This is a genomic window from Vibrio sp. 10N.222.55.B11, from assembly GCF_041473705.1.
In the GTDB taxonomy this organism is placed as follows: Bacteria; Pseudomonadota; Gammaproteobacteria; order Enterobacterales; family Vibrionaceae; genus Vibrio; species Vibrio crassostreae_C.
In genome coordinates this window covers 57,672-115,342 of sequence record NZ_JBFRST010000055.1, presented here as the reverse complement: position 1 = coordinate 115,342, position 57,671 = coordinate 57,672, and the positions used below count along the sequence as shown (strand labels likewise).

At 45.1% G+C, this 57,671-nt stretch carries 54 protein-coding genes and 1 pseudogene (1 of these 55 only partly in view); 28 read left to right on the top strand and 27 right to left on the bottom strand.

All coding sequences use genetic code 11. The features are described 5' to 3' along the window. Together AB4503_RS19380 and AB4503_RS19375 are read right to left on the bottom strand one after the other, a co-directional pair. Nucleotides 1-972: the 5' portion of a T6SS effector BTH_I2691 family protein gene (locus AB4503_RS19380; protein WP_372115594.1), read on the bottom strand. Its footprint begins 2,508 nt before the window's first position; the window shows 972 of its 3,480 coding nt (coding positions 1-972); it begins with the start codon at nucleotides 970-972; its stop codon lies beyond the left edge, outside the window. A 302-nt stretch (nucleotides 973-1,274) separates the two neighbouring features. Continuing rightward, nucleotides 1,275-3,314: an acetoacetate--CoA ligase gene (locus AB4503_RS19375; RefSeq protein ID WP_372115593.1), complete on the bottom strand. Its 2,040-nt coding sequence runs from the start codon at nucleotides 3,312-3,314 to the stop codon at nucleotides 1,275-1,277. 199 nt (nucleotides 3,315-3,513) lie between these two features. On the opposite strand from AB4503_RS19375, the gene phhA reads away from it, so the two are divergent. From phhA to AB4503_RS19335, 8 genes and pseudogenes are all read left to right on the top strand, one after another. After that, nucleotides 3,514-4,308 (top strand): phenylalanine 4-monooxygenase, encoded by a 795-nt coding sequence (gene phhA, locus AB4503_RS19370; RefSeq protein WP_017065113.1) that lies wholly within the window; start codon nucleotides 3,514-3,516, stop codon nucleotides 4,306-4,308. Further along, nucleotides 4,298-4,636 (top strand): 4a-hydroxytetrahydrobiopterin dehydratase, encoded by a 339-nt coding sequence (locus AB4503_RS19365; protein WP_017065112.1) that lies wholly within the window; start codon nucleotides 4,298-4,300, stop codon nucleotides 4,634-4,636. Before phhA ends, AB4503_RS19365 begins: the two co-directional genes overlap by 11 nt. A gap of 141 nt (nucleotides 4,637-4,777) precedes the next feature. After that, on the top strand, nucleotides 4,778-5,878 hold the full coding sequence (locus AB4503_RS19360) for a Fic family protein (RefSeq protein WP_017065111.1): 1,101 nt from the start codon (nucleotides 4,778-4,780) through the stop codon (nucleotides 5,876-5,878). Nucleotides 5,879-6,004: 126 nt separating this feature from the next. After that, nucleotides 6,005-6,862, top strand: a complete 858-nt coding sequence (locus tag AB4503_RS19355; RefSeq protein WP_136974001.1) for a hypothetical protein — start codon at nucleotides 6,005-6,007, stop codon at nucleotides 6,860-6,862. 240 nt (nucleotides 6,863-7,102) lie between these two features. Next, the gene (locus AB4503_RS19350; protein WP_004732615.1) at nucleotides 7,103-7,312 is read left to right on the top strand and encodes a DUF3283 family protein; all 210 of its coding nucleotides are present in this window, start codon (nucleotides 7,103-7,105) and stop codon (nucleotides 7,310-7,312) included. Between the two features lie 96 nt (nucleotides 7,313-7,408). Then, nucleotides 7,409-8,125 (top strand): YebC/PmpR family DNA-binding transcriptional regulator, encoded by a 717-nt coding sequence (locus AB4503_RS19345; RefSeq protein WP_017057670.1) that lies wholly within the window; start codon nucleotides 7,409-7,411, stop codon nucleotides 8,123-8,125. A gap of 161 nt (nucleotides 8,126-8,286) precedes the next feature. Further along, a pseudogene (locus AB4503_RS19340) lies at nucleotides 8,287-8,451 on the top strand (LysR family transcriptional regulator); the annotation flags it as partial. 12 nt (nucleotides 8,452-8,463) lie between these two features. Beyond that, nucleotides 8,464-9,339: an NAD(P)-dependent oxidoreductase gene (locus tag AB4503_RS19335; protein ID WP_372115592.1), complete on the top strand. Its 876-nt coding sequence runs from the start codon at nucleotides 8,464-8,466 to the stop codon at nucleotides 9,337-9,339. Between the two features lie 239 nt (nucleotides 9,340-9,578). Here AB4503_RS19335 and AB4503_RS19330 read toward each other — a convergent pair whose 3' ends face one another. The 3 genes from AB4503_RS19330 to AB4503_RS19320 form a co-directional block, all read right to left on the bottom strand. Further along, nucleotides 9,579-10,409 (bottom strand): hypothetical protein, encoded by an 831-nt coding sequence (locus AB4503_RS19330; RefSeq protein WP_372115591.1) that lies wholly within the window; start codon nucleotides 10,407-10,409, stop codon nucleotides 9,579-9,581. Nucleotides 10,410-10,769: 360 nt separating this feature from the next. Beyond that, entirely contained in the window at nucleotides 10,770-14,114 is a 3,345-nt protein-coding gene (locus AB4503_RS19325; protein ID WP_372115590.1) for a hypothetical protein, read from the bottom strand. Between the two features lie 109 nt (nucleotides 14,115-14,223). Beyond that, on the bottom strand, nucleotides 14,224-14,583 hold the full coding sequence (locus AB4503_RS19320) for a hypothetical protein (protein ID WP_372115589.1): 360 nt from the start codon (nucleotides 14,581-14,583) through the stop codon (nucleotides 14,224-14,226). Nucleotides 14,584-15,054: 471 nt separating this feature from the next. Here AB4503_RS19320 and AB4503_RS19315 point away from each other — a divergent pair, with 471 nt between their 5' ends. The 13 genes from AB4503_RS19315 (at nucleotide 15,055) to rlmJ (ending at nucleotide 32,632) form a co-directional block, all read left to right on the top strand. Next, on the top strand, nucleotides 15,055-15,735 hold the full coding sequence (locus AB4503_RS19315) for a hypothetical protein (RefSeq protein ID WP_017065104.1): 681 nt from the start codon (nucleotides 15,055-15,057) through the stop codon (nucleotides 15,733-15,735). A 46-nt stretch (nucleotides 15,736-15,781) separates the two neighbouring features. Continuing rightward, nucleotides 15,782-16,480 carry an ABC transporter ATP-binding protein gene (locus AB4503_RS19310; RefSeq protein WP_372115588.1) on the top strand — a complete coding sequence of 233 codons (699 nt, stop codon included), beginning with the start codon at nucleotides 15,782-15,784 and terminating at the stop codon, nucleotides 16,478-16,480. Continuing rightward, the gene (locus AB4503_RS19305; RefSeq protein WP_372115587.1) at nucleotides 16,468-17,745 is read left to right on the top strand and encodes an ABC transporter permease; all 1,278 of its coding nucleotides are present in this window, start codon (nucleotides 16,468-16,470) and stop codon (nucleotides 17,743-17,745) included. Before AB4503_RS19310 ends, AB4503_RS19305 begins: the two co-directional genes overlap by 13 nt. Beyond that, entirely contained in the window at nucleotides 17,738-18,514 is a 777-nt protein-coding gene (locus AB4503_RS19300) for an outer membrane lipoprotein-sorting protein (protein ID WP_372054487.1), read from the top strand. The genes AB4503_RS19305 and AB4503_RS19300 overlap by 8 nt, the downstream gene beginning before the upstream one ends. 9 nt (nucleotides 18,515-18,523) lie before the next feature. Continuing rightward, complete coding sequence (locus AB4503_RS19295) at nucleotides 18,524-19,816, top strand: hypothetical protein (protein ID WP_372115586.1); 1,293 nt, start codon at nucleotides 18,524-18,526, stop codon at nucleotides 19,814-19,816. Then, complete coding sequence (locus tag AB4503_RS19290) at nucleotides 19,816-20,850, top strand: sensor histidine kinase (protein WP_372115585.1); 1,035 nt, start codon at nucleotides 19,816-19,818, stop codon at nucleotides 20,848-20,850. The genes AB4503_RS19295 and AB4503_RS19290 overlap by 1 nt, the downstream gene beginning before the upstream one ends. Before the next feature lie 72 nt (nucleotides 20,851-20,922). After that, complete coding sequence (locus AB4503_RS19285) at nucleotides 20,923-21,771, top strand: LytR/AlgR family response regulator transcription factor (protein WP_372115584.1); 849 nt, start codon at nucleotides 20,923-20,925, stop codon at nucleotides 21,769-21,771. 175 nt (nucleotides 21,772-21,946) lie between these two features. Beyond that, nucleotides 21,947-24,709 (top strand): M16 family metallopeptidase, encoded by a 2,763-nt coding sequence (locus tag AB4503_RS19280; protein ID WP_372115583.1) that lies wholly within the window; start codon nucleotides 21,947-21,949, stop codon nucleotides 24,707-24,709. A 297-nt stretch (nucleotides 24,710-25,006) separates the two neighbouring features. Continuing rightward, nucleotides 25,007-27,775, top strand: coding sequence for a M16 family metallopeptidase (locus tag AB4503_RS19275; protein ID WP_372115582.1), 2,769 nt, complete (start codon nucleotides 25,007-25,009; stop codon nucleotides 27,773-27,775). A 292-nt stretch (nucleotides 27,776-28,067) separates the two neighbouring features. Beyond that, on the top strand, nucleotides 28,068-28,532 hold the full coding sequence (locus AB4503_RS19270; RefSeq protein ID WP_372115617.1) for a hypothetical protein: 465 nt from the start codon (nucleotides 28,068-28,070) through the stop codon (nucleotides 28,530-28,532). 276 nt (nucleotides 28,533-28,808) lie between these two features. Beyond that, nucleotides 28,809-30,608 (top strand): protein translocase subunit SecD, encoded by a 1,800-nt coding sequence (secD, locus tag AB4503_RS19265; protein ID WP_017065097.1) that lies wholly within the window; start codon nucleotides 28,809-28,811, stop codon nucleotides 30,606-30,608. Between the two features lie 2 nt (nucleotides 30,609-30,610). After that, nucleotides 30,611-31,564 carry a protein translocase subunit SecF gene (gene secF, locus AB4503_RS19260; protein ID WP_017061264.1) on the top strand — a complete coding sequence of 318 codons (954 nt, stop codon included), beginning with the start codon at nucleotides 30,611-30,613 and terminating at the stop codon, nucleotides 31,562-31,564. A gap of 201 nt (nucleotides 31,565-31,765) precedes the next feature. After that, nucleotides 31,766-32,632, top strand: a complete 867-nt coding sequence (rlmJ, locus tag AB4503_RS19255; RefSeq protein ID WP_372115581.1) for a 23S rRNA (adenine(2030)-N(6))-methyltransferase RlmJ — start codon at nucleotides 31,766-31,768, stop codon at nucleotides 32,630-32,632. Between the two features lie 297 nt (nucleotides 32,633-32,929). On the opposite strand, the gene AB4503_RS19250 is transcribed toward rlmJ, so the two are convergent. The 3 genes from AB4503_RS19250 to AB4503_RS19240 all read right to left on the bottom strand — a co-directional run bounded on the left by AB4503_RS19250 (nucleotide 32,930) and on the right by AB4503_RS19240 (nucleotide 36,052). Next, entirely contained in the window at nucleotides 32,930-34,018 is a 1,089-nt protein-coding gene (locus tag AB4503_RS19250; RefSeq protein ID WP_372115580.1) for an alkene reductase, read from the bottom strand. Nucleotides 34,019-34,077: 59 nt separating this feature from the next. Next, complete coding sequence (locus AB4503_RS19245) at nucleotides 34,078-35,286, bottom strand: MFS transporter (protein WP_372115579.1); 1,209 nt, start codon at nucleotides 35,284-35,286, stop codon at nucleotides 34,078-34,080. Between the two features lie 82 nt (nucleotides 35,287-35,368). Continuing rightward, the gene (locus AB4503_RS19240) at nucleotides 35,369-36,052 is read right to left on the bottom strand and encodes an SDR family oxidoreductase (RefSeq protein WP_372115578.1); all 684 of its coding nucleotides are present in this window, start codon (nucleotides 36,050-36,052) and stop codon (nucleotides 35,369-35,371) included. A gap of 173 nt (nucleotides 36,053-36,225) precedes the next feature. On the opposite strand from AB4503_RS19240, the gene AB4503_RS19235 reads away from it, so the two are divergent. The 4 genes from AB4503_RS19235 to AB4503_RS19220 all read left to right on the top strand — a co-directional run bounded on the left by AB4503_RS19235 (nucleotide 36,226) and on the right by AB4503_RS19220 (nucleotide 38,671). Continuing rightward, nucleotides 36,226-37,155: a LysR family transcriptional regulator gene (locus AB4503_RS19235; protein WP_372115577.1), complete on the top strand. Its 930-nt coding sequence runs from the start codon at nucleotides 36,226-36,228 to the stop codon at nucleotides 37,153-37,155. A gap of 113 nt (nucleotides 37,156-37,268) precedes the next feature. Then, on the top strand, nucleotides 37,269-37,661 hold the full coding sequence (locus AB4503_RS19230; RefSeq protein WP_372115576.1) for a GFA family protein: 393 nt from the start codon (nucleotides 37,269-37,271) through the stop codon (nucleotides 37,659-37,661). A gap of 28 nt (nucleotides 37,662-37,689) precedes the next feature. Further along, complete coding sequence (locus tag AB4503_RS19225) at nucleotides 37,690-38,157, top strand: OsmC family protein (protein ID WP_017065091.1); 468 nt, start codon at nucleotides 37,690-37,692, stop codon at nucleotides 38,155-38,157. A 169-nt stretch (nucleotides 38,158-38,326) separates the two neighbouring features. Beyond that, complete coding sequence (locus AB4503_RS19220; protein WP_017061272.1) at nucleotides 38,327-38,671, top strand: ribosome recycling factor family protein; 345 nt, start codon at nucleotides 38,327-38,329, stop codon at nucleotides 38,669-38,671. A gap of 143 nt (nucleotides 38,672-38,814) precedes the next feature. Here the strand turns inward: AB4503_RS19220 and AB4503_RS19215 are convergent, their stop codons facing one another. The 16 genes from AB4503_RS19215 to AB4503_RS19140 all read right to left on the bottom strand — a co-directional run bounded on the left by AB4503_RS19215 (nucleotide 38,815) and on the right by AB4503_RS19140 (nucleotide 51,470). Next, complete coding sequence (locus tag AB4503_RS19215) at nucleotides 38,815-39,054, bottom strand: RNA-binding protein (RefSeq protein WP_017061273.1); 240 nt, start codon at nucleotides 39,052-39,054, stop codon at nucleotides 38,815-38,817. A gap of 131 nt (nucleotides 39,055-39,185) precedes the next feature. Continuing rightward, nucleotides 39,186-39,854 (bottom strand): SDR family NAD(P)-dependent oxidoreductase, encoded by a 669-nt coding sequence (locus AB4503_RS19210; RefSeq protein WP_017065090.1) that lies wholly within the window; start codon nucleotides 39,852-39,854, stop codon nucleotides 39,186-39,188. A 263-nt stretch (nucleotides 39,855-40,117) separates the two neighbouring features. Then, nucleotides 40,118-40,381, bottom strand: a complete 264-nt coding sequence (locus AB4503_RS19205) for a hypothetical protein (protein ID WP_017061275.1) — start codon at nucleotides 40,379-40,381, stop codon at nucleotides 40,118-40,120. 246 nt (nucleotides 40,382-40,627) lie between these two features. After that, a complete protein-coding gene (locus tag AB4503_RS19200; protein WP_017061276.1) occupies nucleotides 40,628-41,170 on the bottom strand; it encodes a DUF3833 domain-containing protein in 543 nt (180 codons plus the stop codon). Next, a complete protein-coding gene (locus AB4503_RS19195; RefSeq protein WP_372115575.1) occupies nucleotides 41,167-41,742 on the bottom strand; it encodes a chalcone isomerase family protein in 576 nt (191 codons plus the stop codon). Before AB4503_RS19195 ends, AB4503_RS19200 begins: the two co-directional genes overlap by 4 nt. Nucleotides 41,743-41,745: 3 nt before the next feature. After that, nucleotides 41,746-42,267 (bottom strand): DUF2878 domain-containing protein, encoded by a 522-nt coding sequence (locus tag AB4503_RS19190; protein WP_372115574.1) that lies wholly within the window; start codon nucleotides 42,265-42,267, stop codon nucleotides 41,746-41,748. Further along, a complete protein-coding gene (locus AB4503_RS19185) occupies nucleotides 42,245-43,525 on the bottom strand; it encodes a class I SAM-dependent methyltransferase (RefSeq protein ID WP_372115573.1) in 1,281 nt (426 codons plus the stop codon). Before AB4503_RS19185 ends, AB4503_RS19190 begins: the two co-directional genes overlap by 23 nt. Before the next feature lie 105 nt (nucleotides 43,526-43,630). Beyond that, complete coding sequence (locus AB4503_RS19180; RefSeq protein WP_017061280.1) at nucleotides 43,631-44,437, bottom strand: DUF1365 domain-containing protein; 807 nt, start codon at nucleotides 44,435-44,437, stop codon at nucleotides 43,631-43,633. After that, nucleotides 44,434-45,705, bottom strand: coding sequence for an NAD(P)/FAD-dependent oxidoreductase (locus tag AB4503_RS19175; protein WP_102428126.1), 1,272 nt, complete (start codon nucleotides 45,703-45,705; stop codon nucleotides 44,434-44,436). Before AB4503_RS19175 ends, AB4503_RS19180 begins: the two co-directional genes overlap by 4 nt. 2 nt (nucleotides 45,706-45,707) lie before the next feature. Then, entirely contained in the window at nucleotides 45,708-46,439 is a 732-nt protein-coding gene (locus tag AB4503_RS19170) for an SDR family NAD(P)-dependent oxidoreductase (protein ID WP_019819978.1), read from the bottom strand. Continuing rightward, nucleotides 46,439-46,870 (bottom strand): nuclear transport factor 2 family protein, encoded by a 432-nt coding sequence (locus tag AB4503_RS19165; protein WP_017061283.1) that lies wholly within the window; start codon nucleotides 46,868-46,870, stop codon nucleotides 46,439-46,441. Before AB4503_RS19165 ends, AB4503_RS19170 begins: the two co-directional genes overlap by 1 nt. Before the next feature lie 14 nt (nucleotides 46,871-46,884). Continuing rightward, nucleotides 46,885-48,300 (bottom strand): deoxyribodipyrimidine photo-lyase, encoded by a 1,416-nt coding sequence (gene phrB, locus AB4503_RS19160; RefSeq protein ID WP_065583940.1) that lies wholly within the window; start codon nucleotides 48,298-48,300, stop codon nucleotides 46,885-46,887. Next, the gene (locus AB4503_RS19155) at nucleotides 48,297-49,244 is read right to left on the bottom strand and encodes a DUF523 and DUF1722 domain-containing protein (protein ID WP_017060965.1); all 948 of its coding nucleotides are present in this window, start codon (nucleotides 49,242-49,244) and stop codon (nucleotides 48,297-48,299) included. The genes phrB and AB4503_RS19155 overlap by 4 nt, the downstream gene beginning before the upstream one ends. 174 nt (nucleotides 49,245-49,418) lie before the next feature. Beyond that, nucleotides 49,419-50,099, bottom strand: a complete 681-nt coding sequence (locus AB4503_RS19150; RefSeq protein WP_017060966.1) for a ChrR family anti-sigma-E factor — start codon at nucleotides 50,097-50,099, stop codon at nucleotides 49,419-49,421. After that, the gene (locus tag AB4503_RS19145) at nucleotides 50,092-50,739 is read right to left on the bottom strand and encodes a sigma-70 family RNA polymerase sigma factor (RefSeq protein WP_372115572.1); all 648 of its coding nucleotides are present in this window, start codon (nucleotides 50,737-50,739) and stop codon (nucleotides 50,092-50,094) included. The genes AB4503_RS19150 and AB4503_RS19145 overlap by 8 nt, the downstream gene beginning before the upstream one ends. Before the next feature lie 110 nt (nucleotides 50,740-50,849). Continuing rightward, nucleotides 50,850-51,470: an LON peptidase substrate-binding domain-containing protein gene (locus AB4503_RS19140; RefSeq protein ID WP_017060968.1), complete on the bottom strand. Its 621-nt coding sequence runs from the start codon at nucleotides 51,468-51,470 to the stop codon at nucleotides 50,850-50,852. 252 nt (nucleotides 51,471-51,722) lie between these two features. On the opposite strand from AB4503_RS19140, the gene AB4503_RS19135 reads away from it, so the two are divergent. Continuing rightward, nucleotides 51,723-52,109, top strand: a complete 387-nt coding sequence (locus tag AB4503_RS19135) for a tautomerase family protein (RefSeq protein ID WP_372115571.1) — start codon at nucleotides 51,723-51,725, stop codon at nucleotides 52,107-52,109. 127 nt (nucleotides 52,110-52,236) lie between these two features. Here the strand turns inward: AB4503_RS19135 and AB4503_RS19130 are convergent, their stop codons facing one another. After that, entirely contained in the window at nucleotides 52,237-53,034 is a 798-nt protein-coding gene (locus tag AB4503_RS19130) for a DUF4344 domain-containing metallopeptidase (protein WP_017060970.1), read from the bottom strand. 326 nt (nucleotides 53,035-53,360) lie between these two features. Between AB4503_RS19130 and AB4503_RS19125 the strand changes: the two genes are divergently transcribed. Continuing rightward, nucleotides 53,361-53,717 (top strand): YibL family ribosome-associated protein, encoded by a 357-nt coding sequence (locus AB4503_RS19125; protein WP_017060971.1) that lies wholly within the window; start codon nucleotides 53,361-53,363, stop codon nucleotides 53,715-53,717. 316 nt (nucleotides 53,718-54,033) lie between these two features. Beyond that, nucleotides 54,034-55,260 (top strand): sodium/glutamate symporter, encoded by a 1,227-nt coding sequence (gene gltS, locus AB4503_RS19120; protein WP_017060972.1) that lies wholly within the window; start codon nucleotides 54,034-54,036, stop codon nucleotides 55,258-55,260. 437 nt (nucleotides 55,261-55,697) lie between these two features. Here the strand turns inward: gltS and AB4503_RS19115 are convergent, their stop codons facing one another. Then, nucleotides 55,698-56,354, bottom strand: a complete 657-nt coding sequence (locus tag AB4503_RS19115) for an NAD(P)H-dependent oxidoreductase (RefSeq protein ID WP_372115570.1) — start codon at nucleotides 56,352-56,354, stop codon at nucleotides 55,698-55,700. Nucleotides 56,355-56,645: 291 nt separating this feature from the next. Next, nucleotides 56,646-57,512 carry a hypothetical protein gene (locus AB4503_RS19110; RefSeq protein ID WP_017065081.1) on the bottom strand — a complete coding sequence of 289 codons (867 nt, stop codon included), beginning with the start codon at nucleotides 57,510-57,512 and terminating at the stop codon, nucleotides 56,646-56,648. Nucleotides 57,513-57,671 lie beyond the last annotated feature (159 nt).

Below are 57,671 nucleotides of genomic sequence, written 5' to 3'. Positions count from 1 at the left end.
CTGGTCAATAAAAAGGCGGTAGGGGCTGGCGGCTCCTACAAAATGCAGTGACATGTCTTGTATGTCAGCGGCGTAATCTTTTATGGACACAAAATAGGCGGCTTCCTCTTCAGGAAGCGCTGCTGTTAAATCACTTTCAGAGGCAATGGGTTTGAATGGGGAGGCGGCTTCATCGGCTTGTGTACTCACTCCTGAATCCGCAAAGCGACCATCATCGACAGCAGAGGCTTCGATGTCTGCCACTTCAGAGAGTTGAGCGATAGGCGCAATATGGTGCTGTTGCGAGTTCGCTGTGAGTACCACGGTTTGCATGCGGTCAATATGACTGCTGGGATTGTTCACCACAGCAAGAAACATTTTCCATGTCCATCTATGTTCTGAAAAGCAAAGAGATAGAAGGCTTCCTTCAGTATAAGTAAGGAATGTACTTGGGGACTCTGGCACTCCCCTCGTCTCGGATTCTGGGCTTTCTGCTGCCCCGAGTTTATGAAGCGTGAATTGTGTCCCTTTCACTTCGTATTCATCAAGGACCTTCCTCACCGAATCATAAACATAAAGCCAACCATCGCGCACCTGACGGAGTGTATAGCCAATAGTGTTGAGCTTTGCTGGTCCTTTGCCTTGCCATTTAGTTGGTAAACCAAATGGTGAAGCGTCTTCACTATCGAGCTGGTCAATAGCATAACGTACTGGAATGAAATGTGCCGGTCCACCTTCTTCGGGCTCATTCCTCTGCGTCATATCAATCGTTCTTGGCTCAGGTTTTGAGGGCGGGTCTATTTTCTTGGTTTCTCCTTCCCAAAACATGCTGCGCTCAGGTGGTGAGCCTGCAATATCATTTGAGGGCGCTGTTGAAGTTTCAGTCAATGAAGATAAGGAACCATCGCTTTCATACGCAGCAACGGCTTCTTCGAGCGTGTAAGGATGGTCATTCCACAGCATGGATGTTTTGGGAGGAAGAGGGTTGCTCATAAGCTCACGAAATCGATAAGGTTAATATTACCTGCTTTAAAGCAAGTTTTAGACCAACGTCTAGCCCTTATAAAGCGCTGTTACGGTTGTTTCATAAACGAAAAATTGTACGATTATCCAATAACTTGTACTGATTTTCTAACTTTTGAGTTTAGTGGGGAATAGAAAATTGCTACTGACTTTCTGTTATGGTGATGGGTAACTTGCAGTAAACGCAAATATTAGAAAGAACAGCAAAGGGCTGAATGCTTTTGAACTTGCACCTTTGACTGGCCCTTTATCTCATAGTTCTGTTCTAACTATTAAAGCGAAACAACACTCTTTATCTCTTCCAAAACCTCGGCGTTAGCGATAGCCCCGAGGTTTTCTACATTTTTGCCATTGATCACCTGTTTCACAGCCAACTCCACCAGTTTGCCAGAGCGTGTTTTTGGCACGTCGCTGATCGCAAATATCTGGCTTGGCACGTGTCTTGGCGAACAAGAGGATTTGAGTTTGCTTTTGATGGCTGTCAGTAACTTTTCATCTAAACTCACACCTTGCTGCAGCTGAACAAACAGCCATACCTGTTCATTGCGGTCGATGTTTTTACCGACTGCTATCGAATCGATGATGCCGTCAATGGTGTTCACTTGCTGATAGATTTCGGCCGTACCAATTCGCACGCCACCGGGGTTGAGTGTGGTGTCGCCTCGCCCGTAGAACAGGTAGCCGCCATGTTCGCTCTGTGCGACTTCATCACCGTGATGCCACACATTGTCGAACCTATCCCAATAGGTGCTGTGATAGCGCTCTCCGGTGTCATTCCAAAAGCCAGCGGGGAAGTTGGGTAGGGAGTTGGTGCATACTAATTCGCCACGTTCGTGATCGACCTTTTGACCAGACGAATTGAACACCTTGATGTCGACGCCGAGCCCGGCCTGTTGGCACTCACCGCGATACACAGGCGAGATTGGGTTACCCAAAACAAAGCAGCCACAAATATCCGTGCCGCCAGAAATCGACGCTAAATGCAGGTCTTGCTTGATGTGCTTGTAAACGTAATCGAACTGCTCTGGGTAAAGCACAGAACCCGTCGAGCACAGTGTTCTCAAATGAGGAAGCGAGTGACTGTCTATTGGTGAGAGTTCGGCTTTCTCAATCGCTTCTATGTACTTGGCTGAGGTGCCAAATGTCGATACGTCAGCACGCTGCGCTAAATCCCATAGAACGTTAGGTTGCGGGTAAACCGGGCTACCATCAAAGATAACCAAACAAGCACCGCTGGCGAGCGCAGATACGTGCCAGTTCCACATCATCCAACCACAAGTGGTGTAGTAGAACACGCGATCTCTTGGTTTAATATCGCAATGAAGCTGGTGCTCTTTTAGGTGGTTGATGGTAGTGCCACCGACAGAATGCACTATACATTTGGGTTTGCCTGTGGTGCCGGAAGAGTAGAGTACAAACAACGGTTCATTGAAGCCGACACGAGTAAATCGAAGAGGTTTTGTCTGATAGTGATTAATGATGCTGTGCCAGCTTAGAATCGACACATCATGTTCAACTTTTTTCTTCTCTAAATCGCTCTTCTCTAAGTCATTACTCGGTTTCAAATAACCGATCTCACACACCTGTTTTAATTCGTTTAAGTGTTCGATGATTTCACGGTTCTTGCCCGCCATATCGAACGTTTTGCCATTGAAGGTGTAACCGTCACAGGTGAACAGCACCTTAGGTTTCACCTGTCCGAATCGCTCAATCACACTCTCTACTCCAAAATCAGGCGAGGTCGATGTCCAAATCGCGCCTAAGCTGGTGGCGGCTAGCATGGCTATCACGGTTTGTGGCAGATAGGGAGTATACGCAGCAACTATATCACCTTGTTTCACTCCGCTATCGACAAGCCATTGCTGAACACTAGAGGCAGCTTCACACAGGGTTTCCCATGTATAACTCTGTTGTTCGCCACGTTCATTCTCAAACCAAATCGCAAGCTCATCAGGCATGGTGTGTGCCAAACGCAGCAAGTTCTCGGCGTAGTTTACTTGTGCATTGGGAAACCAAACCGCATCACGGTTCGATTTAGGCTGCTGCCAGCGGCTCCCACCTTGAGCTTTGATGGTCTCGCTTTCTGCCTTGTTAATAGAGTCTTGTGAGCCGACTACTCCACAAAACTGCCACACGTTTTGCCAAAACGATTCCGGCTGAACTACAGACCATTGGTGGAGTTCGGCATAGTTTTTTACGTCCCTATCTAGGTTTAACCAAGACTGTTCAAGGCTATCGATGAATCGGGTTAAGTTGGCATTGGCGATACGCTGCTCGCTTGGCTGCCAAATGGGCTTATTGCTTTCGTGCATTCCTTTACCTTTAACAAAAAGTTAACTTTTTCAGTCTGGTATTTAGGTTTTACAAAGTCAAAAGTTCAGCAAAATAAGCGCTTGGTGGAATTGTGTAAATAAAATGTTACACGATCGCTTGTTTCGAAAAATCGCGCAAATTGGCGCTTATAAGGAGTGGAGATAGGCTTAAAGTGAGACATTCGAAAGGAGGAGTGTAATGACTCAATATCATTCTAAGCCCGTGAGCCAAGAGGGATGGGTTGAGTGGAGCCTCGAAGAAGACGCTATTTGGCACGACTTAGTGAAAAGGCAACTGGACGTGATTAATGACCGCGCATGCGATGCTTATTTGCACGGTTTGACCTTGCTGGATCTACCATTAGACAGAGTTCCCCAGCTGCCAGAGATAAATAAAGTGCTAATGGAAACAACCGGTTGGCAAGTTCAGCCTGTGCCTGCATTGATCGATTTCGACCGATTCTTTGATTTGCTCGCCAATAAGAAATTCCCAGTTGCGACATTTCTGAGAACGCGAGACGAGTTCGATTACTTACAAGAACCTGATTTCTTTCATGAAATTTTCGGCCATTGTGCCATGCTCACTAATGCCGATTTCGCGGCTTTCACTGAGCATTATGGAAAACTAGGCCAAGCCGCCACATCTAAACAGCGCGCTTATCTTGCCCGTTTGTATTGGTTTACGGTTGAGTTCGGTTTAGTAAAAGAAGGCCAACAACTGAAAATCTATGGCGGTGGCATTCTTTCGTCTCCAGCGGAAACTATGTATGCGTTGGGAGGGGATTTGGCCGTTCGCGAGCGGTTCGATCTGCAAACGGTTTTAAGAACGCCTTATCGTATCGACATCATGCAGCCGAAATATTACGTGATCGACGAGCTATCTGAGCTCTTTAAAATCAGTCAGGAAAACCTATTACAGCAAGCTGATCTCGCCATCGATGCGGGGTTACTACCACCACTTTTTGAACCCAAGGAACCAACACATGTTGAATGAACAAAAATGCGAAGCCTGCAGTATCGACGCGATTGCCCTAAGTGAAGATGAACAACAATCTTTACTGTTGGAGTTGTCAGACTGGCAGATCATCGAAAGAGACGGCATCCCGCAGCTTGAGAAGGTGTTCAAGTTTAAGAACTACAAGCAAGCATGGGCATTCAGCAACATAGTGTCAGAACTGGCAGAAGAAGAGTTCCACCATCCTTCGATCTTATTGGAGTGGGGCAAAGTCACCGTCACTTGGTGGAGCCACTCAATCAAAGGCCTGCACAAAAATGACTTCATCTGCGCCTCACGCTGCGATGTGTTCGCGGTGAGTGAATAGTTTTGTAGGTTAGGAGTTACTCTTGCAACCTCTGTGATGCGATTAACTCATTATTCAGCTCATAATGTGAGTTGAATAATTGCCTTAAACAGCTCATAGTATGAGTTGAATAAGTGATACTTTCGCATCATGGGGTGTAATATGTGGATTTGGCAGCAAGATAATTGGCCAAACTTTGTTTGGGATAATCAGAAAATAGGCGTGAGGTTAAGAGAAGTACGGCTTAATCAGGGCATTCTATTGGGCAAGATTACCTCACAGTCGGCAGATCAATCCCAAACCATGCTCGACACCTTATTAGCGAACATAGTCCATTCCAGTGCGATTGAGGGAGAAAAGCTTAATGCTTTCTCGGTCCGGTCTTCTTTAGCCAATAAACTCGGTGTCAGTGAAGATCGACCTTTTCCAACGACAGAACAAACCGATGGCCTAGCTGAAATTATGTTGGATGCGGTGCAGAACCTAACAGAGCCACTAGCGCTTGATAGGATCTTACATTGGCACGATAGACTGTTTCCTCAAGGCTACACCATGTTTAACCCTGTAGTTGGAGGTCAGCTACGAGGTGACGCTCCGATGCAAGTGGTATCAGGAAGAATTGACCGCCCAACCGTGCACTTTGAAGCGCCTAGCCGAGACATTCTTGATGCTGAGCTAGATACATTTATCAAATGGTTTAATGATTCACTTACCGACGCCACACTCGATCCTCTATTGCGAGCCGCAATCACTCACCTTTGGTTTATCACCTTACACCCGTTAGATGATGGTAATGGTCGTATTACTCGATTGTTGACCGACTTGGCGTTAGCACAGGCCGAGCAGCAGTCGGTACGCTTCTATGCGATGTCGGTGGGAATTCTCGCTAACCGCAAGCATTACTACGAGATATTGGAGCGAACCCAGAAAGGGGGACTCGATATTAGCGAATGGTTGATGTGGTTCTTAGATACGTTAGACGAGACGTTTACAGGGGTTTTCGCTGAGGTCGACCAAACTGTATATAAGACTAACTATTGGCGCAGCATCGATCAAACCAAGCTTACGGCAGAACAAGTAAAAGTGCTGAATAGGATGCTCGATGGTGATTTTTCAGAAGGTATCAATGCCAGCCAATATCAGAAAGTAGCAAAGGTGAGTAGTGCCACAGCAACACGTCATTTGAACGCTTTGATTGAGCATGGCTGCTTAGTTAAATCTGGTTCTGGTGGTAGAAGCACGCGCTATCTGTTGCCGGAATAGGAGTGATACGCTCATACTTCAACTTACTATGCCTCTAGTGACCGGATTTCAGTGGTATTCTAAGCTTCAATTACAAATCAATATTCAGTCAACTAAACATACATGAATCGAGACAGTAGGACTTTGATGAAAGCACCTTTAAAATCGAGTGGCGAAAAAGGGATCTTCAATAAATTTGATTGGGTTAAAGAGGCAGATAGCAAACTCATTAGTGCGAAATTACTTAGAGAAAACGGCAATCAGAAAACACTAGAACTTGAATCATTAATGACTACTACCTCTTACACATCAAGTGATGTTTTTGAGGTCTTAACTATCAAAGATGCTGCTTACAAATCGAGTGTTTTGATGTTGGGCTATGCACTTGAGTTGTTACTTAAATCAGGGGTTGTGTCATTACTCATATCTGCGCCTAAAGATTTACTTGAAAAAAAGGTCAGAGCTTATAGCCATAACCTAGTAAGTGTTGCTTTGGACTTAGGTATGAAACTGTCTAAGAGCGAGACTGAGCTGTTAAAAACTTTAAGTAGTTACATTATTAATGAGACTCGGTATCCAGTTACCCCTGAATCCGTTGAGGATTATTGTAATAAAACTAACGAAATCAATGGTTTTATTGCTAATGACAAATGTTTTTGTGATGGATTAGAGTTTTATAGCAAGCTTAAGAAGATTATAAATGATATTGATGGAACTCCTGACAATATGAAAATCTACTCTCGTATGGAATTGGAACGAGATGGATACATCATATTTCGAGTTGGTGGCTCTCTTCCTCCTGTCATTATTGTTAAATACTGTCAGACTCAGATTGATGCCAACACAAACACATTGGGCACGATTAAAGAGTTACTTATAAATAAGAATAAACAAAATATGTCTATCTATTCTCATTTGATGGAGTCTTCGTGGGATGCTGCTTTGTTTTTCAATGTGAGTAATAAGCAGGGCTTAACGCGAGTTCCCACTGATAGTGAGAAATAAACAGGATCACAGTTATTGACGCTCCGTGTTCTTCTTATTTATTTTATATGAGATCTGGCTTATATCGTGCAAACTTATTGGTGCTTTGAGCTAAACGCACTTTCCCAAACTAGCTTGACCTGCATCAGCGACTTGCTGCTTTCTCGTCCTACAACCCCCACTATTGCTCATAGTATTGGTTTTATGAGGCTGCTCTATGATATATTTCTCGGCCAAGTGTATTACAGACGAAGGCTAATAATGTCTATCAACCTTTCACTCCTTCCACCCAGCGAGAAAAATAAAATCGAACTGGATAAGCAAGCATCGTTTCTTGTATGGAAACTGAAGCAAGCGAAATGTGGCCCTGAAGCCATTGTTGAAGAAGCAATGAAGCTAGGTGACCCAGAAGAAAAGGCTTGGTTTGATCAGTCTGTAGAAAAATACAAACGGGTAATGGGTGTCGCATAAACGCAGACAAACCTTGCCCAGCAGTGCTGTATAATTGAAATGACACAGTAATTTGCTAGAATTTGCACCGTTAATTGAATCAGAGAGAAGATCCCGATGGGAAGAAGTTTTGAAGTGCGCAAGGCCTCAATGGCGAAAACTGCAGGCGCAAAAATTAAAGTTTATTCTAAATACGGTAAAGAGATTTACGTACTGGCTAAGAACGGCAGCTCTGACCCAGACATGAACCTACCTCTTAAGCACCTGATTGCTAAAGCGAAGAAAGACCAAGTACCAGCTCACGTTATCGACAAAGCGATCGATAAAGCGAACGGCGGCGGCGGTGAAGACTTCCAACCAGCTCGTTACGAAGGTTTTGGCCCAGGTGGCACAAGCGTAATCGTTGACTGTCTAACTGACAACGGCAACCGTACTTTCCAAGACGTTCGCCAATGTTTCGTTAAAACTGGCGCGAAAATCGGTGTTGAAGGTACTGTTTCTCACATGTTCGCTCACCAAGCTGTATTCCAGTTCAAAGGCGAAGATGACGAGATCATCCTAGAAACGCTTATGATGGAAGACGTAGACGTGACTGACGTTGAGCTAGAAGACGGTGTAATCACTGTATTCGCTCCAACGACTGAGTTCTTCAAAACGAAGACTGCACTAAACACTGCGTTCCCAGAGCTAACGCTAGACGTTGAGGAAATCACTTTCGTTCCTCAAACAACTACGCCAGTAGCTGAAGAAGATTCTGAGAAATTCCAGAAGTTCTTAGACATGCTTGACGACTGTGATGACGTTCAGCAGGTTTACCACAACGCTGAGCTGTAATCTTTACAGTAACAACAGTTATTAAAAAACCGAGCCTAGTGCTCGGTTTTTTTATGAACGTTATACCTGATTTTCCTTGATCATCGTTCCATAATGTACGGCTGACAAAGCGTTCTCTGGTCGCGATTTATCGCTGAACTTCATTATATTGTTCGTCTTATCCCGACATGAATCTGATTTAAGTACTCCCTGAGTATCATCGGGGTGATCGCCAAGCGTATTTAGTGTACAAAGAAAGAAAATATCAGCCAAAGGCTTTGACCCTGCTTATTGATGCATTGATTGAGAGTGTTCGATCTTTTCATAGCGATGGTTTGGTCAAATAAAAGGAGAAAGAAATGAAAGTAAGTTTTATCGGGCTAGGCGTTATGGGTTTCCCAATGGCAGGCCATCTAGTCAAAGCCGGTTTTGAAGTAACGGTATTTAACCGCACTCACAGCAAAGCGCTAGGCTGGGCTGATAAACACCAAGGTAAAGCGGCTGAATCTGTGGCTGAGTGTGTAGTGGAAGCTGACGTGGTATTGGTTTGTGTGGGTAACGATGACGACGTACGCAGCATGACAACCAGCGAAACAGGCGCATTGGCAGCGATGAAGCCAAACGCGATTCTTGTCGATCACACTACAACGTCTGCAGTTCTGTCTGAAGAGCTTGAAGTGGCAGCGAAGCAAGCCGGTATTCGCTTTATGGATGCACCTGTATCTGGTGGCCAAGCGGGCGCAGAAAATGGCGTGCTAACCATCATGTGTGGTGGCGAACAAGCGCTTTTCAACGACCTTCAACCTGTGTTCGAAGCTTACGGTAAGTCGTCAGTTCTTATGGGTAAAGTCGGCCAAGGCCAACGCGCGAAAATGGTTAACCAGATCTGCATTGCAGGAGTGTTGAATGGCTTATCTGAAGGCTTAGTGCTTGCTGAGAAATCAGGCTTGGATATCCCAACTCTGGTTGATTGCCTTAAAAACGGCGCTGCTGGTTCGTGGCAGATGGAAAACCGCGCTACGACAATGGCGCAAGACAAGTTTGATTTCGGCTTCGCCATTGACTGGATGATCAAAGACTTAGGTTTCTGCCTCGATGAAGCTGAGCGCCAAGGCATTCAACTTCCATTGACGGAGAAGACCAACAACGCATACAAGGCTCTGTCTGCACAAGGTGAAGGCCGCATGGATACCTCTGTATTGATGAAAGCTGTGGTTGAAGAAACAAAGAAGTAGAAAGGTAGAAGTAATAGAAGCTTCGTTTAGGTAACTAATAATAGCCGCTAATTAGCGGCTATTTTTGTTTGTGTGAACTTAGGGATGCAGTGAAAGCGTTGGTACTGAAACTCACTATTGGACATAAGCGTGTTAGTGATCTTTCTAATTTAGGAATCAATTGATTATCTCAGGTACGGCAATCCTATACTTTATTGGCTAAATTAAGTGAACGACTACAGGGAAATTCGATAGCATTTTTAATCTTCCCTCATAACTCTAGCGAGACCTTCATCGAAGTCTCTTGAACAATCAGGACAAAAAGTCTCCTCGAAATCAGCTCGCCATATGATTTCTTCCGAAAAATGACCACAGAAGCTTGCTGTGTGAGCATCAACATACTGTTTCCACTCAACTAGTTCTTGCAGATGTTTCTCTATAGCCTCTACATTAATCTGTAGAGATGACAGGTATGCCTTATACTCTCTCAAGGACTCAATGTACTCGTCATAGCCTTTTAAGAATTCTTCGACCTCGTCTTGATCGTAGACTGCCATCCTTTCCGTAATCTTATCTTTAAAATCAGAATGTTCTATATGTTGGGTGTAGTCTTTGTATTGTGTCCAAGAATCAACGAATCGTATCTTTTCAGCATGATCACCAAGAATGAGCTTGAGTTCTATCTGTTCTTCTTTAGGGCAGCAGATCACTTCAATCGCTTTGTGATCAAAGTAGAAACCAGTCTCATCTACATAGCGCCACTCTCGTTCCCATGTAAAGCCTTGCTTTGGGGATGTTTCGCCAAGCGGGTGTGCTAGAGCTTTAAGTGAATTTAGAAGGGAGTCTGTATCTTCAGACTGAGTGGATTCGGACATGGCAAACAACTGACCCAATATGTCATTGTCTAGATAGATGGTCGGTCGTACTTTACTTTCAACCATATAGGTTTTACTAAATCCAACCCCATACTCCATTTTTTCGTCAGCTCGACGCTTTGATATGGCAACAAATGCACCAAGGGCAAAGATAGGAGTCTCTGTAAAGCAGGCAATCTTATGCTTAAAAGAGTCTGTCTTGGAGCCATTTGGCACTTGAGATCGGATCAGTCCTTCGCCCTTGCACCTTTTAGAATACTTTTAATTGCATCTCTTCCAGTCATGTGTATCAGAAAGTTAGACATGTCAGGTTTTAGTTTTGGTTCTATTTCGAATGCTTTCATGTAGGTGAGACCTGCAAAGGTTATAGTGAATAGCCACCGAATCCATAGACACTTTGTGGCCTAAGAAAGAATAGGTTCATGCAGCATTTGCACCTTACCCAGTCTTTTGCTTTTGTGGGAAGACGTCTGACCCGCCCCCTCCAAAGTAACCAGAAGATTTAATGTAAAGATAACGAGTGTACGTTTTTTCAAAAAAGTGCGCGTAGTTTTCTTATATGGCTTTTGTTATAAATCAGCATAGCTTTGCAAACGTCTCCCAAAAGCCTGAAGCAGAGTGGTTATTCTTCCTGACGGCTTTGGTTAAACTCTCGCAATAAAGTTCTGTCACTTTGCGCAGGGCGTCTGTTACAAGAATGATAACTTCAGGCTGAGTTCGCTCAAGAAACTCATCAGAGAGAAGAGGGATAGGTAGGCACTCCACTAGTGGCTTAATGTCTTTGTCACGCAATGTGTCACCAGAAGTGAGTGACTGCAACAGAGCAAGCATTACATTTTCCACTCCACTTGTAGCTTCAGATAGCATTGCCTGTCGTACTAACTTGCATAAGCACGCTCGCACAAGACCTTTAATGCTGTCTTGATCCCATAGTGTGGATGACTGAGCTGCTATCAAACTTGTCAGTGCGCCTAGCTGGGTATCGTCACCATCGTAAATTATGTTCTCCATACACGCATAAGCCATAGAGCTGGAGTTATTTTGAATGTTTAAGCAGATCAGGTTATGAATAACCTCAATACTGGTGTTTCTGATAATCTTTTCTTGAAAATCGTCAGGCTGGAGCGGAATGGAAGAAAACTCAAAGCCATGCAACACTAACCTAGTAAAATGATCGATACAGAAATGCCCTATATTGAGGCTAACTGCCAGTGCGTGACTCATTAGGAAACTATGGGTACACAAACCTCTTAACTTTAGTTTTATCTCCAACGGCACGTTGAGTTTTGAATCTGAGTGCTGTTGCGTTCGCTCCAATATCAATGACAAGTTGGCAATGAAGTTGCTAGGCAATGACACTTCATCATTAGAGCCCTCAAAGAAAACGGTGTAGTGATCGTCACTGTACACAGGCCATTTGCCTTTATACGATTCACAATATTGATTCAATAACGTGTATACATCTTCCGTCATATGCCAAGTACAATTATCGAATACATTCGGCCCAAGACATGCGAGGAAAACAGCTGTCATTTCATCAATAACGAAGTCGGTGCATAGTGTGTTGACGTGGGATTCGTTACTGTTGTTGATGACAATTTTTATGTCTGGGCACAATACCGCTAGAATCGCTTTTTGAAAATTATCCTGACCGTTTATAAAACGATATTTCATGTCCACAGGTAGTGGTTGTTCCATTAACGGTTTCAGTTTCTCTCTCGATTCCTTGATTGGAGCGACTATCTTTTCAATTTCAGCCAATATCTCTTCAGCTGTCGCATTTTCAGGTAGCTGAATGATGTGAAACACTTCTTTTTCATCATCGTCCATTATTTCAGAAGCAATATGGTAAACAGCGTGAATGGGAGACATCTTGTCGGCAAGGGTAAACAATTTAACCGGCAATAATAATGCATCCCCCTTTTTAGCTTCGATAAGCCTTTTGGCAACTGTTCCATTGCTCTCGATGAGATATTGAGGGCAGTTAGATACAAAAAGCTTTCGTACTACCAGCTTAATGTGTGATTGATGTTCGCCTGTGTAGTTAAAGGCGTGCAGGTACTTCCCAGCTTCCATCGGCCAGTTTTGTTCTGGGAAGTGTTGCCCTGCGTGGAACACTAGGTTGAAATAGTATTTGGCGTTGTTGTGAGGGTCATTGCAGAACCAATCAATGATAGTTTCTGCAACATCCTCAATCCTATGGCAGAAATAAAACAGTAATCGCCAGGAGTAATCTTCGAAGTAATCATCAAAGATACTCAAGGGGATCTCATGTGAGAGCTCTCTCGCTTTCTCCTCGTCTTGTGTATACACCGATTGAAGATATTGCCCCCACAAGTACACAAGGTTTCTTTTTTCATAAGGCTCCAAGGGCTCCTTTTCTTGGTACTTATCTATGTTGTTACGAAGTAGGCGTGCAGATAACTGGTAATCTTTTTGGTTACCAGCAAGTATTGAGTAGAGAGTCACCACCTCTTCTCGTTCTTTGTCTTCCGGAGAAAGAGCGGCTAGCTTCTCCTCAAGCGTTTGGAACTGTCTTGAGGCATGGAGATAAGACAGGTACGAGTAAAAAGGCTCAGAGAGCCACGGAACATAATCGCCAAAGACAATATCTGATAGCAGTACAGCAAATTCAGGGTAGCCATGCATTGCTAATTCGGGGGCAACGATATTGACGAATGAAGCATTTAGGGTGATATCTTTAAAACTGCGTATCGCGCTTTCGATGTCGTTAAAGGGGAACTCGGTTTCCTCAAGAATAGGAGCGCTTCTTGCCGCCAGTGCGATCATGTTAGCTTTGGCTGCTACAGTGTCCTTCTCGGCCAGTAGATTAAGGGTTCCCAGGATGAGTTCGCTATCACCGCTTTCATAGAGAAGTTTGCAAGCATGAAAGTTGCAATGACCATCTTCCTTTTGATTGACGAGCACCTGCATCAGCTCTTCTGGTTCGTATTGGCGCAGTTCTTCAAAATCCTTGCGCATCGTACCCAAAATAAGAGACTCAAGCATATCGTCATCAAAGAAACTCTTGGCCTCTAAGTGCTCTTTATTTCGCTTTATACAGTTCTCCATGGACACATTCGTCATGTGTGTATAACGGAACAAATGGCAAAGGATATGCAGCAGTCTAAAATCAGGAAGCTCGCTTTCATCAATCAATGAAACGAGCTCAGTGCACAATTTATCAAATCGGTTTTTCTCTTCGTATGTAAGGCAGTAAAAATCCTTATCTATTTCATTATGAGTGGATTGACACTGGAGAATCAGATTCTCTCGTTTAAACTCGTGTAATGGTTTGATAAGTTGCAATCTATCCAGAACTTTTTTAGCCTGCTCGAACATAGAAAAGCCGATGGACTTTTCAAAGAGTGCGATAAGTTCAAAATCGGATAAGGCTTCAATGCTCTCACAGATAGCCTCCACGTATTCCTTTGTCGCAAGTCTGCGAAGGTAAACATACTGAGGTATAGTTATGTCATCCAATGTTTTGGATATGTATTCAAACCTCTGGTTGGCCGAATCCACACCTTTTCTTTGCTCGATGAGCTTGAGTAAGGCCGCTTCTGCCAAGCCTTGTGTTAATGGAGCTAATTGCTGACATTGGCTGTATCCTTCGACTCTTTGAGCGTCTTCGGTCGTCACCTCGTTGGTCAATATGACTCTAAGACACGAAACAGCCAATCTAGCCTCTTGGTCTAACGTGGTAATCTCACTGACTATCTCCAGACGCTCTAATGCTGAACTTACTTTGTTTTCCTGCAAAAATTTGAGCGCTTTGATAAGGCTAGGACGAATTGGTTCAAGACTTACGGTATCGGTAACTTGCACCATTAATTTGTCAATAAATACGCCATTATTGACATATTTGTTTCCTTTGAACGCATCACCAGAACCGTTACTGGTGATATTGCAAATACTCATAGATACCTCTTGGAGCGCGTACTTTTTAGACTTCGAAGAAAGTGAGATGAGTGAGTATTACCCAGAACATTTCAGTTACTGGGTAAAGTCGGGGGGAACCTATGAAGCGCTAATTTTTGCTATCGTCGCCGCTTACGACAATTTTGTCGCCGCCGATCTTGTCGCCATAGAATGCATCACCATTACCATTGGCCGTGATATTGATGACTTGCTTAGGTTGAGTGTTTAACTCATTAACAATTGCTTGGAGTTGGGCGTTTGCCTCAATGATTGCCGCAAGTTGCTCCTTAGATTCCGCGTCTTTAAACTCACGCTTATCAAGTTCCTGGGCAATGGCGGCTGCAACCGTATCATCTAAGTTGACCAAGTTATCTAATGCGGCTTTTACAAAAGCTGCTGTTGGTTTGATTGTTGACTTAACCAAGTCATAAAGCGCACCACCAAGGAGAGCGCTAGTAACAAACTCCATTAGTTCCTGTTCCTTAATCAGTATTTTTAGAGCGGGCTATTATACAACCACCACCTCTGCAATAGAAAGCGCATCATTAGCAAATGCCGCAATTAGTCAGTCGCTCATCGGGAACAGTCACTTTTTAATATTACATCGCCATTTTCTCATCATAATGCGTGCAACTAACTTATTTTATGAGGGCTGAATTCGGATATCTTTTGGCATGACGTGAACACGCTAAGAAAATGTGAATGAGTATTTACTCTGAATGATTTTGGGGCAGAAATGAGTCAGCTCTGATTAAGGCCTCAAGTTGGCAATATTAGATTATGTATTGACCTATCTGTTTTATTCTTTCTTTTCGAATTTCCCATTCACTCCCCAGCTCAGCCATTCACTCCTCATTATTACCATTCGTCGCATTGGTAAAACTGCACGACAAATTCTAGTTAACCTTTCAACGTCAACATTTGAAAGGGATTAGAAATCATGACTACTTCACACTCATTTAATTCAGGCTCTACAACTTCTGTGCTTAAGCGTTCATTGCTGATTGCTCTTGTTTCGTTTGCACCGTCGTTAGCTTTAGCGAACCCGAGTTCAGACGTGCTCGATATCTACAACCAAGCGGCGCAAGGCAATGAAGACTTGGTTGAGGTGGCTTATGAACGCCTTAATGACACGCTGCAACAAGACGGCGCTACGCCACTGACTTTAGTTTATTTAGGAAGCACAGAAACCCTGATGGGGCGTGATGCGTTCTTACCTTGGAACAAGATGAAGTATGTGGAGAGAGGCTTATCAACCATTGATAAATCACTGGTGCTGCTGAAAGACGAAGACCAGCCAATTCATGAACAACCCCGTGTTCAAGGGCTGCCAGATTCTTACCTAACTCGCGCAATGGCCGCCGTTACTTACACCTCTCTGCCAGACATGTTTAATCATTTCGATCGTGGTTATGACCTGTTCCTCTCGCTATTGGCTGAAGATGCTTTCCAGCAACAGCATTTCGCTGTGACATCGTGGATTTACCGTTATGCGATTGAGGCATCGATTCGTGCTGAAGACCTAACGCAAGCACAAGCGTGGCTAGAGCAAATGGAAACGGCCGATGCCGACAACATCGAAACGATGACTGCGAAGGCCCTAATAGCGAAAGCGAAATAAAGGGCATGGAAGCTAAACAGTTGGTTAGTAATCAGAGGAAAACGGGATGATTGAATTTAAAGATATCGGCAAAGCATATGTCACAGGCGGTCAACGTGTTGATGCATTAAACGGGGTCGATGGCCATATCCAGCGCGGTGAAATGGTGGCGTTGTGTGGCCCGTCGGGTTCTGGAAAAAGCACACTTTTGAATATTCTTGGTTTGTTGGATATGAGCTATCGAGGACAGATCAATATTGATGGCAAACCGTATCCGACAGAGCAAATCGCCGCTGCACGCTTTCGCCGTCAGTCGTTGGGTTTTGTATTTCAGCGCTTCAATCTGGTTCCAGTGATGACGGCACTTGAGAACGTGGCCTACCCATTGATGTTGAACCAATGTTCGAAACAAGAACAGCAGACCAGAGCACAAGAGATGTTGGAGCGTGTTGGGCTAGGCGAATATGTACATCATCGCCCAGACAATCTTTCAGGTGGCCAACAGCAACGTGTCGCAATAGCCAGAGCGCTAATCCACAACCCAAGCTTAGTAATCGCCGATGAGCCGACAGCGAGCTTAGACAGCCACACTGCTAATAACGTGATCGATATTATGCACGAGCTTGGCCACGAGTTTGGCACCACCTTTATTGTTGCGACCCATGATCCAAGAATGGCTAACCGTTGCGACCGTGTGATTGAGTTGGTGGATGGCAAGTTGGTCTCTTCAGTGTCAAACAAGGAGGCAATCTCATGGGCAAGTTAATGCAGTTTGGCTTTTTGCAATCGCTTCGCTTGGCGTGGCTGAATTTGCTACGAAATGGCCGCCGTAGCTTATTGTCTGTTCTGATTGTGGCGATTGCCGTGTTTGCACTCACCTCGGCGGGTGGCTATGGGCTCTATACCTATGAATCTTTACGAGAGTCGACCGCGCGAGATACAGGGCATTTAACACTCAGCACACCAGGCTATTTTGAACAAGACGAAGATATGCCGCTGAGTAATGGTCTGGATAACGTTCAAGCGCTAACTAAGAGCATTATTGGCGACAGCGACGTGCGTGGTGTGCAGCCACGAGTCTATTTTAGTGGTTTGGTGTCTAACGGCAGCAAATCGACCATCTTTATGGGAACGGGCGTCAATGAGCGCGAGTTCGATATGAAAGGACCATTCCTTGATGTGCGCAGTGGTCAAACTCTCTCTGATGTGAAATCTCCCAGATACGACAGCCAAGAGCCACAAGTGATGCTGGGAACCGACCTTGCTCGCAACCTCAAAGTTGCGGTTGATGATTGGGTGACACTGCTCGCCACCACCAGTGACGGCGCATTGAACGCTTTTGATTTTAAGGTGCAGGGTATTTACTCGACAGGAGTGCCTGAGCTGGATAAGCGTCAGTTATACGTACACATCACCACTGCCCAAGAGCTTTTAGCGTCAGACAAAGTCAGTACCTTGTCGGTGTTTCTATTTGAAACCAACAAGACTTCGACGGTTCAACAGCGCATCCAATTGGCTTTGGACAAGCAAGTTGGTCAACAGGGCTCAGATATTGAGCTCACCCCATGGCAAGGTCGCGCGTTCTTCTACACCAAGGTTAAAGACCTTTACGACCGTATCTTCGGCATCATGGGCGCGGTGATGGCATTGGTAGTGTTTGTGTCGTTGTTTAACACCATGACCATGTCGGTGACCGAGCGTACTCGTGAAATTGGCACCTTGTCGGCACTAGGCAGTTACCCGTCTGAAATCGTCGCAGGTTTCTTAAAAGAGGCGGGATTGTTGGCTGTGATTGGCAGCGCGATCGGCGCGTTAGTGAGTGGCTTCGTGTCGGTGTTATTGCTGGTGGTGGATATCCAAATGCCACCACCTCCCGGCAGAACCGAAGGTTACCCACTCAATATTTACTTCTCATTGGAATTGGTTGGTTACGCCACCTTGGGTGTACTGACGATCTGTTTGCTAGCCGCTTATTTCTCTGCTCGCAAAGGCGTAAATAAGCCAATCACGGAGGCGCTGGTTTATGTATAAATTTACTCGTTCACTCACTATTTTAGGTTCTGCGTTGGCTCTAGCATCGGCACCAAGCTGGGCTATCGATTCACAGCAAGTTACCGAGATGATTGCTAAGGCAGACAGCTACCGTTTGAACAGCGAACAGGCATCAAAAGTGGTATCTCTGGTCGCGCTATATCAAGACGAGCAACTAGACAAAACCCGCGAATACAACGTCTACACAAGACCAAACCGAGAGTCGCTGGTCGTGTTCAAGTCGGCGGTCGAGGCGGGTCAAAAGATGCTGATGATAGAGGACAACTATTGGTTACTGATGCCGAAATCGCGCCGACCTATCCGAATCACACCAATGCAGAAACTCTTGGGTGAAGCTTCGGTAGGGGACATTTCGACGCTCACTTGGAGCGAAGATTACCAAGGTAAGTGGGTTGCCGAGCAACAGGTTGAGAGGTCGACTGGCGAGACACTCGATACTTATCATCTAAAGCTAACGGCGAAAACCAAGGGTGCCAGCTATCAATCGATTGATCTGTGGTTAACAGCAGACCGTGCATTCCCAGTTAAAGCGGATCTGTATCTGCGTTCTGGAAAACTGGCGAAACAAGCTTGGTTTACTGAAGGCGTGCGTGATGGATTACCAACAGTGGTGTCGATGACCTTGCTCGATAAGATTCAGCCGAGTAAGAAAACCGTGATTGAGTACCGCGAGGTGAGTGAACAAGCCTTGGCTGACAAATACTACAACCCTGCTTACTTATCGCGTAACAGCGTGTCTGGGCTTTAGGTGGGTGCCATGAAAGCTTCTAGTCGTCGATTCCACATCAAGCCTTTAATCGTTACTTTCCTTGTGCTGCCTTGTATGAGTAATACGACTCAAGCGGACGATCTGAACCTAGCCTGGGACTGGCAATTGAGTGCTGAGGCCGTTGAATCGAGAGAGTCACCATTTAGCCCTTTAGCGTCTGATAATCGTCAGTCTTTAAATGGCTTGCTGGATCTAGAGGTTGGATATAACAATTGGCTTGGCCTGTTTGCAATGAAAGCCAACGACATTTTGAGCAATGACCCACAGGGGAATGAGGCGAGCTTTGAATCGGAATTCATTGTGCGCGAGCTGTTTTGGCAAGGTGGTGTTGAACTGTCTAATTCAGCGTTCGGTGACCACTATCTTGATGTCACGCTTGGCAAGGTTCGTTTGGATTGGGGCGTGGGCTATGGCTATCGACCGTTAGACATCATCAAACCTTATCGACAAAACCCAGTGGGCATTGTCGCAGAAGAGGGCGCAGGTGTTGCCTCGGCGTCACTGTTCGATATGACGGGCGAATGGACACTGCTTTACAGCGATTCGTCATGGACTTCCCAAGACGTAAATGAATTCGAAAAGCAGAATCAGCAACAAGGCTTTGGGATACGTCGTTACAATCTGGTTGGCGATCACGAATATCAATGGATCGCTTATTACGACGATGTACGCCACGGCTTGCTTGGAGCGAGCTTGGTGTCGGTATTAAATCTCGCGTGGGAGTTTCACGGTTCGATGGTTTATCAGCGACAAAGTTTGGGTTACAGCCAGCCTAACTCACTGCATAAACCGGTTTATCTAGAAGAGCAGGGCGAGGCTTACCAAGCCTTACTCGGACTGATATGGGTCAACGAGACGGGCCACAATGTGGTACTGGAATACTGGTTTGATAGCCGCGCTTGGAGTGACTCTGAGTGGCAAAGCGCTTTAGAGAATGCGGAATCTTTGTCTCTTAATCCCATGACAATATCGTTGGCGGGCTCTTACGCTCAAGGCTATCAACACGCCAATTTGGTTCAACACAACCTCATGTTTCACTGGTCTTTGGACTCGACACATGGCTGGCTTGAAGATATCACGCCAACATTTGATGTCATGCTGTCTCCACAAGACGGTGGCTTTATTGCTACGCAGTGGCTCAATTATCAGGCTTTCGATAATGGCGATTCATCGTTGGAATTGGAACTTGCTGCACGCTTTCTAGGCGGTAAAAGTGATTCTGCTTACGCCAACTTACCGGATAGTCATATGATTCTTTTAAATATCAAAGGACGATTTTAATGGACACTTCTTCAAACAGTCGCTTTTCATGGATTAAAAGCTTCGCGTTCACTACGCTATTTTGCGTTCTTATTGCAATTACAACCAATACGATTTGGGGAGGCGGGTTTACGCTTAACTTGGCCATCAGCTTCGGCTTTGGCTACAGCGCAGTTGGCTCTTCGTTTGTGTTGGTTGAACTATTCAAAAGGAAATCAAAGGCATTTGATGTAGGGGTATCAATGGTGATTGCAATGACCCTTGGTACCTTGAATGCACACTATTGGTTGAACGGGTATTTCGGGGCTAATATCTCGGACCTTAAATCTGTAGTCTTGCTCGGTGTGATCTTCTGTTCGGTTTGCTATTACTATTTCTACACAAGAGAGCAGCAGCTACGTGCCGATAATGAATTAGAGGTGGCGAAGCGTCGCCAATCTGATCAAGAAAAGGTCGTTGTACTTAGCCAGTTAAAACAGCTGCAAAGCCAAATTGAGCCGCACTTCCTATTCAACACGCTTGCGACCATCAATGTATTGATTGAGAGTGACAGCGCGAAAGCCAAGTTGATGCTCGAAAAACTGACTGACTTATTGCGTGTAACTCTGAAAAACAGCCGCACTGAACAATCGACCATCGCACAAGAGGTCGACTTGTTAGACGCTTATCTTAATATCCAAAAGATACGCTTGGGTGAGCGCTTAACGTTCTCGATTGAAACACACGAGATTAGCGATTTGCAGGTGATTCCACCGTTCTTGATTCAACCTTTGGTCGAGAATGCACTCACGCACGGCATCGAGCCCAAAGCCGCTGGTGGCCAAGTGAATATTCGTATTACTCAACAAGCACAGCAGCTAAAAATTGAAGTGGCTGATAATGGCGCTGGGTTGAAAACGCCTTCTGCGAATACGGGTCACGGTGTTGGGTTAAGCAATATTCGTCAAAGAATCGAAACCCTGTATGGTGATAAGGCGAGCCTAACGATTACTGAACACGCTGAAGGCGGGGTAGTCTCGACGATCTTGTTACCGTTGACTGAGGCAGCCGCCTAGAATTACAGATCAGAAAACACCGAACAGTGACGCAAAATAGACGATTTACAGTGTGAATTTAAAGGACTAACCATGAACAACCCAACAGTACAGCCGAGCGTAACGGCGATAATCGCAGACGATGAAGCACTGTTAAGGCACCACTTAGACAAGAGCCTTGCTGAGGTTTGGCCGGAGTTAGAAATCGTCAGTAAAGCACAAAACGGTTTGGAGGCGATGGAGAGTATTCAGCAGCTTAAGCCCGACGTGGCTTTTCTCGATATTCGTATGCCGGAACAGGATGGTATCTCTCTGGCGAAACAACTCAACAAGTTAGATTCACCGCCATTGATTGTGTTTATCACGGCTTATGACGAATACGCGGTCAAAGCTTTTGATCACAATGCGATGGACTACCTGCTTAAGCCAATCAATGAAGAGCGTTTACTAGCCACATGTCAGAAAGTGCAAGCGCGTCTGTCGAGCAATCAAACACAAACAGGTACCACGCCAGAACAGCCCGATATCACGGCGTTAATGGCTCAGCTTCAACAACTATCCCAGTCGACGTCACAGCAAACGCAGCCTCCTTATCTATCGGAGAAAAAGTATCTCACATGGCTCAAAGCCAGTGTAGGGGAAGACATTCACCTAATCGCCGTCGATGATGTCGCTTACTTCAAAGCAGAAGACAAGTACGTGTCTATATTTAAGAAGGGTCAAGGGGGATCGCTAGAGGAGTATATTCTTCGCGTGTCACTAAAAGAGTTGATAGCGCAACTCAATCCTGATGAGTTTTGGCAAATCCACCGTTCAGTGGTAGTGAAAGTTTCCGCCATTGATAAGGTGAAGAAAGGGCTCTCAGGTCAGATGTCGGCGTATGTGTCAGGGGAAAAGCTACCGATCAGCCGTGCCTCGCAAGCGTTGTTTAAGGGTATGTAGCGTACGAGCAAAAGGCGCGACATATCACCTTTATAATTGATTCATGTAATTTATAAATTAAACACTTTCATATTTATATCGAGTGACTCTAAAATTTTAGTCGTTTGATTTAATGGCGAATTATTACACTTTGGCGATCGGATATATTGAAGCAAAGCCCTTCAAAGAGATCGTTATGAAAGCATACTATTTAGTCGTCGTATTGAGCTCCACATTGCTAGGTTGCAGTTCTACTCCTCATCAACAAACGTTATTGAAATCCGATCCATATTGGGTCACAGGTGAATTAGATAACGGTTTAACCTACCACGTTTACCCTGACCGAGAACAACCAGTATCGGTACGCTTACTTGTGCATGCCGGCTCTTTTCAAGAGAGCGATCAACAAAAAGGTTATGCCCATTTTGTTGAGCACATGGCGTTTAATGGCAGCAACAATTTTTCAGGGAATGATGTAGTAGAGTTATTTGAGCAATCTGGTGCTAGCTTTGGCGCTGACTTAAATGCTTATACCTCTTATCAAGAAACCTTCTATAAGTTAGATCTACCCGACAACAAGAATCTAGATAAAGCGTTGGCATGGTTTAGAGATATTGGCGATGGTTTACTGCTGTCCGGCGCTGAGATCGAAAAAGAGAAAGGGGTGATATTAGGAGAATTTCGACACACACGAGTTGAAAATAAGCCTCTCTCATTTAAATTCTACGATCATATGGTTGAAGGCACGAATTACCAAACCAACGATCCCATTGGCAATAAAGAATCCGTTTCTAATGCGAATGTTCAAGAGTTAAATAACTATTACCAAACCTGGTATCAACCTCAGTTAGCCGAGGTGATTGTCTCTGGTGATATCACTCTGGCAGAAGTGATCCCTTTGATTGAAGAAACTTTCTCTGATTGGCAAAGAGGCACAACACCGGTTCCCGTGAAGAACACGTCAGCGGATTACAATACTCAAGATTTTGTGGCGTATGGAGCTGGGAGCGAGCCACCGAGCATCGGGATAGTGATTGAGCGTGGGCAAAGAGTGACACAGAGCCATGAGCAACAACATCAGCTTTGGCTAGATGATATTGCTCAACAACTCATCCAACAAAGGTTGAATTCAGATTTTGTTGACGCTGCATTGCCAGTGCAATGGGTTGCTTCGACTCCCTATTTCTTAGAGTACCAAAGGTATTCCATTACTACGGTTGGCTTTCCTATCGATAGTCGAGAGCAAAGCCAGCAGCAGTTTATTTCTACTCTCGCCTCATTGCGTGATTATGGTGTGAGCGAATATGAATTCACGAGTGTGATACAGCAATACCAAGCTAACCTTGATGACATTCAAGCTAACTGGGAGAGAATGGACGCAGTAGCTCATGCTGACGGTAAGTCGACGGCGCTGGTGATTAACCAAACGGTTCAATCACAGCTTGATTATAAGTCGAGCTTGAAAGAGTTTCTTTCGAGTACGGATCTAGAAGCCGTAAATGATAATTTAGATGATTTACTTTCTAGTCCATATATTTTGGGATTAGGTTTATCGTCTAAAGAAGACTTGCAGGCAATGAATAACGAGCTAAAAGATGTCAGAAAAGCCTATAAAAAGACAGGTAACAGACCATTGCTCGTTACTGCAAGCTCGGCGTTTAGTGTACCAGCGTCTCAAGGTGAAATTGTAAAACAAGTTCAGGTGAGTGACGATCCTAATTTGAAGCAATGGACACTAAGCAACGGCATTGAAGTTTTGTATCTCCGTAACTCTGAGGCTGGTAATAGTGTTGGGGTTTACTATGCAAGTGAGGGGGGAAAAGCGGCGCTGAGTCCTTCGCTGTTTCCTGCTGTAGAGATTGCTCTGCCAGCTTCGATTCGTAGTGGTGTTGGTAAATTTAGTGGTTCGGAGTTCACCGCTCACTTGAGACGCGAAGACATTGAAATCTACCCCTTTATCAACTTTACTCATCATGGTTTAGAAATAAGCGCCAAGAAAAAGACGCTTGCAGAGGGTTTAGCTGCGCTCCATACCATTGTAACCGAACCTAAAATAGACAGTGCCCAGCTTGAGGCTGTGAAGTCTGAATTTGCTCAAGATCGTACAGCATATTTAGAAACACCAGTTGGTCAGTTTATTCAGATGGTTAATCGCAATAGCTATCAAACAAGCAGCCGTCACATGATGCTTGAAAGTGACGATATTAAAGCTGTCACGTCGCAAGATATACTAGACGTACAGCATCAACTCTTTCAAAAATTAAGAGACAATACATTGGTTATTGTTGCTGATATTAACCCCGCTGAAATTAAGCCTCTTGTGCGTCAATACGTTGCATCGTTGCCATTAGAAGCCGCTGTGTCTCCTGATTATCAGGTGGCTTATAGTCCTGATTCGAAAGAACGAATGGATATATCCGTCAATAATGAAGACAGCAGTCAGTATTTATTGCGTGTGATTTCCCAGCAAGCTCGGGATCAAACCGCAAAAGATGTGTTTATGGACGATATGCTTCAGCGCGTGTTGTCGAGCCGTTTAACGGCTTATGTTCGTGAAGAGTTAGGTTTGGATTATGCGCCTTATGTGTACTCGGTTGCACAAGACAGTGAGCCGAGTTATGACTGGTTAATCGGCTCTTTAACGGCTCCAGAAAACTCAGATAAAATTGAACAGGCGATTGATAAGGTCATTGCTGAAGCGGCAAAAGGGATTTCTGAAGATGAGACTCGGACGGCCGCTAAGCAGCTTGTAGCGGACCTTACTCCACTTAAATATAAGCCTACCGAACAAGCTTGGTTTATTTCTCGTTATTTGATTCATGACTATGGTTTTGAGGTGTTGTTCGACCTGCAGGGGACGGCAGACTCAATTTCTAGTCAAGACATGACAGAGTATGCGAAAGAAATTTTTGGTGATAACAGCTATCAGCTGAAGAATTTGTTAAGCCCACAAGGTTAGGTCTAGTTAGGTGAGTGGTTTTCTTGAAAGCCGCTTCTACTTTTTATATGTGGATTCACTTACAAGCCAAATGTTCAAGCATTTGGCTTTTTTTTATTGCACTGACAAGCGAGTCTAAAATCGATGTATTAGGCTCTTATCAAAACACCACTTTAAATGAGCACAGCGATCTTACATAACGATTGGTGATTTATAAAATAAAGATCTAGATCACAAAGATACTCATCAGGTTCAATATTAAATAATAATCGTTAGCTCAATCTGTATATTGTTGATGAATGACATTAAGAGGTTGTTATGAAAACATATTATTTAGCGACGGCTCTATGCCTCACCTTAGTTGGCTGTAGCTCAACATCAAAAACTACCGAAACGCCAATCCAGCCGGATCCGGCATGGACTTCAGGCCAACTAGAAAATGGCCTTACTTATCATGTTTATCCAGATCATGAAGAATCCGTATCTGTTCGTTTAGTCGTGCACGCCGGTTCGATTCAAGAGACTTCTCAACAAGAAGGCTACGCGCACTTCTTGGAACACATGGCATTCAATGGCAGTAAAAACTTCTCTCAGAACGATGTGATTCGTCTATTCGAAGACGCAGGCGCTAGCTTTGGTGCTGATATTAATGCCTACACCTCTTATGAAGAGACGGTCTACCAGTTAGATTTGCCAGATAACATCCAATTGCAGTCTGCTTTGACGTGGATGCGTGACATTGGTGATGGCCTGGATCTATCAAGCTCAGAAGTCGAAAAAGAAAAAGGCGTGGTTCTTGGCGAGTTTCGTATGGCTCGCCTCGATGATAAGTCATTCGGAGAGAAATTCTTTGACCACTTCATTGAAGGCGGCCCGTACGAATCGCAAGATGCATTAGGGACTAAATCGTCGATCGTGAATGCTACTCCTCAAGGCATCACCAACTTTTATCAGACTTGGTATCAACCTCAAATAGTTGAGCTGGTCGTTTCTGGTGATGTGGACATCAAAACTGTGATTCCACTTATTGAAGAAAAGTTTTCTAGCTGGGAGCGTGGCGATACGCCGAGACCAGAGAAACAGAAAATGACCTCATTCAATGAAGATGATTATGTTGAGTACGCAGGAAGAGAAGCGCCAAGCATCACTCTGACGTTTAACCGAGGTTTAAATAGAGTTGAAAATCATGCTCAGCAGCATCAACGTTGGTTAGATGAAACCTCTCAACAGTTGATTCGACAACGATTAGAAGCAGTATTTAATGATGCCGCGCTGCCGACTCAATGGATAGCGTCTGATGGCTATCGAATGGGTGCTCTGCACTATTCGGCAATAAGTGTTGGGTTTCCGGCTGGAGACCGTGAAGTAATCCAACAAGATCTGCTTTCTACATTGGCGTCATTGCGTGATTTTGGTGTTTCGGAAACGGATATTGTTGGCGAACAGCACTACTATCAAGACTTACTCGACAACATCGAGCATGACTGGGATAAAATGGATAGCGTTGAACACGCGAACTACAAAGCGAGTGCGTTAGTCACAGATCGAATCGTCCAATCACAGAAAGACTATCAAGTAAGTTTGGAAGCTTTCATTGCTAACTTGAGCCTTGAAGTGATTAACGACAACATCAAGAATCTACTTTCTGATGATTACTTTATTGTTATTGGGATGGACGACAATGAAGACAGAACAGCGGTCATTAACTCTCTAGATAGCTTAAAAGCCACGTATAGCGAGGCGGGAATTCCGCCGCTTGCGATAGGAACAGCCAGTGCTTTTGCTGTACCTAGCTCGCAAGGCGAGGTTGTACTTGCTGAACAAATGTCCGTAGACCCATACATCCAAAAGTGGACGTTAAGCAATGGCATCGACATGTGGTACCTGCGTGATTATGAGGCAGGTGATGATGTTGGGGTGATGTACATGAGCCTCGGCGGAAAAGCCGCTTTGGATCCGAGCTTGTACCCAGCTGTTGAGGTTGCGTTACCTACCTTCGCTCGAAGTGGTGTCGGTGAGTTTACGGGCTCTGAGCTTTTAGCGTACTTTGATCGTGAAAATATTAGCGCCGATTCTTTCATTGGTAATACTCATCATGGTATTGAATTTAATATCAATAAAGACGGACTTAAAGATACGTTTGCTGCGCTTTATACCTTCATAACTGCGCCTAAAATTGTTCCCGAGCAGTTAGAGGCAGTGAAACAGGAGTTTGTACAAGGTCAAGAATCTTTCTTGAGCAGCCCTGTCGGTCAGTTTGAGCGCGCAAGAAACCAGAATATCTATCGTCAAGACAGTGGCCACCTCTTTGTTGATAAAGAACGTGTTGAAGCGGTTTCTGTGGAAGACGTCGCTAATCTTCATCAGCAATTGTTTGGTCAAATGAGGCATAACCAATTGGTGATCGTGGGTGACATCGACCCAAGTGAATTAAAGCCTTTGGTTGAGCAATACTTGGCTTCGATTCCATTAGAAAAAGCTGAGGTTCCTGAATTTAAGGTGGCTTACAAGCAGCCATCTGAATCACGCATTGATTTAGCGATCAACAATGTGAATAGTGCAGAGTACATCCTACGAGTTATCTCTGAGCCTAGCGTTGAAGTTAAAATGTCGGCAAAAGATGTTTTCATGGAAGACTTGCTGCAGCGCTTGTTGGCGACTCGTTTAGATACCTATATTCGTGAAGAGTTGAGCTTAGATTACTCGCCATATGCGTATTCAGCATCCGCAGATAGTGAGCTGAGTGGTGAGTGGGTTATCGGGGCGATGGTAGCGCCGGAGAACGTTGACCAAGTTGAAGTGGCGATCGATAAAGTGATTGCAGACCTTGTACAAGGCGTCTCTGAAAAGGAAATGCACGCAGTCGTGAAACAGTTTGAAGCGGACTTCACGCCTCTCGAGACGAGCTCTATTGACCAAGCATGGTATCTGTCTCGTTATTTACTTCATGGTTACGATATCGAAGCTTTGTCTCAAGTTGAGCGAGTGGCGAGGTCGATTACTGCGGAAGACATGAATCAACTTGTCCAACGCATCTTTGGTGAAGATAGCCGTAAGGTTAAGAACATCATGCGTCCTAAAGCCTAAAGCCTAAAGCCTAAAGCTTGAAACCAACAGAAAGAGACAACTCAAAGCCAAGCGAGCACCGCTTGGCTTTCTTGTTTTCCCACCATTCATAACGTCTATGCCTCACCTGTTGTTAAGCCGTTTTAGATCTATGTAAATCTAAATTTTGAGATCGCTTAATCGGTTGCATCGTATCATTTTCTAAAAAAATGTTTTAAATCAAGACAGCGTTTCATTTGTATTGTAGATTGACGATCTACGAGAATGTTGTTTGGATATTAGATTGCTTAAACTGGGTACCCGATTAGTCTTAATGTTGTTTTTACTGAGCTTTGGCTTAGTGAATTCTAACGGCTATTCGTTTCCTTCTAAGCCATTTCAAATATACTCGGCTCAAGAGCAATCTTCACAGAATGATCTTTGTAAACAAGCTGATATGGATAATCCGTCGAGCTACTTAGAGTGCGATAAGGCTCAGTTTGGCACCGTGCCTTCTGGTGACAGTTCTAACTATCACGACACCGAATCAAGCCTTCAAGCAGCAAACTTCAGACGTATGCTCAGTAACGAGCAAGAAAGCGTGGCCGATCTTGAGCCTGCTTATCATCTACTGATTGACTTCTCTCCCCCCTCAATACTGGCTTCCCTGCTCTTCAACACGCCGTTGTTGGATTCCAAGCTGCACTGGACCAGTATTGTGAGTTCTCCGTCCTCCCGGCTTTCTGGGTGGAAAGAGGGCAACATCCAATACTCGCATTTCCGAGAACTTCTTAGCTAATCGTTTGACCCTAAATTGGTCGTATCGATGGTCGCCTCGTGCCCATTGAGCTCGCCAGTTAACCAAGACAAACATAGCGACATCAGCTTTAGCATCACTATCTTTCAATCAGCTTGTTCTGGTCGTGATTAGCCATCGCTCGTGTTCGCAAAATATTAGACATACCAATCGTAGTAAATAACTGGTCACCCTAGCTGGTTAAAATGCTCGATCACTGCTTTTTTCTGGTGCTATTTTTGAGCACGTATTTACGGTGATTGGTAGAAAGAAGAGATCTTGACTGTGAAAAAACGCATTCAAAGAAAACAAATAAACCACTACTCAAAGTGGAAATACGTGGTGCTTATCGCCACTATCATCATCATGGTTCTGAGTGCTTTACCTTCTTGGTATGGCGAGAATGCGTCGGTTCAAATTAACAACCGTTCTGAACAGACCATCGATGCTAGCCAAATTACCCAATACCTTGCGAGCGAAGGCATTCAAGCCAAATCGGCATTTCAAAAAGACCAACGTTTAGTCGTGATCTTGGAAGACGCAGAACAACAAGCGAAGGCTAAAGAGGTGCTGAATGAGCGCCTATTGGATAACGCGACGGTTGCGCTAGCGATGGAGCCAGCAGCACCGAAATGGTTGACTGACATGGGCTTCGCACCGATTCAGCTAGGCCTTGACTTACGTGGTGGTGTGCAGTTCCTGTTAGAAGTGGACATGGAACCGGTTTACCACGCCCAAGCGCAATCTGTGGTCGATGAAATCACCAGCCAAGTGCGTTATGCACGCGGTAAAGTGGTGAATAACCAAGTTGAATTTAACTTCCGTACTGATGCCGATTTCGAGAAAGCACAAAAACTGATTCGTGAAGAGTTCCCACAATGGCAACGTGACCGTTCAGATAAATCGCTAACGTTAACTCAGTCTGAAGAAGAACAAAGAACGCTACGCAACCTAACGGTTCAACAAAACCTACAGATCATGCGCAGCCGTATTGAAGAGCTAGGCATCACTGAGGCATCGATTCAACGCCAAGGAGAAAGCCGTATCCGTATCGAATTACCGGGTGTACAAGACCCTGCAGCTGCGAAAGACGTGATTGGTGCTACGGCTTCATTAGCGTTCTACTCTGTGTACGACAACGCAACGCGCAATACTCAAACTCTGAAAGATTCAGATGGTAATCGTGTCGTGGTTGCTCGCAAAGCAGTGCTGAGCGGTGAACACATTATCGATGCGCGTAGTGGCATTGGTGAGATGGGCAGTGCAGAAGTAAACATCACGTTGGATTCTTCTGGTGGTAAGAAAATGTCTGAGTTTTCTCGCCATAACATCGGCAAGCCAATGGCGACCGTTTACAGCGAATACAGCCGTGACAGAGCCGGTAACAGCGAAAAAACCAGCGAAGTAATCAGTGTGGCGAACATCCAATCTCAACTGGGTAGCCGCTTCAGAATCACTGGTGCAGGCAGCATGGCAGAAGCACAAGAGCTTGCTCTATTGCTACGTGCCGGTTCATTAACAGCGCCTGTTACCATCATTGAAGAGCGTACTATTGGCCCATCTCTGGGTGCTGAAAATGTAACCAACGGCTTTGCTGCTTTGGCACTTGGTCTTGGCCTTACGCTAACGTTTATGGCGCTATGGTACCGCCGCCTTGGTTGGGTCGCGAACTGTGCATTGGTAGTTAACATGACCACGTTGTTTGGTTTGATTGCCTTGCTACCGGGTGCGGTGTTAACTCTGCCGGGTATTGCGGGCTTGGTACTGACCGTCGGTATGGCGGTAGACACTAACGTGCTTATCTTCGAGCGTATTCGAGACAAGATGAAAGAAGGGCGCAGCTTTGCTAGCTCTATCGATCGTGGTTTCGATAGCGCATTCTCGTCAATTTTCGATGCTAACGTCACCACCATGATCGTTGCTGTGGCTCTATACACCATTGGTAATGGACCGATTCAGGGCTTCGCTCTAACTCTAGGCTTAGGTCTTCTAACCAGTATGTTCACGGGCATTTTTGCTTCACGAGCGATCATCAATTTGGTTTGGGGGCGTGACCAACGCCACGATGTAAGGATTTAAGCATGAGTACTTCAAAAATGACTATTTCAGACCGCTATTTTTCAAATAGCTATATTTCGGATAAGAATATGACTCGCCTTCGTAAGGTGATGTCTGCGATATCTATTGTGCTGTTCATGAGCTCTGTGATGCTGGTGGCGGTGAAAGGTTTTAACTGGGGCTTGGACTTCACAGGTGGTGTGGTTGCCGAGGTTCAGCTCTCTGATCAAGTCACTAAAGATGCGTTAAAAACAAAACTTGATACAGCTTTCCAACAAGACGTGCAAGTGGTTGGTATGGCAGAACAGGATCGCTGGACAATCCGTTATAGCCAACTGACAGATGCTCCACAGCCAAACTTAGTGGATGCTTTGTCTTCTGTCAGCGACCAAGTAAAAGTGCTTAACAGCAGCGTGGTTGGCCCTCAAGTCGGTCAAGACATGGTTGACCAAGGTGGCTTAGCGGTATTGGTGTGTTTCCTAATGATCATGCTGTACCTGAGTGTACGTTTTGAATGGCGTTTAGCACTCGGCGCCCTAGCCGCAATCATCTATGACGTGACGCTTATCTTGGGTCTGTTCGCTTTTACTCAGTTCGAGTTCAACCTGACTGTGTTAGCGGCTGTGTTGGCGATTTTGGGTTATTCATTGAATGACTCGATCATCATTGCCGACCGTGTCCGTGAGATGCTGCGTGGTAATCCAAATGGTGACACTGACAACCTGCTTAACGAATCGGTTAAAGCGACCTTCTCACGCACCATGGTGACCTCAGGTACAACGCTAATCACCGTATCTGCACTTTGGCTACTTGGTGGCGCTGCGCTGCAAGGTTTCGCGATTGCACTGGTTGTAGGTATTGTCAGCGGTACTTGGTCTTCAGTTTCAGTAGGTATCACACTGCCTAAGTTACTTGGTCTACAGCCTTGTCACTACCAAGTGAAAGCGCCGGTAGAAGTTGAGGGTGAGTACCCTTAGGTTATCTATTGGTTAACAGTACAACTTAGTCAGTAACGTCAACAAAGCCCTTCGTTTATAGTAAAACGAGGGGCTTTATTTTTTATAAGAGTCAAACTGTTACAGAAAAGAGAGCCTATTTCAAAAAACGATGGATTGAGCAGGCAAGCCCTCATGATATGAAGTATGTTTAGATGACGTTCGTAGAAATAAGGCAAGGGAATGGAATATCGACATCAATGTCATGTAGGCGACCATGGTGATGCGCTAAAGCATCCAGTATTGAGTGCACTTGTTCGGTCATTAATGCAGCAACATTCACGCCTCAATGTTATCGACACGCACTCTGGTACAGGGTGTTATGACCTCAACACTGCACCAAGTAATCATGCTGGTGAGTTTGCTGAAGGGGTTGGGTACTTGTGGCGAAACAAGGCTTATCTTCCTCCGGCATTCGCTTCTTTTATGTCGGTGCTGGAATACTACAATCCGAACCAACTTATCTCTCTCTATCCGGGTTCTGCAGCCATCACCTACCAACAAGGCCGCAGCCAAGATAGCTTCTATTTTTCAGACATTCAGCAAGATGAAGCCGACTTATTACAAACCAACATTGAGAAGCTGCAACGCGATCTTGATGTTTCAAGTAAGCTCACCATTACCGCTGGCGATGGCTTGAAAGCACTGCCTGACGACATAGCAAAACACGACAACCATCACCTGATTGTTATCGACCCGCCCTATGAAACCGATTCTGAATATCTCGCGGTGATCGATGCCTTGGTTAAGGCGTATCAGCAGTCTGAGAAGGTATCAGCATTAATTTGGTACCCGCTCTACACGGATGATAAGAGCTCACTGATTTTGAACCACTGCGTGACAGCGGTGAAAGATGGTTTGCTACCAAGTCCGATCAAGTCGGAACTTCGCCTTCGAGATCCCAAGGGTGATGATCGCCTGATCGGCAGTGGTTTGCTGTTGTTCAATCCACCACAAGGCATTGCGGGAACGGTCGCAGATACGCTCGATTATTTACACAGCCAACTCGCGACTAATGGTGAAGGTTACTGGCAAATGAGAAGTTTATAGATCTGATTTTTATGGGTTTTATGATGGTTTTCTAGACATCACTCACTAAATCACTGTTACCTATGTGGTTTAAATTGACCAAACGCTAACTTTTATCGATTGATTAATTGCAGTGAATCATTTAAAAATAGAATATCAATGCGCACAAGTGCATAATGGCTCATAAGTTAAATAATTACCCCTAATTAATATCAGATTGTGGTTTACCCCCTAAACTGCATAAGGCTCGCACTAGTCACGCGAGCCTTTCTTTTGCCTGAAGGAAAATCTAAGGCAGTTCTATCAATTTAAGATTCACTACAACACTGGATAATCGATGTAGCCTTTTTCGTTGCCGCCGAACAGAGTGGCGCCATCAAGTTCTGATAGTTCGTTGCCGTTTTGTAGGCGTGAAACTAGATCTGGGTTAGCAACGAATGGGCGACCAAATGCGACGAGATCGGCGTAGCCTTTGCTTAGTACTTCTTCGGCGCGTTGTGGTGTGTAGCTGCCGGCAACGATGATGGTGTTAGAGAACAAGGCTCTTAGTTCGACACGGAAGCTTTCAGGGATAACTGGAGCATCATCCCAGTCGGCTTCTGATAGGTGCAGGTAAGCGATGTCTCGATCTTGAAGTGCCTTCGATGCCTCTAAAATCGTTGGTACGATGTCTGGACAGTTCATGTCTTTGAAGGTGATGAATGGGGCCAAACGTACACCTACTTTATCGGCACCTATCTCTTCAATCACAGCATCAACCACTTCGATTAGGAAGCGAAGTCGGTTCTCGCGGCTACCGCCGTAGTTGTCGGTGCGTTTGTTTGAGTTGGTTCTTAGGAACTGATCAATCAGGTAGCCATTGCCACCGTGTATTTCCACTCCGTTGAACCCTGCCTCGACTGCTTTTTTCGCTGAGTTAGCAAAATCTTGAACAACACGATCGATGTCTGCTTGGGTCATCTCTCTTGGTTGGATGCAATCCACCATGTTGCCGTTACCATTCTCATCAGAGATCCAAACCTGCGTTTCTATGGGTGCCAGTGCTGAAGGTGCAATCGGCAACTCGCCTTTTTGAAAGGTAGGGTGTGATACTCGGCCTACGTGCCATAGTTGGCAGAAGATCGCGGCACCTTGCTCTTTTGCTGCTGTGGTGACTGATTTCCAACCTTCGATTTGCGCATCGGTATAAACGCCGGGTGTGAATGAGTAACCTTGAGAGTCATCTGAAATTTGTGTGGCTTCAGTGATGATAAGTCCTGCACTTGCTCGTTGTTGGTAATAAGTCGCCATCATGTCGTTGGGCACGTTTCCAGGTTGGCTAGTGCGAGCGCGTGTCATGGGTGCCATAACCACGCGATTTTGCAGTTCTAGACCTTTCAGTTCTGATTTTTCAAATAATTTGTTCATGGTTTCTACCTTGTTTTAATGCTGTGATCTTTCGTTTTTTATTGGGGCGATAAGTCGCGTTATTTGCTTTCTGCTGGGCTGAAAATAGAGTTGCTCTGTGGCTTTTCAGATCGGTTGGCTTTTGCAATAAGCAACAAACCAATCACTGGGACAACAACGGCTGCGAATGGAATCATGCCTGCGCCTAGTTGGCTGTCGAGTACCATGCCGCCAAGGAATCCACCAAAGGCATTGGCTAAGTTAAACGCTGAGATATTCGCAGTTGCTGCTAGCTCTTGCCCTTCGCCACCGTGGTTCATTACTCGAAGTTGCATGGCAGGGACGTTCGCAAATGATGTAATACCAAAGATAAATGCAGCTGCAACGAATAGGATTTTGTTGTCTACCACAAGGCCAACCACCACCAATGAAATGATCATCGCGATAGCCCAAAACATTGAAGCTTTGCCTAGGTTTTTATCTGAAGAGCGTCCGCCCAAGGTGTTACCGATGATTAAGCCAACACCTACAATCACTAAGATCCAAGTCACTGATTCTTGACTGTAACCTGTGATGTGCATGGCGATTGGCGCAAGGTAGCCGTAAAGCGTCATGAAGCCAGACCAAGCAAAAGCGGTGATTGCTAAGCTGATCAGTAACATTGGATTTTTGAACGCTAGAAGCTGAGTTTTGATGTCTTTCGCTTCACTGTGACCGGTCGATTTAATCGAAGTCAGAATGGCAAGCATCGCGACAGTGCCAAGTGCTGCCACGGTAAAGAAAGTAGTGTGCCAGCCGAATTGCAAGCTCACCCATGTACCAGCAGGAACGCCAAGAACGTTAGCGAGTGTTAAGCCTGCGAACATCTGGCCAACGGCACGACCTGCCATTTTTTCAGACACTAAGTTGGTTGCAACAACCGCACCGATACCATAAAAAGGGCCTTGCACTAAGCCTGCGATAACACGGCTGGCAAGTAGAAGTGGGTAGCTAGGAGCAAGGGCTGATAAGACATTACCGATGATGAACAGTGCCATTAAGCCAATCAGTACCATCTTCTTGTTAAAACGTGCGAGGTAGATGGTTAAGATCGGGCCACCAATAACGATAGCCAATGCGTAAGCACTGATTAGGTATCCGGCTTGACCTTCGGTGATCGAAAGGGATGTGGCAATTTGTGGAAGGATGCCTGCAATAACAAACTCAGCGGTGCCGATGGCAAAAGCTGCGAGTGTCAGTATCCAAACTTGGAATGGGATCTTTTCTTTATGGATCGCTTCTGATTTCATAGTGAAGTACCTGTGTTAATTCTTGTTTGTTAGGACGTGAGATACACGCCCTAACGATTGTTCTTTATGTCTTTGCGGGGTGTTAGCCGAGTAGAGCGCCGCCGTCGATGTCGATGATTGACCCTGTGACGTATGGGTTATTAATTACGAACAGGTAACCCATGGCTATCTCTGAAGGCTCGCCAACCTTGCCTGCGGGTAGGTTGTTTTTGGCGTTGTCGTACATGCTTGTACGAGCGGAATCGTCCATGTTTTTGTAGGCTTCCGTCATGGTTAAACCCGGGCTAACGGCATTGACTCGAATGGGTGATAGCTCTTTCGCCAGTATTTTGGTTACGCTTTCTAGTGCGGCGTTGATGGCGGTTTTTACGTAAGTACCAGCAACAACTTTGCGTGACAACATGCCAGTTGTGAAGGTGATAGAGCCGTTTGGCGTCATGTAGCGTGCGGCATGTTTGGCTACGTTTAAGCTGCCCCAAAACTTAGTGTCAAAAGCTGTCTTAGCGTCTGCGGTTGCTACGTCTGTTACTTTTCCTGCGGGAGCGGATGAGCCAGCGGTTACGACTAAGTGGTCAAACACGCCAATCGATTCGAAGTATTCACAAATCGATTTTTCATCGGTGATATCAACGCCTGTGTGTCGGCTGGCAATATGTACCGTGTTGCTCTCGTTTCTTAGTTGCATCGCTAGTGCTTTGCCGATACCTGATGTGCCACCAATGATGACGAAAGTGTGTTTCTCTTGTTTAGTCGATTCGTTAGTCATGCTCTGAATTCCTGCGTTGTTCTGTTGATGTTTGTCATTATATTTATTCGACTAAATTTGATAATTGGTTAAAATATAAATTCATTATTCGGTTAATCTGAATAGTGTGACTGAGTATTCAAATCGAGCATTAAGATCGAGAAGTAAGACGAAGAGGTGGAAGCGAGAATCGTATGGATAAGTTTTCAGATATGGCGATGTTCGTCAGTATTGTTAAGCATCACGGGCTAGCAGCGGCTGGGCGAGAGTTAGGGCTTTCTCCTGCGACGATGACAGCAAGGTTGCAGGCACTTGAAGAACGATATGGTGTGAAGTTGTTAAATCGAAGTACGCGTCATGTGTCTTTGACTGACTCTGGGGAGCTGTATCACAAGGCGTGTTCGGAGATTTTAGACAACGTCAGTGAGGCCGAAAACCTGATTCAAAATGGTGTAAAAGAAGTCAAAGGCTCGCTAAAAATCGCCGCGCCGAAAGACATCGGAAAGCAGTACATTCTTCCTATACTTTCGGGGTTTTGTCAGCAGTATCCGGACGTTATTCCTTACCTGTATTTGAACGATAACCTCTCGAACATTGCTGAATCTGGCATGGATATCGTGGTCCGTTATGGTGAACTGGTCGACAGCAGTTTGATATCCAGACGCTTATCGCCAAGCCGACGTGTGTTGTGCGCTTCTCCTGAATATCTTGCTAAACATGGAACACCGTTAACACCACAAGATTTGGTCGAACACGACTGTTTAGCCATGCTGCGTAGCAATGAAGAGCTCAAGACATGGCACTTCCAAGACCATGATATGAAGAAGTCGGTGACGGTTGTGCCGAAGCGATTTTCAGACGATGGCGAAGTGATTCGCTACTGGGCATTAAAAGGTGAGGGCATTGCGCTTAAATCGGTGTTGGATGTGCAAGATGACATCAATAACCAACGCCTTGTGACTCTGCTTAATGGCTACATGAAAAACTTCAATACCGCGATGTCGGTGTCGAGTGCTGACTTGAATGTGGTGTACATCAGCAAGAAATATCAGCCCAAGCGTATCCGGTTGTTTCTTGATTTCTTGTTTGAGCGGTTTGGCGATTTGGTTGAAAAGTCTAGTTAGATTAGCCGAGAAGCAGCGCATGACAGATCTCTCGAACTCAACACCCGGGTACGGACAGAGAACATTGAACTGGTTATGATACGACCAACATAAGGATGTGATTGGAGAGAAAAATGAAAGTCGTCGGAGATACGGTTATCCAACCTTTTCACAAGGCAACCTGCCATTGCGGTGCGGTTGAACTAGAGCTCAGTTTACCTAACGGGATAGAAAAACCACGCCGCTGTGATTGCTCGATCTGTCGTCGCAGGGGAGCGATTGTGGGCTCTGTTGCGCTGGATGGCATCAAGATCCTTAAAGGTGCAGAGCATCTCAAGCTTTACCAATTCAATACCAATACCGCGAAGCATTACTTCTGCTCAAACTGCGGTATCTATACCCATCATCAGCGCCGTTCTAGCCCAAACGAATACGGTTTTAACATCGGCTGTTTGGAAGGGGTAAACCCTTTTGATATTGGTTATGTGGTGACCAACGATGGTGTCAATCATCCAGCTGATCGTTAATTTATTGAGCATAAAAAAGGAAGGAATTATGTCTGAATACGGAGCGATCATTCGCTGGAAAAAAGCAGAAGATGAAGTCTTTAGCGACAATCAATACAGTCGAGGTCATACGTGGGAGTTCGATGGTGGTGTCACTGTGCCTGCTTCGTCCTCTCCACATGTTGTGCCACTGCCGTTTTCGGTGGAAGCGAATGTTGATCCAGAAGAAGCGTTTATCGCGGCACTTTCTAGCTGCCATATGCTGACGTTTTTGGGCATTGCCGCAAAGCAGAAGTACGTGATCGACTCCTATGTCGATGATGCGATTGGTGTGCTGGAAGAAGATGAATCTGGCCGCTCATCGGTCACTAAGGTGACTCTGCGCCCTAAAATTGTGTTTTTAGGTACCAAAAAGCCCACCGCCAAGCAGCTCGACAAACTGCACCACTTGGCGCACAAAAACTGCTTTATCGCGAACTCGGTAAAAACGGACATTGTGGTAGAAACTAAAGCGTAAACCACACGCGTTAACATCCAAAAACCGCGAGGTTGCTTAGTGCATCACTGGCGGTTTTTTTGTGTCTGTGTAATCCTACGTACGGTTTTAATTGAGTGACAGTTAGAAAGTTTTGAGAGATAGGTAGAGAGCTCTTGAATGGTAGGAATAGATTGATTAGCAGAGAGTTATGTTTAGCGTCCCATTGAATAGTTTTGTACATCGTGTGAGTGATAAAAGCCAAGTGATGGTGAATGCTGCGGAATGTGGATGTCAGTTGAAACGAGTTCGTCGTTCGCGTAATTGGCTGTTGGTCGCTCAAGAGTATCAACTCGTTGAATTTAAAACGATGTTAACCCATGAAAAAGACGGTTGGATAGCAATTGCAATCGACAAAGTGCTGCCTAAACCCGTGGTGTGTTTGGCATCTCTGTTGGCCGCTACACCTTCAATGACTGTGGCTCAGCTGGTGATGGAATCTGGATGTTCAATGGCCGAAGCAAGACGTGCTATTGATGAACATGAAGGTCTGTAGGCGTATTCAAATCGTGTGAAAAGAGAATTGCGAGCAGCAAAAAGCCCGTAACGATATTGCGCTGGAAACGTCATATCGTTACGGGCTTTATCATCTGTGCTGCTGTTAAGCTAAGCCATGCGGCTGATGAAGCATTGAATCGATTAAGAGTTCGCTACTTTTACACGAATCGTGTTTTTGCCAAGCTTTGACAAGTTCAGCTTGTTTAGTGCCGCTTTAGCTTCTTCTTGCTCTGGCATTTCAACAAAAGCGAAGCCTTTTGAGTCGCCAGTTTCTTGGTCTAAAACTAGGCTGCACTCTTTTACTGAGCCAAACTCAGAAAATAGCACACGGATGTCTTGCTCAGAGGTAGAGCGCGATAGGTTACGAACTAGAAGTTTCATAATAAACCTTGAATATGAATTTACGCCGAGCATTGTCGCACACTTTCATGCTCACCCTCACAAATAATTACTCTAATCATTTCTTTGGTAATGTGTCGCTCTATTTACCGATTAAGCGAGCTGTTTACCTGCTAGCCGCGGTTTATCGTGATATCTGACACGAATCCATGCTCTGTGCTGGTCAACGCCTGTTGTAGCATCTGAGCGGCTTCTTGCGCGGTCATAAAGCTCGAGGTATCCATGCCTTTACCGCTTGTATTCCAAAACTCGGTCGCCATTCCTCCAGGGTAAACCGCCACGATTTTCATCGGGTGACCTTTTAGCTCTAACCTTACCGATTCGATAAAGCCTTTCACGGCCCATTTTGCCGCGCAGTAGGTGGACTCTTCCGCTTTAGCACCTTGTGCCGCCGTCGACATCACCACAGCGATGGTGACCGATTGATCTTTGTAGCGCTGTACAAGCTCGCGAATCAAAAAGATCGAAGACTCAATATTGTTCTTCAGCATGTCGCTGATGATGGTTGGATCTTGCTGTTCTATCTTACCGAAGTACCCACTGCCAGCGCTGTGGATCACCAGCTTCGGCATTTCAGGTAACGCATCCAATAACTCGCTCACTGAGTGCGGGTCACAGAGATCACACGCTTGGCTAATGGTATTCGCAGGTAGGCCTTGCGCCACTTCTGCTAAACGTTGTGCATTGCGACCTGTAATGGCTACGCGCTGAGCGTCGGCGTTAGCATATTGTTTCGCGAGAGCTGCGCCTAAACCGCTGCTTGATCCGGTAATTAAAATCATACTGTCTTCAATTTGTAGAGTTGATTCGAGATAGTAAGGGGCTAGGCTAAGATTTTCTGAGATCTATGGCTAAAGTTGATCGATAGCCTGGTTGATAGGTTAATAGCTTGGGTGATCGGTCGAGCGGTAAGGCTGAGCTAAGAAAGTGGGGGAAAGCCGTTAAGAATCGACGGGTTTAGCAAGAAATAACAGCGTTAAAAAACAACGAACTAACAAGTAAAAGCGCCGGCATAGAGCCAGCGCTTTTGAGTAATCATAAGTGATTATTCGTCGTCGAACTGTTTGATCGTGAACGCGTCTTCGATTCGGTTAAGCTCTTCTTGTTCTTTCACTCGCTTCTCTTCTTGCAGAGTCGCTCTCGTTTCGTTGAAACGTTTTTTCTCTGACTTAGTCAGGAATTTTACAGCTTTTTTGTTGGTCAGTGCGTAAGCAACTACGTCTTCACCTTTTTCTCTGCGGTCGTTTACGCGTTGTGAGAAACGTTCATTGTCGCGAGCTTTACGCTCCGCTGAGGTCAACTTGCTCATGCTTTAAAGCCTTTTCAATTATTCATGGTAGGGAATCTACGCTTAGCGAAACAAATGGGGACTGCTTAGTGTCAGTCTAGTCCATTTGTATGCTGGTGGCGCATCTTAGCACAATGGCTTGAGCATGCATGTATGCTATTCGAGGGATCAAACAAAACAGCCCACAATTTTCGTTGTGGGCTGTTTTGTTACGTACTGTAGATGTAGTCATCGTTTTAAAACTAAGAATCAGAAACGGCAGTTACATCAAATCTTCTCGATGTATAAGATGACCTCTCCGACTTTAAAGCCAAACTTAGACATCTCAGTCTTGTTGAACAAGCGTTTATCGTCCATTAAGAACATCCAATCATCGAGCACCACTTCATAGGTGCTGCCGTCTACTTCAATTTCTAGATCATATTTCCAATACAGCGCAGAACCTTGGGTTTCACCATAAGCGGTTCCAACGACATCGTTGGCAGTCCCAGAATAGGTGTTTTCGCCGGTTTTGATCAGATTCCAAACGCGAGTTGAGCGCTCGCCATCAGCAAAAGAGAACCACTCTTTTATTTCTCCGTTGTCACCGTCCCAAGTCGCGATCAGTTTGGCATCAAAGCGGCGCAGTAAGTTACCAGAGCGGTCTAGCACCATGCCGTAGGCCATTAGCTCGCCATTAAAAAAGGTTTCAAGCTTGAGCTCTGGCGTTGTGTCGACATGGTCTTCTAAACTTGCAGAGCCACAGCCCACTAGCCAAGTGAGTGAAAAAAATGCCAGAGCAAATTTTATTATTGTTGTTTTTGGATTCATTTGTTCAAACCTAAAAGTTGTTTACGAAGACCGGGTTCAGAGGTGTTTTCAGACAACCAAATCGCTAGAAAGGCTTCACCAAATTGCTTGTCTTGGATGGTGCCGATCGGTTGTTCATCGAAATAAAAACGACTTACGTTATCTTCAGCGACACGAATCGTGAGTGTGCTTCCTTCTTCCACGTTCGGCCACATCGCGTACAAGGGTTTCAACCAACGTTGAATGTTGCTGTCAGAGTAGCCAAGCTTGTTCCACTGATCTTCGGTAGCGTCTACGAGGTCTTTGCTATCGATAGAGCGGTAATACTCAAGCTTCAAAGCTCGTTCGGAGTTGGTTGGAGTCGCGTAGAATTCTGCCGAGTAGAGAGTCCAAAACAGGTAACTCATTTCACCCTCACCACGTTTGTTCAGATCATCGACAGCAGAGGCTCTAGCGTGTCCGGCAAATAACAGCGCAGCAAAGATTAACGGGAGAGTAATAAAGCTTAGAAGTGTGTTTTTTGCTTGCTGATGAGCGCGAACAATACCTCGCTCAGGTTTGAACATTTGTGTCGGGTTGCGTGGATAAGCCATAAGTCACCTCGTTATTGCCATTTTAGGTTGTATTAAGTTGGAGTAGGCGGCCACCAGTAAGGGCAACAAAATCCCCCAACTTATTGCAAGGGCAGCAACTACCGATGCATCTGGCCAAGTAGTAAGAAGAGCACCTGCTTTGATGCCTCCCCAATAACTACTAGTACCTGCTACGAACCCTATGACAAACAAGATCACTTTCGAGCATTTTAAAAGCCAATTTAGGCTGTGGTTAAAACTGATTAAGAACATGATCCACAGGCAGACAAGCCACACCGGGAACCACGATTGATTAGCAATTTCAGAGTGGACGGTAAACACGCCGAAGTGGAGTAAGAGGCTATCAAGCAATAGCCCCAATGGTAATAAAATGAGTATCTTCAAATCGCTACTGCGAGTCGGTGATAGAAGGAAGTGAACCACTACAATCAGTGGTGTGACGAACGGGGCTTGCGCGGTAAAGAAAGCACTGCAAACCCAGGTCGCTTGAAACAGTACGAGATTAATAATCCAAAACCGCTTCATCTTTTGCTCCAAAGTAACGAGGTTTTCTTGCGACTACATGGTGAGTGCTGATCACGCGCTCTTTGAATGCGCCTTCACAGTAGCAGAAGTAGAAGGTCCATAAGCGTTTAAACTCTTCTGAATAGCCGAGAGACTCTAGCTCTTCCCAACTATTTTCAAAGGCGATGTTCCAATCATTCAGCGTTCGAGCGTAGTGCAGGCCAATGTCATCAATTTCTTGAACCACAAGGTCGGTGCTGGTCGCAAGGTGTTGGGTCATCACTGAAACAGAAGGTAGGCAACCGCCGGGGAAGATGTACTTCTGAATAAAGTCGACACCTTTGCGGTATTTGTCGTAACGGCTGTCAGCAATAGTAATTGCTTGAATCAGCATCTTGCCTGAGGGCTTAAGTAGCGAGGAACATTTTTCAAAGAAGGTTTGTAGATACTCATGTCCGACCGCCTCTATCATCTCGATCGAAACCAACTTGTCATACTCACCAGTGAGATTGCGATAATCCTCTTTGAGCAGGGTGATTTTGTCGGTTAAACCAAGCGCTTTTACTCTCTGTTCAGCAAGTGCATGTTGGGCATCTGAGATCGTGGTAGTGGTGACGTGGCAACCGTAGTGTTGCGCCATGAAGATGGCTAAGCCGCCCCACCCTGTGCCTATCTCGACCACGCTATCTTTCTCAGACAGTTCTAGTCGCTCACAGATGGTTTTCATTTTGTTTTGTTGAGCCTTCGACAAGGTTTCTGCGTCTTCGCTGTAGATTGCGGAAGAGTACTGCATCGAGCTATCTAAGAAGCGCTCATACAGTTCGTTGCCAATGTCGTAGTGGGCGAGAATATTTCGCTTAGAGCCTTGCTCGGTGTTGGCATTCTTACGGCGCAGCAATAGGTTTTTGATGCGAGAAATCCATTGTGTCTTGTCATCAAGCTCATCCAATTGGGCTTGGTTACGAGCCATGATTTGAATCACACGCGTGAGGTTTGGGCTGGTCCATTTACCATCGATATAGGCTTCAGATGCCCCAATGCTGCCATTGATGACCACATCTCTAAAAAAGGTCGCATCATGAATCACGATTCGACCTTTCAATTCAGCTTCTCGATCACCAAATACTGAATGCTGGTCGCGCTCAATGATTTCAAGCGTTGCGAATTGCAGGCTTTCTAAAACCTTGAAGATTAAAGCTCGATATTTACAGTTGCTTGAAACAGCAACGGCTTTAGCTTGTTGTTCAATATTGTTGTTTTGTTTGGCAAGCTGTTCCATGTAAACCTCGCTGATAACTCATTCTAATATTTTGTGCCAACTAAGCTGAGTTCAGCTCCTTGATTGGAGCGAACCCAAGCTAGAAATGATTTCTGTTTTAAGCGCTTAAGATGTTGAGTCTGGATGCGCCACAAACGGTACTTTTTTCAGGAATAATTTGAGAGCCTGATAATAAATTCCCATCACGACTTTTATCGTCATCGCCGGAATCTTGAATACCGTTCGTCTAATGTTTGTCTTGGTTACTGACTGCTTCGTCAGGGCTAGTGTCGCATCGAAAAGCTTGTCGTCTCGGCGGCTTTCGATGTGAACTAACGTGCGTTTCGCTGGTGGCTTAATCTTCCAAAAATAAGTCATGTTCAAATCCATGAACGGCGAAACGTGAAACTCTTTTTTTACCTTCAATTCTTGGTGCATGTCGATGAGATAGTAGTGTCTTTCTCGCCAAGGCGTGTTACTCACCTCAGCCAACATGTACTTACAATCTCCAGTCTCGTCATAACAGAAGAAACAGTTGATTGGGCTGAAGTAGATGCCTAAACAGCGGCACTGAGCCAGCATCGTCACACGGTTTGAATCAGACCAAACCCCACCAAGTTGTTGCACTTTGGAAGCTATACGTTGCTTAAGTGATTTTGGTTCATCCGTGGTGACATTTTCTTTTTTTTCAGCGAGATAATCCGATTCGACAAAGCGAATCGGGTTGTACCAACGAGTTCCGAACAGCGCACTGCGCGCTGTGGTTTGGGGCAGCTCATCAAGATCTAACCCCATCATATACAGCTGATAGCTGAACTCATGAGTGATGTCGCCAAAGCGGCGATGTCTGACGTTACCCCAATAGATACCGCTGAGCTCTTCACTCTTTTCGGATGCGATCCCCATCTCGGGTGTCAGGGTTTGACTGTTCATAGCGCGGAACTCGTACTCAAATCTAAACCGAAGCGTTTGGTCACATCGAGTGCACTGTGGACACCGTCTTCATGGAAGCCGTTATACCAATAAGCGCCAGCAAAGTGCGTCTGGTTTTTGCCACAGATTTGCTCACGCTTGTGCTGAGCTTCGACCGTGTTCGAATTAAGTACCGGGTGATGATAAACAAAGCTGCGAATAATTTTTTCTGGGTCGATGGCTTCGCTTTGATTCAAGGTGACACAGAAGGTGTCTTGGCTTTCGATGCCTTGCAGAATGTTCATGTTGTACGTGACACAGGCAGGTCGTTTACTGTCGCCATCCAACATGTAGTTCCAGCTTGCCCAAGCCAGTTTTCTGTCTGGTAACAAGCGAGTATCGGTGTGCAGAACCACTTCATTGCGGCTGTATGGGATCTCGCCCAGTACCTGTTGCTCTTGTTCTGTTGCATCACCAAGCAAGCGTAAGGCTTGGTCTGAGTGGCAAGCAAAGATTACTTCGTCGAAACCTTGTGCGCTGCCATCTTCAAATTCAATCGTGACGCCTGTTTCTTGGCGAGTCACTTGTTTAATCGATGTATTCAGTGCAACAGTCTTACTTAGGCGTGAAAGGATGATTTCAACATAAGAACGCGATCCCTTTGGTATCACATACCACTGAGGACGGTTCGCGATATCGAGCAATCCATGGTTGTAGAAAAACTGAATGAAGAACTTGAGCTCAAACTCTTCCATTTCTTCCAAGCTTGTCGACCAAATCGCCGCGCCCATCGGTAAGATGTAGTGCTGGCTGAAAAAGTCGGAAAATTGATTATCTCGTAGGAAACTGCCAAGGGTAACGTCTGGTGTGAATTCATTGCTTTCAAACTGAGCTTTACACAGCTTGTTGAACTTGAGAATGTCAGACACTAAAGACCAGAACTGAGGTTTGAAGATGTTGCTCCTCTGCGCGAATAACGAATTAATGCTGTGGCCGTTGTATTCAAACTTGGTCGTCGTGTTGTGGACGCTGAAGCTCATCTCAGTCGGTTGCCTTTCGACATCGAGTTGTTCTAGAAGCTGATTGAAATTCGGGTAGGTTCGATCGTTGAATACGATGAAACCTGTATCTATCGAAAACGCCGAGCCTTGATGTTCAATATCAACGGTCGCGGTGTGCCCCCCAACGTAATCATTCTTTTCGAATACTGTTACGTCGTGGTGCTTATCTAATATATGCGCGCAAGTGAGTCCAGAGATACCTGAACCAATAATGGCGATTTTCTTCATTGTTATACCATCCTTGAAGCGAGTTTTTGCCAAACTGGAGTTGGGAGCATTCTTAGTAGCTTCATCAACATGATGAATCGTCTTGGGAAATCGATTTCACTCTTTCCTTGAGCGATACCATTTACGATTCGCTGAGTTGCGGCCTCACTACTAATAATCATAGGCATAGAGAACGTATTTCGCTCGGTTAATGGCGTTTCAACAAAGCCAGGGTGCACAATTGAGACATGAATGTTGTGCGTTGCCAGATCAACCGAAAGTGTTCTGCCTAAGTAGGTGAGGGCTGCCTTTGAAGCGCCATAAGCCTCGGCTCTTGGCAAAGGTAAAAAGCTGGCGCTGGAGCTGACTAAAACCAAACGGCCGCCGGGCTTGATGTTTTTTAACCAAGCTTTAAGGGCGTAGCCAATTGAAATTAGGTTTATGTTGATGACGCGCTCAAAAAGCTCGGCATCAAAATTCACTGGGTCGTCGATGTACTCACAATCACCCGCATTTAAAATCAGCAGATCGAGCGGCTTGTCTTGGTCGAGTTCTGGAAAGTTGTGGTAATCAGTCAGATCGAAACAGAGCGGTGTAATTGATGAATGCGCGATGTCTGTATCGTGAGAATCAACTAAGGCTTGCAGTTTGTCTGGATTGCGGCCACAAGCAATCACCTGATGCCCTTGCTGAGCGTAATCTTTAGCTAGGGATTGGCCGATACCTGAGGTCGCGCCTGTAATCATAATACGCATTATCGGCTCGCCCTCTTTTTGATGGATTTGATCGCGCAGCCCAGTACTGGAATGTGTTCGTACAACATAGAGCCGACGTCGAGGTAGTCTCTGTGGTAGACCACTTGACCGTCGAGCATCTTAAGGTGGCTGTGCCCTTGTACTTCGATTGGCTTTTGCCCATTTAATTGCTTGTGAGCAAACTGCATCGTCCAGTAAACGGAAGCTTCGTCGTTCGCTTCGAAAGTGTGTTCGATATGAAAGTAACAGCTGGTTACTTGGGTGTAGAGGTTCTCGAAGTAGTGCGTAAGCGCCGAAATACCGCTGACATGATGCAGCGGATCTTGGAATTCAATATCAGGGTGATAAACCGTCTTAAGCACGTCGAAATTGTCGGTTCCGAGTTCTCGATACATGTTGAGAAAGTTATCAAGCCATAGAGAGTTATCCATAATATTCACTCTAATTATTTGAAGAAGGCTAAGGCTCTCAATCGTGCTTCTTTATGCTCAACGATGGGTTGCCAGTATTCGCTGTCTATTCCGTTTTTAGCGATAAAGTCATGTGGGAAATGTACATGCTTATCTGGGATATTTTGCAGCTCTGGTATGTACTTACGAATAAAAATTCCTTTTGGATCAAACTTTTCACTCTGAGTGATTGGATTGAAAATTCGGAAGTAAGGTTGAGCATCACAGCCAGTACTTGAAGCCCACTGCCAGCCACCATTGTTGGCACTAAAGTCTCCGTCGATAAGGTGCGACATAAAGAAACGCTCGCCCCAACGCCAGTCAATAAGCAGGTGCTTGGTTAGGAAGCTTGCCACCACCATTCTTAGTCTGTTGTGCATCCAGCCCGTTTCAACCAGTTGACGCATTGCGGCATCAACCAATGGATATCCTGTTTTTCCTTCGCACCAAGCTTTGAAGCTAGGATGATCGTGATACCAATCTAAACCATTGTATTTTTGCTGAAAGTTAGCACCTTTGACCAGTTTAGGGTGGTGGAACATCAAATGCTTATAAAAATCTCGCCAAATCAATTCATTGAGCCAACAAAAGGCCGGTAATTGCGTATCAAATAACAGATCGGGTTGCTGCTGAATCAATTGAATCGCTAACCAACGTGGGCTCACGGCGCCAATCGCTAAATAAGGTGATAGCCCCGATGTTCCTTTAACTGAGGGAATATCTCTCAGACGTGCGTAGTCGTTGACTTTATTGCCTAAGAAATTGGGGATCACATTGCCCAATACATCTTGGCTTAATGGCCAGCGACTCGAATCAACACGCGGAAAATCGAAATCATAGTCAGCAGAGATGGTTAAGGCTTGTAAGTCGTCAGGAAGCTGTGTTTGTGAACGTTCAGCTGACTCGACAGGAGCTGGACTGCAGATGATGCCTTTCACCTGAACTTCTTTTAACCAAGCGTTCTTAAAGGGCGTAAAGACTTTGAACATCTCGCCTTGTTTGTTGAGAACGCTACCGAGTGGCAGCATAACGTCACAATCGCTGATCTTCAGGTTTAGGCCGCTTGAAATCAGCTTTTTATCGCGAGCTTGTTCATCGACCTCTGGTTCAGAGTTAGCGTAGACGCACTTGGCATCAAGCTGCTGGCACAAATCGATGAGCTGTTTGGATTGGTCGTCAAAGTCGCTAGCTTTCAGGTGAAGCAACGTTATCCCGAATTCAGCGAGCTGGGAATCGAGTTGTTTTAGATGACGATAGATGAAATCAGCTTTGATCGGCGCAAGGTGGTGTTGCCGCCACGTTTGAGGCGTTGAAATGAAAACGGCGGTCGTTACGCCGTTTTCAACTGCCGCGACGAGCGCTGGGTTATCGTGAATCCGCAGGTCTCGTCGTATCCATAGTATGTCGCTCAATATCCGTATCTCAGTTTAAGTTCTTGAGGGTGCGGGTTTAGGTAAACCTGTGATTCTAGGTATTCGTTCGGGTATTCCATCAGGTAGTGATTGATCAGTGTCAGTGGCACTAGCAGTGGAACAACGCCCTCTCTGAATGATGCGATCTGGTTGGTCAGCTCTTGCTTGTGAGCGCTACTCAGTTGTTTTTTAAAGTAACCCTGCAAATGATGCAGCGTATTGGCGTGACTGCCTCGATTCGCGTGATGAGACAACGCCGTCATCAAGCCTTCGATGTATTGAGCCGCTAGTTCGTCGATATCTAAATCATTACCCGCTAGCAGTTTGCCTAAGCTTTTGTAACCCTCAACGTGGTGACACATGACTAGATATTTGTGGGCGCTGTGGAACTGAATCAGTTTGTGCTTGGTCACACCTTCATCCACAAGATCGAGCCATTTTTGGTAAGTGAACACTCGAGTCATGAAGTTTTCACGCAAAATGGGATCGTTAAGGCGGCCGTTTTCTTCAACGGGAAGTAACGGGTTGCCGTCCATAATTTGTTGGGTGAACATGCCTATGCCTGTCGATTCAGAGCCGCGACCATGGTGGTGGTACACCTTCACGCGCTCCATGCCGCAGGTTGGGCTTTTTTGACACACAATAAAGCCAGCAATGTGTTGGTTTTTCTTTGAGTAGTTTTGACCGAACTCGATCAGTTCGTTGGTCACATCACCTGAGCCATCAGGGCGAGAAACATGGATGATGTCATCTAGCATTCTTGTTTGACGAATGGTTGGACGAGGGGTTGGAAGACCAACAGCCATCTCTGGGCAAACAGGTTCCAATTCCACGTAGTCTGCTAGGTCGTCTGTACAAAAACGAGAGCGTTTATGACCTGTGTCGAAACGTACTTTATGTCCAGCAACACATGCACTGATACCGATTTTGATTTTCTTTTCCATTGGCCAGCTCCTTTGCTCTTGCTCTGAGCTTTTTCTTATAGTTCAACATTGCTAATCGTATTTACAGAGCTGGGTGTGTTTTTACTTTGACACCGTAGTTGTTTTTATTCAGATGTATTGACGATATACAGGATAGCTTTATGCCATCCTGTATATTTATAGCCTGCAACTGGGTTAATAGATATATTTTCCAAGTGGATTGAATAGTTGGCTCACACCTTTTGTGAAGTAAAGCGCATCACTTGAAACGGTTAAACAGACACAACCTTCTTTTGTTGCCGGTTGATGAGTGTGATTGCCATCCAACCAGATGAAGTCACCTTTGTTGTAAACGCCCATTTCGTCTTCGAAACTGCCCTCTAGAAGAAGCGTGATCTCGAAGCCTTTGTGGGTGTGGCAAGGCACTTGTCCATCTTTGTCGATGTGCAACAAGCTGGTGTGGTGTGCTTCGTCAGCAAAATCGAGTCTTGCTCGTGAAATTTTGCCTAGGTTCATCCAGTCCTTTCTCGCTACTGAGTTTAGAGCGCGAGGGATTGTGAATGTCGTGTCAGCAACAGTTACTTTCTGAACCTCTGGAGTCACTTCAACAGACTGAGAAGTATCAGCTGTGATTTGCTCTATCGCGTCAAAATCAAAGTCCATGTCGTCCATTGAGAAGCTGTCTAGATCTTCATTTGAGAATACTGGCTCTGCGTCAAAAGCATTATTCGCTGCTACAGCTGTAAGCTGCTTGACTTGTTGTTGGCAGTGTTCACACAGCTCTACATGGCTAGAAACAATCAAAGAAACTGAATCAGCCAACGTGCCATCGACGAAGTCTTTCAAGATTGCCGCGTTTGGGTGATGTTTAATCATGGTCTTGTTCCCCCATGTGAACTTTTAATTTGGCTAAAGCGAGTCTCAGACGTGATTTCACTGTTCCAAGTGGGACGCCAAGTTGCTGAGCGAGTTGCTCTTGAGAGAGCTCTTGAAAGTAAACGCCTTTGACGATGGTTTTCTGAGCGAGAGGCAACTTTTCTATTTGAGTCATTACGTGTCGGCTCATCAAATGGTCACCGAATGGCAAATCTTCGCTTGGAGACTCGGCTACCATCGCATCGATTGGCCAGATATCGTCGGCTATCGTTTGTTCGGCTTTCGCTTTCACTTTGCGCAACATGTCGAATGCTGCATTACGCATTACCGTGTAGACCCAAGTGGTCGCAGCGCCTTTATCTACATTGTAGAGATGTGCTTTCTTCCAAACATTAGTCATCGTGTCTTGAACTAGCTCGTTTGCAGCAGCTTCGCCACCCAACTTACTGATACCAAAACGCTTGATCTTAGGAGCGAAGAACTTGAACAAACAGGTGAACGCCTGCTTGTCTCGGTCTGTACCAACCAACACCAGCCAGCTCGAGAGCTCTGTCGGTACTTTGTTGTCTGTAGGTACTTTGTTATCGGGAATAATGACATGCTCCTTGCCGTTCCCTGAACTTCTGCTTTCCACTTGCATAGTAACTAACCATCATGCGAATTTGATGGGCACTACGTGGAAGGAGAAAGTCGGGATCACTTTAATTTAAATTAATTTCTACTATACAAAATTATAGTGAAGAAAAGTGCTTATTGCCCCGTAATGATTTGATTCAAAAAAGGAACTAGAGACGGAAAACTGGCTGGCTCAGTAAATTCTGTTTTCTTTTCCAGTGGGATAGGCATCATTTCGAGCAATCGCGCACAGATCCATTGTGGGCTCTCAAAATCAGGAGTGGGATAGAGTGTTCTTATCGAATCGTGGTCGCGAAACAACTGAACCAAAAAAGCGGTAAACACGTTAGGCACTTTATATTCATCGGTAGGCCAGTGAGGCAACAAGCTGAACTTACTTTTGATCAGGTCATCATCGTCTCGAAACGACCCATGCAATTGCACCAACTTTTCGCCTTCGACATCAATTTCTAATATCTGGTCGTCCGACATATTAAAGTCGACGATGGTCACCTTTGTTCCCCAAGAGCTGAGATGATCAGAGTTAGATTTGTCTTGAGTGGCGATAATGAAACCATCGCCCTGCGCTGCGTGAGCAACCATCGCGAGATACTTTAGCTCAAAAATGCGCAGTCTTTGTCTGCCTCCCGGTAAAAGGAAGATGGGGAGGGGAAACACAGCGAGCTCCAGAGAAGACTCTACGGGTGTTTCTGGTTCGGCGTCTGTCCGCGTGGTCTTCCTAGGTGAATTCGGCACATAGTACTCCTTAGTTCAAATGTGATTTGAGAAGATATACGCGGGGAGGGTGGTGTTCGATCAATTCGCTTCGGCTTATGTTCGTAAAGGGATAGGTATTTTGTTGCACCTGTTCATAAATTCACTGTTTTTACCTTTTTTCATACGCGTCATTATGTAATATATGTACAAATAGTAAGCGAATGGGTAGTCGCCAGACGATGCTTATATCTGACGTTCTTCTATACCTAACATCGCATCAAAGGAATGGTCATGATTGTTATTTATGGTATCAAAGAGTGCTTAAATCCAATTAAGTTGCAGCTCTCTAATGTGTTGCAGCAGTGCTTGAATAGTGAAATGGGTTTACCCGATGACAAGCGAGCACATCGATTTGTGCCATTGGAACGGGATGACTTCTTTTACCCAGAAGGAAGAACAGAAGCCTATACCGTCATTGAGATCAACATGATGGAAGGTCGAGCGGTAAACACCAAAAAGCGTCTAATCAAGAAGATCTTTTCTGAGATTGAAAAGCAGCTCTCTATCTCTCCGATTGATATTGAAATCACCATTAAAGAGCAGCCATCGCATTGCTGGGGATTTCGAGGGATGACCGGCGATGAAGCTCAAGATATGAAGTACAAAGTGAACGTCTAGGGTTTAAGCTCTTAACTCTTAACTCTTAACTCTTAACACGTAAGACTTAAGCCAATCTATCGAGTGACGGCTTTGGAATTTGATGCCAAAGCCGTTTTCCTAGTTCTCGACACTAACCTTTAAGCATCTAAGCATCGTCACTCTTTTTTAAATACTGATGCCAATTTTCATTGATCACGTCAAAGTGCTCAACGCAGAACTCTTTTCTGTCTTTCAAATAGTCGTTTTCCACTTCATCGAGCAAGTTCTTATAGGCATCGGGATCGCTGCCATACACCAAGCATAACGTGGAGAAGTAACGCTGCAGGTCGAAACTGTGCTCGTCGATGTATTCCCCCAAGTCGTAATACTCTGGGCGGTCTTCTGACTCGAAAGCGAACATGTCTGCAGCGCTGATAGCAGCGTCGGCCCCATGCTCTACGTAGTTAAGCAGTAGCACGGTTGCTAGGTTATCAACCGCATCTTCTTCTTTACCCAATATGGCAATGTTCTGATCTTCGATATACGCATGCCCAGTCTCGTGTAGCAGGGTGTGCAGCAAGGTATCAATAGCGCCGGTTTGCGCAGATTTCCCATACTCTTTTTCGTATTGGTTCTTCTCAAAGTAATTGAGTGACTCAGCGTAAAAACTGTAAGGGATCAGTACTTGATGGGTTTGTGGATCGTAGAGTGGTCCTTCTTCCCCGCCATATTGAATGGTTAATGGCTTCTCAAACATGAAGAGTTGGTTTGATAGGTCGACCACGGTGTCATTAACGCCACTGCTTTGAATCTCTCGTTTGAGCTGCTCTTCTTCGGTATTTTGCGGTGTAGAGTACTCGACGATTAGGTTACTTTGGGTGGCTTGTTCACTAGATGCATAAGTTGTGGCAAACATTGCACTCAGGGCTAGGCTGCAGGTCAATGTTCGTTTCAATAATGTCATCGGCTATCCTTGTGATTACGTTGCGATTCAGAGTCGTGCTTGGGGTAACAACTCCAAGCTGTGTACCCTGATTTAGTTATTGCGTTAGAGTATAAGTTTAGACGGAATTTTGATGCATCGAGGACTGCAATTTTTGAAGTAGGCGCTATCCTATCAATGAATAATCCGCTTAGAGATTCGCCACAAAGAATAAGTAAGCTGAATGAGCGGTGTCGATGTGATTCGTTTCTATTGGTAATTAACAGATAAATTTCGGTTCAACACAACCCTTGTGCTATACTCCGCGCCCCAATCCGAATTGGCTTGTTTAATCTTAGGAAATTATTATGAGTGTTAAAAACGAACTTCAACAAATTAACAACCGTCTAGACAAGTGTCGCCACAAGTTAGATGCTGCTAAAACTCGTAATGATCGTCCTGTTGTTCGTCAGTTCGAGGAAGAGATTAAGAAGCTAACTAAGAAAATTGCCCAGCTTAAACACAAAGAAAGCTATGATGTGAACCAAGAGCGTAAGTCTCTGGTTGATATGCCATTTAGCCGTGAGATCACTAAGGCTGAGCAAGCGGATATGGGTAAACTTAAAAAGTCTGTTAAAGGGCTCGTAATTGTTCATCCAATGACGAAGATCGGTAAAGAACTTCGCATTGAGGTTATGACTGGTTACGCACCGAAAAAATTCTAATTACCAGCGATGGTGATGAAAGAGGAGCTAGAAATAGCTCCTTTTTGCTTTTTTAGGTATTAAGAAAGCAGAGTCAGCGGCATAGATACTCACGCCGTTTTCAACTTTTAGGAGGTGATTGTTGTCACAAATCCTTTTATCTCCTATAAAAGTTAACGTGCTACTAACATGGTACTAAGCGATCGCAGTAATGTGTTCGCTTTTCGAATCCACACTTTCTCTCCAGTTTGTATAAATATAGGTAGAGCAGCACAAATAATTACAGATAAAACTAGACTCATTAGGGAAGATGAGAACGTAAAAAAATAGAGGTTATATGAATCAATTAATTTCAATTGGACCACTAGAATCCTTCCTAATCGCGATTAGTGTTTTGTTTCTAGGTCATTTCGTCAATGCAAAGCTTCCGATTCTCAAAAAGTACAACATTCCAGAGCCCATTGTCGGCGGCTTGATTGTCGCTTTTGCTATTACAGCCCTGCACTTTAACGGCCTTGATCTTGAGTTTTCCTTGCCCCTGCAGAACACGTTTATGTTGATGTTCTTTGCAACGGTCGGTCTTGCGGCGAACTACACGCAGCTGATAAAAGGTGGTGCTAAGGTATTCCTATTCTTAGGGGTAGCGTCGGTTTACATCATTATCCAAAACGGTGTAGGCGTAACCTTAGCTACGGCACTAGGCCTTGAACCCTTGATGGGTTTGATTGCTGGCTCTATCACCCTTTCGGGCGGTCACGGCACAGGCGCGGCTTGGTCTCAAACTTTTGCAGACACGTTTGGCATTGCAAATACGCTAGAAATCGCGATGGCTTCAGCGACCTTTGGTTTGATCATCGGTGGTATTATCGGTAGCCCAGTGGCGCAAAAGCTGATTGATAAAAACCAGCTTGAATCTGAGTACGGCACTGGCACGCAAACACATGAACGCTTCCCTGAACTTGTTACTTACAACGAGTATGAAGAAGACAAAGTGACGGCGAAGAAGGTGATTGAAGTGTTGTTCATCCTTCTTATCTGTATCACGGGTGCGAAGTACCTAGAGCAGTGGGTGGCGACTTTTGAAATTTCTTGGTTGATGATTCCTGACTTCGTTTACGCGTTGTTTATCGGTGTGTTCATCACTAACGTGTTTGAAGTGACTAAGCTGCATAAGACTGACAGCGAAACGGTCGATATTCTTGGTACGGTGTCATTGTCACTGTTCCTAGCAATGGCGCTAATGAGCCTTAAGCTTTGGAACATATTTGACCTTGCGATTCCGTTCTTGGTTATCCTTGCGGTTCAGGCGGTTGTGTTAGGTATCTTCTCTTACTTTGTGACGTTCAAAGTAATGGGTTCTAACTACGACGCAGCGGTTATGGCAGGTGGTCACTGTGGTTTCGGCCTAGGTGCAACACCAACAGCGGTAATGAACATGGGCTCTTTGGTGAACCGTTTTGGTCCTTCACCACAGGCGTTCATGGTGGTGCCAATTGTTGGTGCCTTCTTTATCGATATCGTTAACCTGATTATCCTTCAGGGTTACATCTCGTTTATCGGTTAATGTTCGCCTTTACTTAAACGCAATGTGCTTATCGCACTAAGATGAATACAAGAAAGCCAGTCTGTTGACTGGCTTTTTTTGTTCTTGTTTATCGAGGTTTTCTTGCCTGATACCCCTGCGGTTAGGGCTCTGTCACATCAATAACTAGGGCGTGTTGATCTTTCGAGCTGATTTTTGCAGTGAGTTGCTGGGTATTTATACAAGGCAGAGGCATCGATGTGTAGCTAGCCTACATGAGAAGCCGATAACGCAGTAGAAATGACCAGCAAACGCTGCCCGAAGGGTTCGAGCTGGGCGCCCCCGCAAAAAGCGTTTTACTCTTTGTTGAGGGAGGTTTGCTTAGAATGACTAGGCTACTTCTCCCTCACCGCGATTAAAACGCTTTTGACTAGGCGTCCCCATCCGAACGAAATTTAACCACGAAAGGTCAACACGCCCTAAAGTGTTGTAACGACTTCATCAAGAGCTAGGCGCGCTTTTGGTTTGCCGTAGTTGTAGTCTTCGCCGTCTTTGTGGTAGCCGATAGCTAGAGCTACATCAACAACGTGACCTTCTAGTTCGTCAGCAAACTCTTCGCTGATCATAGCTGTATCTACACCTTCCATAGGTGTTGAAGCGATACCTAGACGAGCTAGTGTGTGCAGTGTGTTACCTAGTGCGATGTAAACTTGAGACTTAGTCCAGTTACCGTTGAAACCTGTTTCGTCTGTGTTCATTTCTGCGAATGCGTAAGCACCTAAGAATTGCTCGTACATTTCAGCTGGTAAGTGACCAGAGCTTACTTCTGTATCAGCACGCTTCGCGAATTTCTCTTTAGTGTACTTAGGATCGTGAGCAAACAGGATCGTGTGTGACGCTTCTTTCGCATGTGGTTGGTTAAACTGGAACATGTTTTCGAAAGTATTGTGGAAGCGTTGTTTTGCTGCGTCACTCTCAATGATGATGAATTTCCAAGGCTGAGAGTTGATAGAAGAAGCTGACAAGCGAAGTGCTTCTTTGATTACTTCCATGTCTTCCGCAGAGATGCGCTTTTCTGCATCGTATTTTTTAGCTGTGTAACGAGTGTTTAGATCAGTAATGATTGGATGAGTCATGTTGAATCCTAATATCTATCAATAATAAATGTTGTAGGGTTTTATGTTCAGTTACGTCAACAATAAACGGATAACCAATTTAAACGAATCTCAATAGATTGAACGTCTAAATAGTTATCGAACATGCCCCAATAAATCGAGTATCTGCGGTAGCTCAAGTCGATGGGTGTAAGATAATAGAAGAATGACTCGGGAAAAATAGCGAACATATCAAATCACTATGGTTAATAATGTCCATAATGATTCAATAAGTGTGATCTTAATGGAGGTGGAATCTCTAGATTCAGTAGCTTAGTACGCTTTGATACCATATTGGCGCAATAATGGCGGAAGTACGCTGTCTAGGTTGGGGATATCTTCTGGCGTGATTTCGATTAAACCAAAACCATGCTCTTCATAGATTTTTCTCGTAGCTTCACGTTTATTTTCGGCGATTGGCGCAGAATCAGTTCCCCAGAACTGGATGTATACTTTGCCACTTGGTAGATAAAAATCGCTGATCACTTCTTTTGATATCGGAAGCGGACGCTCGTACGCATGGACCACTCCTGCCATATAAAGCCAGTTATCAATGATCAGCTCTCCCTTTGATCGAACATAATGCCCGTCTAAGCTTCGGTGCTTCGCCTTAAATTTCTGACGAAAACTGGAGAATGACACATCGGTCGAGTGGCTTTCAGCATCATGCCCTAGGAATTCAACAACAGACTGCTTTAAACGTTTATTGCGAACCAATGAGTCGTGCCATACCACGAATAAGTTTTGAGTCGCTTTGTCTTCTCTTTGTTCACCTCCGGCTTTTAAGCCTGTAGAGGTGACATGCCAACCGTCTTCTTCTTTTGTTATCCAACCAAGCTCGTTGAGCAGTAAGTTGATTTTCTTTGCGCTGAGTTGAAAGGCACTGCCAAGCTGGGTGGCGGTGAGTGTTTTTCCTGAGAATGAGTCCAAATCGATAAGCAGTTTCTCTGGCCAGACAATAAAGACACCAAACTTCTTGTGTTCGACATATTCCCCACCAAAGCTTTCTCCCCTTTCTGTGAGAATCCAACGCTCTTGTGAACGCACTATATAGCCCGCTGTTTTTAGATCGCTAAATAAAGCTTTAGCTTCTATGCCTTTTTGTTTAGCGAGTGCGGATGTGGAAATTTTGTCTGACATAGTCTTTTCTCAAATAGCGGAGTGATCAGCTGATGGGTGTTGGATATATATGATGCGATAGCGTTGGTAAATACCATATCACATCTATCAATGCTAACTGCAGTTCAGTGGTCTATGTTTTTAGTAGAGCGTTAGGTCTCGTTTTGTATGTTTAGCAAA

Excerpts from the sequence above, each read along its gene's own strand:
- AB4503_RS19375 (WP_372115593.1), bottom strand. The coding sequence starts at position 3,314 with ATGCACGAAAGCAATAAGCCCATTTGGCAGCCAAGCGAGCAGCGTATC.
- phhA (WP_017065113.1), top strand. The coding sequence starts at position 3,514 with ATGACTCAATATCATTCTAAGCCCGTGAGCCAAGAGGGATGGGTTGAG.
- AB4503_RS19365 (WP_017065112.1), top strand. The coding sequence starts at position 4,298 with ATGTTGAATGAACAAAAATGCGAAGCCTGCAGTATCGACGCGATTGCC.
- AB4503_RS19360 (WP_017065111.1), top strand. The coding sequence starts at position 4,778 with ATGTGGATTTGGCAGCAAGATAATTGGCCAAACTTTGTTTGGGATAAT.
- AB4503_RS19355 (WP_136974001.1), top strand. The coding sequence starts at position 6,005 with ATGAAAGCACCTTTAAAATCGAGTGGCGAAAAAGGGATCTTCAATAAA.
- AB4503_RS19350 (WP_004732615.1), top strand. The coding sequence starts at position 7,103 with ATGTCTATCAACCTTTCACTCCTTCCACCCAGCGAGAAAAATAAAATC.
- AB4503_RS19345 (WP_017057670.1), top strand. The coding sequence starts at position 7,409 with ATGGGAAGAAGTTTTGAAGTGCGCAAGGCCTCAATGGCGAAAACTGCA.
- AB4503_RS19335 (WP_372115592.1), top strand. The coding sequence starts at position 8,464 with ATGAAAGTAAGTTTTATCGGGCTAGGCGTTATGGGTTTCCCAATGGCA.
- AB4503_RS19325 (WP_372115590.1), bottom strand. The coding sequence starts at position 14,114 with ATGAGTATTTGCAATATCACCAGTAACGGTTCTGGTGATGCGTTCAAA.
- AB4503_RS19320 (WP_372115589.1), bottom strand. The coding sequence starts at position 14,583 with ATGGAGTTTGTTACTAGCGCTCTCCTTGGTGGTGCGCTTTATGACTTG.
- AB4503_RS19315 (WP_017065104.1), top strand. The coding sequence starts at position 15,055 with ATGACTACTTCACACTCATTTAATTCAGGCTCTACAACTTCTGTGCTT.
- AB4503_RS19310 (WP_372115588.1), top strand. The coding sequence starts at position 15,782 with ATGATTGAATTTAAAGATATCGGCAAAGCATATGTCACAGGCGGTCAA.
- AB4503_RS19305 (WP_372115587.1), top strand. The coding sequence starts at position 16,468 with ATGGGCAAGTTAATGCAGTTTGGCTTTTTGCAATCGCTTCGCTTGGCG.
- AB4503_RS19300 (WP_372054487.1), top strand. The coding sequence starts at position 17,738 with ATGTATAAATTTACTCGTTCACTCACTATTTTAGGTTCTGCGTTGGCT.
- AB4503_RS19295 (WP_372115586.1), top strand. The coding sequence starts at position 18,524 with ATGAAAGCTTCTAGTCGTCGATTCCACATCAAGCCTTTAATCGTTACT.
- AB4503_RS19290 (WP_372115585.1), top strand. The coding sequence starts at position 19,816 with ATGGACACTTCTTCAAACAGTCGCTTTTCATGGATTAAAAGCTTCGCG.
- AB4503_RS19285 (WP_372115584.1), top strand. The coding sequence starts at position 20,923 with ATGAACAACCCAACAGTACAGCCGAGCGTAACGGCGATAATCGCAGAC.
- AB4503_RS19280 (WP_372115583.1), top strand. The coding sequence starts at position 21,947 with ATGAAAGCATACTATTTAGTCGTCGTATTGAGCTCCACATTGCTAGGT.
- AB4503_RS19275 (WP_372115582.1), top strand. The coding sequence starts at position 25,007 with ATGAAAACATATTATTTAGCGACGGCTCTATGCCTCACCTTAGTTGGC.
- AB4503_RS19270 (WP_372115617.1), top strand. The coding sequence starts at position 28,068 with ATGTTGTTTTTACTGAGCTTTGGCTTAGTGAATTCTAACGGCTATTCG.
- secF (WP_017061264.1), top strand. The coding sequence starts at position 30,611 with ATGAGTACTTCAAAAATGACTATTTCAGACCGCTATTTTTCAAATAGC.
- rlmJ (WP_372115581.1), top strand. The coding sequence starts at position 31,766 with ATGGAATATCGACATCAATGTCATGTAGGCGACCATGGTGATGCGCTA.
- AB4503_RS19250 (WP_372115580.1), bottom strand. The coding sequence starts at position 34,018 with ATGAACAAATTATTTGAAAAATCAGAACTGAAAGGTCTAGAACTGCAA.
- AB4503_RS19245 (WP_372115579.1), bottom strand. The coding sequence starts at position 35,286 with ATGAAATCAGAAGCGATCCATAAAGAAAAGATCCCATTCCAAGTTTGG.
- AB4503_RS19240 (WP_372115578.1), bottom strand. The coding sequence starts at position 36,052 with ATGACTAACGAATCGACTAAACAAGAGAAACACACTTTCGTCATCATT.
- AB4503_RS19235 (WP_372115577.1), top strand. The coding sequence starts at position 36,226 with ATGGATAAGTTTTCAGATATGGCGATGTTCGTCAGTATTGTTAAGCAT.
- AB4503_RS19230 (WP_372115576.1), top strand. The coding sequence starts at position 37,269 with ATGAAAGTCGTCGGAGATACGGTTATCCAACCTTTTCACAAGGCAACC.
- AB4503_RS19225 (WP_017065091.1), top strand. The coding sequence starts at position 37,690 with ATGTCTGAATACGGAGCGATCATTCGCTGGAAAAAAGCAGAAGATGAA.
- AB4503_RS19220 (WP_017061272.1), top strand. The coding sequence starts at position 38,327 with ATGTTTAGCGTCCCATTGAATAGTTTTGTACATCGTGTGAGTGATAAA.
- AB4503_RS19215 (WP_017061273.1), bottom strand. The coding sequence starts at position 39,054 with ATGAAACTTCTAGTTCGTAACCTATCGCGCTCTACCTCTGAGCAAGAC.
- AB4503_RS19210 (WP_017065090.1), bottom strand. The coding sequence starts at position 39,854 with ATGATTTTAATTACCGGATCAAGCAGCGGTTTAGGCGCAGCTCTCGCG.
- AB4503_RS19205 (WP_017061275.1), bottom strand. The coding sequence starts at position 40,381 with ATGAGCAAGTTGACCTCAGCGGAGCGTAAAGCTCGCGACAATGAACGT.
- AB4503_RS19200 (WP_017061276.1), bottom strand. The coding sequence starts at position 41,170 with ATGAATCCAAAAACAACAATAATAAAATTTGCTCTGGCATTTTTTTCA.
- AB4503_RS19195 (WP_372115575.1), bottom strand. The coding sequence starts at position 41,742 with ATGGCTTATCCACGCAACCCGACACAAATGTTCAAACCTGAGCGAGGT.
- AB4503_RS19190 (WP_372115574.1), bottom strand. The coding sequence starts at position 42,267 with ATGAAGCGGTTTTGGATTATTAATCTCGTACTGTTTCAAGCGACCTGG.
- AB4503_RS19185 (WP_372115573.1), bottom strand. The coding sequence starts at position 43,525 with ATGGAACAGCTTGCCAAACAAAACAACAATATTGAACAACAAGCTAAA.
- AB4503_RS19180 (WP_017061280.1), bottom strand. The coding sequence starts at position 44,437 with ATGAACAGTCAAACCCTGACACCCGAGATGGGGATCGCATCCGAAAAG.
- AB4503_RS19175 (WP_102428126.1), bottom strand. The coding sequence starts at position 45,705 with ATGAAGAAAATCGCCATTATTGGTTCAGGTATCTCTGGACTCACTTGC.
- AB4503_RS19170 (WP_019819978.1), bottom strand. The coding sequence starts at position 46,439 with ATGCGTATTATGATTACAGGCGCGACCTCAGGTATCGGCCAATCCCTA.
- AB4503_RS19165 (WP_017061283.1), bottom strand. The coding sequence starts at position 46,870 with ATGGATAACTCTCTATGGCTTGATAACTTTCTCAACATGTATCGAGAA.
- AB4503_RS19155 (WP_017060965.1), bottom strand. The coding sequence starts at position 49,244 with ATGGAAAAGAAAATCAAAATCGGTATCAGTGCATGTGTTGCTGGACAT.
- AB4503_RS19150 (WP_017060966.1), bottom strand. The coding sequence starts at position 50,099 with ATGATTAAACATCACCCAAACGCGGCAATCTTGAAAGACTTCGTCGAT.
- AB4503_RS19145 (WP_372115572.1), bottom strand. The coding sequence starts at position 50,739 with ATGCAAGTGGAAAGCAGAAGTTCAGGGAACGGCAAGGAGCATGTCATT.
- AB4503_RS19135 (WP_372115571.1), top strand. The coding sequence starts at position 51,723 with ATGATTGTTATTTATGGTATCAAAGAGTGCTTAAATCCAATTAAGTTG.
- AB4503_RS19130 (WP_017060970.1), bottom strand. The coding sequence starts at position 53,034 with ATGACATTATTGAAACGAACATTGACCTGCAGCCTAGCCCTGAGTGCA.
- AB4503_RS19125 (WP_017060971.1), top strand. The coding sequence starts at position 53,361 with ATGAGTGTTAAAAACGAACTTCAACAAATTAACAACCGTCTAGACAAG.
- gltS (WP_017060972.1), top strand. The coding sequence starts at position 54,034 with ATGAATCAATTAATTTCAATTGGACCACTAGAATCCTTCCTAATCGCG.
- AB4503_RS19115 (WP_372115570.1), bottom strand. The coding sequence starts at position 56,354 with ATGACTCATCCAATCATTACTGATCTAAACACTCGTTACACAGCTAAA.
- AB4503_RS19110 (WP_017065081.1), bottom strand. The coding sequence starts at position 57,512 with ATGTCAGACAAAATTTCCACATCCGCACTCGCTAAACAAAAAGGCATA.